This window comes from Methylobacterium sp. GC_Met_2 (genome assembly GCF_026540795.1).
Classification (GTDB): Bacteria; Pseudomonadota; Alphaproteobacteria; order Rhizobiales; family Beijerinckiaceae; genus Methylobacterium.
Genome location: NZ_JALNUM010000011.1, coordinates 1 through 57,671, shown reverse-complemented (window position 1 = coordinate 57,671; position 57,671 = coordinate 1). Strand labels below are relative to the sequence as shown.

Sequence of the window (57,671 nt, the reverse complement as noted above, 5' to 3'; positions counted from 1 at the left end):
CTGGACGAAGATCAAGGGGCGGCCGTTCTACGTGCGGCAGATGAAGAACATGAAGGGCGAGATCCCGGTCGCCCGCATGACGGGCCGGTCGCTCCAGTACTTCTCGCACGCCTTCGGCGCCCTGCTCGCCAAGGCCCACGCGCGGACCGGGGATGCGGCGGCGATCGCGGGCTATTGCGGTCATGACGGCCGCGCCGACCTGCGGGAGGCCCTGGCCGATTGGGCGATGGCCTACGGCGACCGGAACGAGGCGGACTATCAGGCGTTCCGGACGGCCATCGCGGCGGGCAGGCTCCGAGCGGCCGACGATCCACACCTATGATTCGGTGGGCGCATCGACGAGCCGATCACCCGGACAACGTCGTTATCCCGGATCCGTCGGCCTGATCCGATCCCAGCCCACCGTGCTGATGCTCGGTGGGATCGGCTTCGTAGAGCGTCTTCAGGAGTGCCGAGAGGTCGGAGAAGGATAGGCCGGCCTTCTGCACCACGCGGTCGGCCTGCCCGGCCAGCTGGCGGAAGTCGTCCGCCGTGACGTCTTTGGCCGTCAGAACCACCACGGGGATGTCGTACCACTCCGGGCGGGTGCGCAGCAGGCGCAAGAAGCCGAAGCCGTCGAGTTCCGGCATCATCAGGTCGAGCAGGATCAGCCGCGGCCGGTGCTCGCCGACCGCCGTCAAGCCAGTTCGGCCGTCCGCCGCCGTGACCACCTGCCAGCCCTCCCGGGACAGCTGGGATGCCATCAACGCGCGTAGGTCGGCGTCGTCGTCCACGATCAGCACCGGCCCGTCGTGGGGCTTCGGCCGGAATCGCTCCATTGCTTCCTTCAATTGTACCCAGTCGACCGGCTTCTGCAGGTAGTCGGTCGCCCCGAGCGAGAACGCGAGGTTCTGCTCGTTAAGCACCGTGACCATGATCACCGGCAGATCACCCAGCTCCGGGTCGGCGCGCAGCGCGCGCAGCACCGCCCATCCGTCCATGCGCGGCATGGTCACGTCGAGCAGGATCGCCCGTGGGCGTCGGGCATGGGCCTGCTCCAGCCCCGCCGTCCCATCGGCTGCCGTCGCGACGTGGAAGCCCTCCTTGGTCAGGAAGCGCGCGAGCAGGTCACGGGTCGCCTGGTCGTCATCGATGACCAGAACCTCGCTGCCTTGCACGGCTTGATCATCGGATCGCGGCACGCCGGACGATGACCCGGGCGGTGCGTGTATCTCCTCGCCTCCGGCCGCGCTGGCTAAAACGGTCAGGGTGAAGGTCGTACCCTGGCCCTCACGGCTCACGACCGCGATGTCACCGCCGAGCATATGCGCAAACGCACGGGTAATTGCCAATCCCAGCCCCGTGCCGCCGAAGCGCCGCGTCGTCGAGGCGTCGGCCTGACTGAAGCGCTGGAACAGTCGCGCGACCTGCTCCTCACTCATGCCGATGCCGGTATCGGAAACGGCAAAAACCAGTCGGTCGCCCTCGGCATCCGTCTGCCGGCGTGCCGACAGGGTGATGCGCCCGCCTTCCGTGAACTTGGCCGCGTTGCTCAGCAGGTTGATCAGGCACTGGCGCAGCTTGGTCGCGTCGGTGTAGGCGCCGCCGAGCCCGTCCGCGAGATCGAGAACGAGGGCGTTGCCCTTCTTCTCGACCAGCGCCTCGACGGTGGCGGCGACATCGCGCACGGTCGCGGCGACGTCGAGGTTCTCGGGGTACACCTCCATGCGCTCGGCCTCGATCTTCGAGAGGTCGAGGACATCGTTGATCAGTCCGAGCAGGTGGCGCGCGTTCGCCTCGATCTTCTTCATGTCCGGAAGCAGGTCCGCCTGGCCGGCGTCCTCCATCTCCTCCTGCAGCATCTCCGAGTAGCCGATCACCGCCGAGAGCGGCGTGCGCAACTCATGGCTCATGTTGGCCAGGAACTCGGATTTGGCACGGTTGGCCTCCTCGGCGGCCTCCTTCGCCGCCGCGAGCACGTGCTCGGAACGCTTGCGTGCGTCGATGTCGGAGACGACGACGACACCGCCGACGAGCTTGCCATCCGGATCACGCATCGGCGCGCCCGCGAAGCCGATCCAGGCGTGCGAGCCGTCGCCGCGCTGATAGTCGACCTCCAGCTCCGCCTGAGGCTCGCCCTCGCGTACCACCTGGATCAGTGGCCACTCTCTCGGCTCGACCGGCCGACCATCCTCGTGGAAGCCGACCCAACGGGCTGGTCCCTCGCCGGGTTGCGCGGGCAGTACCCCGTGCCCGAGGATCGCCTCGGCCCGGGCGTTGTGGCCGGTGATCCGGCCGGATGGCGCCTCGGCGATGAGCACTCCTACCGGCAACGTATCGAGCACGGTCCGCAGCAGCGCCTCGCCCGCGCGTACCTGCGCCTCGGACAGCGCCGCCGTGGTCACATCGGAGACCACGACTCCAACGCCGATCGCCGCCGGCCCCTCTTCTTGCTGCAGCGGATAGAAGCTCATGCGGAAATGGCGCGCCCCGCCCGGCGCGCTCTCGCTCGGAACGCTGATGGGCACATCGGCGCTGACCAAGCCATGATCGCGTGCCGCTTCCAATAGAGGTGTGAGCTGATCTTCCAGCTTAGGGAGAAGCGTCCAGATCGGCGCGCCGAGATCCGCCCCGAAGCCGCGCTCGCTCATCGTCGCCAACGCGCGGTTCATGTGACGGATCTTCAGATCACCGTCGAGGAAGCCCAGCCCGACCGGGGCATTAGCTAGCACGCCCTCGAACAGCCCACTGCTGCGCTGGCTCTCGCGGCGGCGGACGAGGGCGAGGCGCGCCAACAGCGTCACGGCGAGGCTGGCACAGAGGAGACTGAACGCGGTCAGGATGGCGTAGCGCAGCCTGTCGTAGCGTTCGCTCTCAGCCAGCGCTTCGCCGGCGCGCTGCTCTGCAGCCGCGGTCGCGACGCGGATCGCGTCCATCAAGCGCTTGCCCTCGCCCGTCTCGACCAGGGCCGCAGCGGCGTGGAAGCCTTGATCGCGACGGACAGTCACGACGCGGTCGGAGAACACCCTCTCGCCGTCGATCAGCGTGCGCACGGGGGCGAGCGCGGCGACGGCAGGATCGAGGGCCGTGCGGTCAAAAGCATCGAGGTGGGCGGCTTCATCCCCGATGCGGTTGAGTGCGTCGGCGTACGGTTCGAGGTACTCGGGCTTGCCGGTCAAGGCGTAGCCGCGCATGCCGGTCTCCAGATCCTTCATGGTCGAGAGCAGGCGATCACTGCGGCTGATCAACGCGCGCTGGCGCGATTGCTCCCGACGCGCGGCTTCGCCAGCGACGAAGTTCCAACCGGCTAGGGTGACGGCTAACCCGAGCAGTGCATAGGCCAGGGGCGAGCTCGGCAGGCCGGCGAGGGGGCGCGAGCCGCGCCAACCGGGGCGTCGTATGAGCGAGGCCGTATCGGGCATATGAGCTACCTATGCCCCTTTTCATTCGGGCATTCGACACTCGTAGCCGTCGAACCCCATGGAACGCGAGTCTGAGTTCCATAGGGTACCCCTATGCGAACGGTCGAGCATACCAAGCAGCGTCCGCTTACGGGATGTCGTGACAGCCCGCTGAGTGACCGGGATGGGCGCAAAGCCGAGCGACCGGTTTTGCGCCTATCGGCGATCCGGCATGGTGAAGTCTGGCCGAAAGCGGACCAGCGGCTTTCGGCCACAAAGGTTGAGAAGCCGCCGCTCGGTTGCAGAGTTAGGCCGACACGATGCGCGATGCGTGTTGCGTTTGACCGACCGCAGGTGCCTGCCCGCCACTCTGGTCGTGGAGATCCGTTCCGGCCGTCTCCGGCATGAGCAGCGCCGCGCAGAAGGCGACCCCGTAGGCGCAGAGGGCGCAGGCGCCCATCGCCGTCCCCAGCGGCCAGCTCGCGGACAGGAGGCCCACCGTGGCGGGCACGACCGAACCGAAGCCGCGCCCGCCCCCGAGGCAGAAGCCCTGGCCGCTCGCCCGGATCGACGTGGGGAACAATTCCGCGAAGGTCGGCAGCATGCCCGAGGCCAGGGCCCCCTGGAACGCGCCCAGGAAGAAGCTCAAAACGATGGTCGTGGTGAGGCCGATCGGCGCGAGCAGTAGGATCGCGACGTTGCTGGATTGCAGCACAAGGAAGGTCATGAAGGCCGGGCGGCGGCCGATCCGGTCCGACAGCCAGCCGTAGAGGAGCGGGCCGACCAGGGAGCCGAGGATGTTCATCGCGAGATAGCCGGTGCTCGACTTGATCGAGAGGCCGAGCGCCGTGCGCAGGTAGGTCGGCAGCCACGTGATCATCACGTAGGCGCCGCCGAAGATGCCGGTCGACATGATCGCGGCGGCAGCCGTGCGGCGCAGGTGCCGGCCCGTAAAGATCGTCCAGAACGGCGGCGGCACGACACCAGCGCGCTGAGCCGCCCGCGCCTCGGCGTAGATTCCGGATTCCGGGACGAGTCGGCGGATGAAGAAGACGAGGCCTGCCGGGATGATGCCGATGGCGAAGAAGACGCGCCAGCCCGTCTCCTCGGAGAACAGGGATGCGATGACCGGCAGGAGGCTGACCGAGATCGCGTAGCCGACCGCGTAGCTGCTCTGGACGGAGGCCGCGACCCGCCCTCGCAGGGCCGGACGGATCACCTCGCTGATCAGGACCCCGCCGACCGCGGCCTCGCCGCCGTAGCCGAGTCCCTGGAGGAAGCGGACGAGGGCGAGGGACCAGAAGTCGCTCATGAACGCCGCCAGGCAGGTGAAACCCGCGACCATCAGGATGGTGACCTGCAGGATCCTGACCCGGCCGATCCGGTCGGCCAGGATGCCGGCGGCCCAGCCGCCGACCGCAGCCCCGGCGAGGGAGGCCGTGGCGAGGTATCCGGCCTCGGCCTGCGTCAGGCCGAGCGTCGCGATCAGCGCCGGGATGACGAGGGCGTAGATCGTGGTGTCCATGGCGTCGAGCCCGAACCCCGCGAAGCAGGCCCAGTAGGTTCGGCGCTCGGTCCGATCGAGCGTGTGGTACCAGCCGAGCTTCATCATGTTGCGTCTCCTCCGGCCATGCGGGATCGCGCGCCGGTCGCCCGCAGGCCGGGCGGGCTGCACAATGCAGCCGGCGCCGTCTCTTCGCGGACGGTCGGCCGGCCTCTGTCCGGGCGTTCGTCAGTCCTGCGGATCGTCGTGGTATTCGAGGCCGGCGGCCGCCAGCGCCGGGCGCATCCCGTAGATGTCGAGACCGAGTTCTCCGGCGGCGAGCCGGGCGCGCTTGGTGACTTCGTTCGCGGCCCGCGCGTCCGCCTTCGCGGCGACGGCTTCGGCCTCGGCGTGCGGTACGACCACGACACCGTCATCGTCCGCCACGATCGCGTCGCCCGGCCGGACCAGGGCGCCGGCGCAGACCACGGGCACGTTGACGCTGCCCAGCGTCGCCTTGACCGTGCCCTTGGCCGAGATCGCCCGCGACCAGACCGGGAAGCCCATCTCCTTGAGTGCGCGCACGTCGCGGCAGCCCGCGTCGATCACCAGGCCGACGGCGCCGCGCGCCTTCAGCGATGTGGCAAGCAGGTCGCCGAACATGCCGTCGGTGTTGTCGGTCGTGCAGGCCACCACCAGGACGTCGCCGGGGCGGCACTGCTCGATGGCCACGTGCAGCATCCAGTTGTCGCCGGGCTGCGCCAGCACGGTCACGGCGCTGCCGGCGATGGCGGTGCCCTCCCAGATCGGGCGCATGTAGGTCTTCAGGAGGCCGGTGCGCCCCTGCGCCTCGTGGACCGTGGAGACGCCGTGCCCGGCGAGCGTCGCGGCGACGGCCGGCGCGACGCGGGGGATGTTGCGGACGACGACGTTGCTCATGCCAATTCCTCGAGCGTCATCGGGAAGAGGCGCTGATAGGCCTCCCCGTAGGTCATCGCCGTTCCGGAGTTGCGGCCGCCCTGGACGCCGCGGTTGAGCGCGACGCGCGTATAGTATTCCCAGAGGTGCTTCTGCGCGGCGAGCACTTGGAACGCGCGGAACTTGGTCTCCCACACGGCATCGATGTTTAGGATGACCTGGGGCTTGAAATTGCACTGCTCCGGCTGGTGCGGCTCGAACAGGAACACGGGCGGCGCGGCGTAGCTGCGGTCCGGGTCCGGCTTGTGCCCGGCCGCCTGGGCGATCACCCGGGCCTCCTGCGCCACATGGGCGGCGACCGGATGGTCGAAATTGTAGGGATCTTCGAGAGCGTGGGTCAGCACGAAGGCCGGACGCTCCTCGCGATAGACGTCGACGAGCCGGTCGAGGACGGCTTCGCCGACCCGCAGGGGATAGTCGCCGACGTCGAGGAACTCGATTTCGGCGCCGAGAATGCCGGCCGCCTCCTCGGCCTCGGCGCGGCGCTGCGCCTTGACGTCCTCGATGCGCACGCCGGCCTTCTTCCAGGCCCACTGGCTCTCGCCGCGCTCGCCGAACGACAGGCAGACGATCTTCATCCGGTAGCCCTTGGCCGCGTGCAGGGCGATGGCGCCGCCGGCGCGCCAGACGAAATCGCCCGGATGGGCTGTCACGACGAGGCCCGATCGGGTTGCAGCCGCCATGTCTCATCTCTCCCGGAGCGTGCGTCGCTTCTCGCGCACTATCGTGCATGCAGAGCTATCGCCGTCAGTCCGAGCAAACAAATGAATAGATTGAGGCTATTGATGCGGGTTATCGAATAATGCTCGCTGGCTCGGCGCACATCGGCACGATGCCACCGGACCGGGTCGTGCCGGGAGGCAGCGCGGTCAGAGCGCGTTGAAGTACGCCTGGATAATCCGCGCCAAGCTCTCCGCCACCGGCGACAGGGTGTGATTGCGGCGCGTCACGATGCCGATCGTCCGCGCGATGCTCGGGGCCCGGAGCGGCACGGCGACGATCTTTCCCTCATCGGCGGCCTGAAAGGCGAGGCGCGGCACGACGGTCACGCCCAGGCCCCCGCGCACCATGCCGATGGCGGTGGCGACGCGGTGCACCTCGTAGGCCCAGGTCACGTCGGCGTAGCGTCCCCCCAGCCCCGCCGCGATGAGCAGGTTGTTGCCGGTCTGCTCCCCGATCTTGATCAGGATCTCGCGGTCCAGCTCGGACCACGTCACCACCTTCGCGCCGGCGAGCGCGTGATCGGCCCGGCACACCACCACGAAGGCTTCCTGGTGGATGGGCGTGATGTCGAGGTCGTAGTGCTGGGCCGACATGATGGTGATGCCGAACTCAGCCTCGCCTGCCCGCACCCGCTCGATGATCGCGGTGGCCGATTGATCAAGGACGCGGACCAGCACGCCCGGGTGGGCGGCGCTGAACCCCCGCAGGATGACGGGGAGATGGTGGCCGGCGATCGTCGGCAGGCAGCCGAACCGGACGACGTCCTGGCTCTCGCGGCCCTGCCGCCGCAGCGTCCCGAAGATCTGGGAGAGCTCGTCGACGATGCGCTGCGCGCTCGGCAGAAGCTCGACACCGGCGGCCGTTAGCGTGACCTGCCGCGTCGTCCGCGCGACCAGCCTGACGCCGAGCTCGTCCTCCAGCTTCTTCAGGCGGTGGCTCAGGGCCGCCTGCGAGAGGCTGAGGCTGGCCGCGGCCCGGTTGAAGCTTCCCCAGTTGGCAATGCTGAGGAAGGCTTGAAGGCCCAGAAAGTCGATCCGCTCCATCACCCCTCGCAGCCCCGCGCCCCTCGCGCCGCGACATGCGATCGCTTCGCCGGAGCCGGGGCGGAATTGCGCGCAGCGCGTAGCGTGTCCAGGGCGGCGGTCGCGGCGCCCGATCAGCTCAGGCGCAGCAGGCCGGCGACGTCGCGCATGGTCCCCACCGACTCGAGGGCGAGGACGGTGTCGATCAGCCGGGACGTCTTGTCCGCCCCGAGGACCGGCGCCATCAGATCGCGGCACTTGCTTACCACCTCCGCGCGCGGCATCGGGTTGTCGGCCGTGCCGCGGACCGCCAGCACCGTGTCGGACAGGACCGTCCCGTCGTTCAGCGCGATCTCCACGATGGCGGCGCGTGCCGGCTCGAGGCGCTCCAGCTCGTCGCTCGGGATCAGCCGGACCTTGGCGCGCATCCGCAGCACCGTCGGATCGGCCATGCGGTCCTTGTCATGCGCCGCCTGGAACGAGGCCGTCCCGTCGAGCAGCATGATCGCCACCATGTGCTGGAGGCAGATGTCGGGCATGTCGCGGTTGTCGACGACCCGAGCCTCGGTGTGGGCGACGCGGACGGTGACCGACTGGATCGTCCCGGGATCGACGGAGCGGCGCTGGAGGATGTTGCTCAGGGCATCCAGCGGCGCCTGGATCGGGGAGCCCACCGTCCATTTCTTGATGTTGGTGCGGGAGATCTCGTAGCGCGCGCCCAGCTCGGCCGTCAGCGCATCCAGGCGGGCATCGGGCGCGTAGGCCAGGAAGTAATTGTCGGCGCCCGAGAAGATGTCGTCGATGCCGGTGCATCCCGCCTTTACCATCAGCGCCGCGGTGAGGCCGCTGCGCGCGGGCATCCCGGCGAACACGAAGGACTTTTCGATGTGCTGCGTGTCGCGGGTCCAGGCGCCGATCCCGGAGGATTGCTGAGCCGCATAGTCGAGGACCCAGCGCATCTGCTGCGCGTCGAGCCCGGCGGTGCAGGCGGCCGCCGCCGCGGCCCCGAAGGCCCCCGCGATGGCGTGGGTGCTCTTGTGGCTGGTGTTGCGGAACGGGATCGCGTCGAAGCTGAGGGTGACCCGCGGGCCGACATCGTAGCCGAGCGTCACGGCGCGCAGGAAGCGCGTGCCGTCGATCCCGAATTTCTCCGCGGCGGCGAGCGCCGCCGGCACGATCGGCGCGCCCGGATGCGACTGCGAGAACTCGTTCGAATCGTCGGTCTCGTCCGAATGCGCCAGCATGCCGTTGACCAGCGCCGCCACGAGCGGGTCGGCCGTGTCTCTGGAAGCGACGAGCGTCGCGTTGCCGGAGCCGCCGTAGGAGGCCGCGAAGCTGTAGGCGGCCTTGGCCGGCAGCAGGCCGGAGCCCGACACCATGGCGGCGAAGGTGTCGAGGATGTGGTGCTTGGCCGCCTCGACGACCGCGTCCGGAAGCGGCCGGTCCGCGGCCTCGGCCATGTAGGCGCTGAGCTTCGCCATGACGGGGCTGATGGTGCCTGTCGCCGCCAGGGCGCGCAGCGGCGTGGTCCCCAGGACGGCGCCAGCACCGGCGCCGCGCAGCAGGGCGCGGCGGCTCGCGCGCATCGGATTGCCTCTCGGTGACATCTTTGCTCCGGACGGTTCGTGGTGCGCGCGGTTCAGGCGCGCTCGGGGATCGGCGAGAGGACGGGCTCGCCCGCGAAGAAGGCGGTGAGATTGGCCACGACCTGACCGATCGTCGCCTCCAGGGTCTCCGGCGAGCGCCCGGCGATGTGGGGCGACAGCACCACGTTCGGCAGCGCGCACAGGGAAGCCGGCACCGCAGGCTCGCCCTCGATCACGTCGAGCGCCGCCCCGGCGAGGCGGCCCGCCTCCAGGGCCTCGATCAGGGCCTCGGTGTCCACGACCGAGCCGCGCCCGACATTGATGAGGAAGCCGCCAGGGCCGAGGGCGTCGAGGGCCGCGCGGCCGACGCAGTGACGGGTCGCAGCGCCGCCCGGCAGTGCCACGAAAAGCACGTCCGCCCAGGCGCAGAGATCGCCGAGGCTCGGGGCGTAGTCCCACGGCACGTCCGGGACCGGCCGGCGGTTGTGGTAGCGCACCGCCATGTCGAAGCCGGCGCAGCGCCGGGCGATGCGGCTGCCGATCCCGCCGAGCCCCAGGATGCCGGCGCGCCTGCCCTGCGCCCCCGGCCGGGCGGTCCCGCCCTCCCGCCCGCGGCCCGCCCGGGCGGCGGCGTCGAAGCGCGGGATGTCGCGCAGCACCGCCAGGAACAGGGCGAGGGCGTGATCGGCCACGCAGCCCGCGTTGATGCCCGTGCCGTGCGTGATGACGATCCCGCGTGCCTGGGCCGCCGGCAGGTCGACGCCCTCATGGCCGACGCCCTGTGCGCAGATGATCCCGAGATTGGGCAGAACCGCGATCAGGGCGGCCGGGATCGGCGTCGTGCCGTTCGTCACGATGGCCCGGATGCGGTCGCCCGCCCGCGCGGCGAGGTCGGTGCGGGCCTCGGGCGTGACGGCCTGGTGCACGGTGAAGCGAGCCTTCAACCGGTCGAGGGCGAAGGGCGCGAGGTCGATCGCCAGGAGCACGTCCGGCTTCAGCCCGCCCGCTTCGCCGGGCTTCGACGACCGATCGCTCATGCGCGCTCCCTCCTCCGACATTCAGGTCCGCGGCCCGGCCGGAACGGGGTACAGGCGATCGGACCCGAGCTCGGACAGGGCGTTCACGCCGAGCAGGCCCATGTTGCGCACGATCTCATCCTTCAGGATCGCGATCGCGCGCTCGACCTCGGACTGGCCGCCGATTGCGGCGGCGTAGAGGAACGGCCGTCCGACGAACACGAAGGCGGCGCCCAGCGCCAGCGCCTTCAGCATGTCCGTGCCGCGGCGGAAGCCGCTGTCGATCATCACCGGGATCGTCCCGCCAAGCGCCGCGACGACCGCCGGCAGTGTGCGAAAGGGCGAGACCGTGGCGTCGAGCTGCCGGCCGCCGTGGTTCGACAGGATCACCCCGTCGGCGCCTAGATCCCGGGCCGCGACGGCGTCGGCCGCCGCCATGATTCCCTTGATCACCAGCCGGCCGCGCCAGCGCGCCCGCACCAGCCGCAGGTGGTCCCAGCACAGGTGGTCGCGGTTGCCGAAATCCCGCAGCACCGAGGCGGACAGGATCGGCGCCCCCCGCACCGCGTAGGAATTCTCGAAATGCGGCATGCCGTGGCGCGCCAGCGTGCGCAGGAACGTGCCCGCGGTCCAGCGCGGGCATGCGAGCCCGTCGAGGGCAAGGCGCAGGCTCGGCCGGAGCGGCGTCGAGAAGCCGGTGCGGGTGATGTTCTCGCGGTTGCCGGAGACAACGGTGTCGACGGTCACGACCAGCGTGCCGAAGCCCGCTTCCGCCACCCGGTCGACCAGGGCGGCGATCCGATCGGGCTCTGCGGGCAAGTAAGCCTGGAACCACGCGTCCGGGTTGTGCGGGATCACGTCCTCCATGCGGATGAGGGACGAGCCGCTCATGATCATCGGCACCCGCGCCGCCCGCGCGGCCGCCGCCAGCACGATGTCCCCGCGATAGGCGGCAAGCGCGCTCAGGCCCATCGGGGCGATGCCGAACGGCGCGGCATAATCCCGGCCGAGCACCGTCGCGGCGGATGTGCGCGCACCGACCCCGACCAAAACCCGCGGCACGAACCCGACCTCGCGCAGCGCCCGCCGGTTGTCGTCGCGCGCCGCATTGGTTTCCGCGGCGCCCGCGATGTAGCCAAATACGGGCCGCGGCAGGTGCCGCCGCGCTGCCGCCTCGTAATCCGCCAGGGCCAGCGCAACGGGCCTGCCGCGCCGGCGCGCCGTCCTAGCGGTCTCGGTCGCCGCCGTGCCGGGGCTCACTTCCGTGCGGCCGGGCAGTTTCTGGGCGCCTGACGCCATCGATCGTCCGTTCGGTGCTGGGCCGGGTGTCGCGATGCCCGCAAGGCGGCGGAACCCTAGCCGCGTGTTTCACAAGTGTGTAAGATCGGCTGCCGGCTGTCCATAGGTCAGTTCTTTCGAGACAGCCGCGTTGTGCGCAATGGGTGACTGAGCGCGACGAAGTCTGTCAGCGCACAAGAGTGGGGTGAAACCGCGTTGTGGTGACGGACGACGTGCCGGGATAACGCCGATGTTGCCTCAGAAAATTTATATCCGTGCATTGTGGCCGCATCGGCAGCAGGCCATCAAGGGTGCCAGAATCAAGCCGGAGGACGCCCATGAGCCGCGACTGCCTCGCCCCGCAGGCGCCAGCGCCGCCGGGCTTTGCGCTGCCGGAAGGTGCCTGCGACAGCCACACCCACGTGTTCGGGCCCTACGCGCGCTACCCCCTGGCGGAGGATCGCAGCTACACGCCGCCGGAGAACGACGGCGCGGCCCTCCTGAGCCAGCTCGACGCCATGGGCCTCGCCCGGTGCGTGATCGTCACCGCCAGCGCCTACGGGGCCGACAACCGCGCCATGCTGGATGCGCTCGCGCAGGCCCCCGACCGCCTGCGCGGCGTCGCGGTCCTGTCCGACGGCGTCAGCGAGGCCGAACTCGACGCCCTGACGGCAGCCGGCGTGCGCGGCGTGCGCGTCAACCTGTTCCGGCGGGACGGCCGTCAGGTCTACCGCAACGGCATGGGGCTGGAGGCTTTGAGGGCGCTTTCGCCGCGGCTGCGGGCGCGGGGCTGGCACCTCCAGGCGTGGCTGCACGCGCCGGACCTGCTCGAGCTCTGGCCGGCCCTCGCCGCCAGCGGCATGCCGGTGGTGATCGACCATATGGGCCGCATGAGCACGGCGCGTGGCGTCGACGATCCGGGCTTCACGCAGCTGTCCCGCCTCGTGGCGGACGGGGCTGCCTGGACGAAGATCTCGGGGGCGGACCGCCTCACCGCGGCGGGTTCCCCCTTCGACGACGTCGATCCCTTCGCCGCGGCGCTGATCGCGGCCAATCCGGAGCGCCTCGTCTGGGGCAGTGACTGGCCGCACATCAACTATTTCGGCGGCGCGACCGACCTGGGCGTCCCGTCGGATGCGGATCTGCTGCGGGCGCTGCGGCGCTGGACGGATGACCGGAGCCTGCGCCGCATCCTGGTGGACAACCCGGCCACGCTCTACGGCTTCCCGTGAGCGCCGCCGCTACCGGGATTCCGCGCCTTCCGGTATCACCAACCGGTCGTCGGAGGAGCGGGTCGGCCGGACTGGGGCATGTGTTTCATATATGTGAATAAAATGCTCGTGGTGCGGGCCTCGTGACCCTACGTGCGGACATCCCGCCCGAGGCACAGGGCGCGGCCGTCAAGTCGGCCCGCCGCGTGGTCGAGGTGCTGGAGCATTTTGACCGCGTCCAGTGCCCGCAATCGCTCACCGAGATCGCGCTGGCGCTGGGCTATCCGGCCTCCAGCACCCTGGCCCTGCTTAAGAGCCTGCTGGCCCTCGATTATCTGTCTTACGACTTCGAGCGTCGCACCTACAGTCCGACCATGCGGGTGGCGATGCTCGGCGCCTGGGTGCAGGCCTGCGTGTTCCGCGACGGGGTGCTGATCCGCCTGATGGAGGCACTGCAGGAGGCGACCGGCGAGACTGTCGTTCTCGGCATGCAGAACGATCTTCACGTGCAGTACATCCATGTCGTCCAGGCGCGCCATCTCCTGCGCTATCACCTGCACCCCGGTACGTTCCGGCCGATCCACTCCACGGCCGCTGGCCGCATGCTGCTGGCCCACCAGTCGCGGGACGCGATCGCCCGCTTGGTCCGGCAACTCGACCGGCGTGCCGGAGTGACCCTCGATCTCGACGCCTTCTGGGACGGCCTCCAAGAGTTTCGCGCCGCGGGTTTCGCGTGGTCGGCCAATCAGGTCACCGAGGGCGCCGGGACCATGGCGGTGCTCGCGCCCAAGATGGCCGATGGCCGTGCCACCGTCCTCGGGGTCGCCGGCCCCCTGTCGCGGCTCGAACCGAACCGGGAGCGGATCCTCGCGAGCCTGCGCAGCATCGTCGGGCCACCGCGTGTCGATCCCTAGAATTCACGGTTGTAAATTTTGCGGAAGTGAGCGACCCTCCGGTCAACACACGCCGATGCGCCGGGTCCCGCGGGACCTGCGTCGGACAGACGGGAGGAGCGGATGACGAGCGGCATCGCCGAGCTTCGGGGGAAGCGCTACGACCTCGACCTCCCCTCGCTGCGCGACCAGGTCTCGCCCGCGGAGTGGGAGGCGCGGGTCAACCTCGCGGCCTGCTACCGGCTGGTCGCCCTCTGGGATATGACCGACATGATCGCGAACCACATCTCGGTTCGCGTCCCCGGCGAGCCGGAGCACTTCCTGATCAATGCCTACGGTCTGCTCTACGAGGAGATCTCCGCCTCGAACCTCGTGAAGATCGATTTCGACGGCAACATCGTCGACAAGCCCGCCTTCGATTACGGCGTGAACCGCGCCGGCTTCGTGATCCACAGCGCGGTCCACCGGGCACGGCACGAGGTCGATTGCGTAATCCACACGCACACGCCGGCCGGCATGGCGATCTCCGCCATGAAGTGCGGCCTGCTGCCGATGACCCAGACGGCGATGCGCTTCTCGACGGTCGCCTACCACGATTACGAGGGCGTGGCGGTCGATCTCGAAGAACAGAAGCGCATCGTGGACGATCTCGGCGACGCCGACCTGATGATCCTGCGCAACCACGGCCTCCTGGTCGTCGGGCCGACCGTGCCGCAGGCCTTCAGCAACATCTACCGCGCGGAACTCGCCTGCAAGGCGCAACTCATGGCGATGGCGGCGAGCACCGACCTCGTCCTGCCCTCGGATGAGGTGATCGCCAAGACCAACCACCTCTACCGGCCGGAAGTGCGCCGCCCGTTCGGCGTGCTCGAATGGCCGGCCCTCCTGCGCAAGCTCGACCGGATCGATCCGACCTACCGGGACTGACCGCCGTGGCCATGGCGCATCCCGGCACGGTGATCGAGACGCTGGCGGACTACGCGGCTTCCGAAGGCGAGCGATCGCTGCCGGCGGATGTGTTGCATCACGCCAAGCGCGCCCTGATCGACTGGTTCGCCGCGCTCCTGCCGGGCGCGCAACTCCCGCCCGCGACCCTGCTCGCCGCGGCGCTCGCGGATGAGTTCGGGACGGCCGGCGGCGCCGTGGTGTACGGCACCGGGCGTCGGGCCCCCTTGCGCACGGCGGCGCTGATCAACGCCACCGCCTCGCATAGCGTCGAATTCGACGACATCTTTCGCGATGCGATCTATCATCCGGGCTGCCCGGTGATCGGCGCGGCGCTCGCCGCCGCGCAAACGGTCGGCGCCGACGGCGCGGCTCTGCTGCGCGCCATCGTCATCGGCTACGAGGTCTCGACACGCATCGGCGTGGCGGTCCAGCCCTCACACTATCACTACTGGCACACGACCGGCACGATCGGGACCTTCGGGGCCGCCGCCGCGACCGCGTCCCTGCTCGGCCTCGATGCTGGGCGCTTCGCCCACGCGCTGGCCACCGCCGCCACGATGGCGGCCGGGCTCCAGCAAGCCTTCCGCTCGGACGCCATGTCGAAGCCGCTCCATGCCGGGCACGCCGCGGAAGCCGGTGCCCTCGCGGCGCTCGCGGCCAGCCGCGGGGTCACCGGCGCCCTCGACGTGCTGGAGGGCGAGGCCGGGTTCGGGGCCGCGATGAGCCGGGGCGCCGAGTGGGCGCACGCTGTCGATGAACTCGGGCGCCGCTACAACATCTGCGCCATGACGTTCAAGAACCACGGCTGCTGCGGCCACGCCTTCGCGGCGATCGACGCCGCCCTGGCGCTGCGGCCGGATCTCGACCTCGACGCCATTGCGGCGATCACCATCGGCACCTACCGGACGGCCCTCGACGTCACCGACCGGCGCACGGTCGCGACGCCCTTCGAGGGGCGGTTCTCGACGCCCTTCACGGTGGCGAGCGCCCTGGTCCATGGCAGCGTGCGCCTCGACGCGGTCTCGCCGGAGCGCCTCTCCGATCCGCGGGTCCAGGCGCTGATGCGCCGGGTCACGATGGTGGTCGACCCGGAAAGCGAGGCCGCGTTCCCGGCCCGGCGCTCGGCCGTGGTGACCATCACCCTGACGGACGGGCGCCGCCTCATGCAGCGGCAGCCGACCCGCAAGGGCGATCCGGACACGCCGCTCACCGACGACGAGCTGGCCGACAAGTTCCGCGAACTCGCCGTCCCCGCTGTGGGGGACGCAGCGGCGGCCGACCTGCTGGCGGCTCTGCGCACGCTGGACACGGCCCCGGCCAAGGCGGTGGCGCGGCTCGGGCTCGGACCGCCGATGCCGGACTAGGCGGGCGCGCCGCAAGACCATACCCGCCAGAGCCGCCAGATCGGCCGGCGGCCTCCAGGGAGGAGAGCGCATGGACACGCGGGCAATCCCCGCCGGCCTCGCCGTACAGGACGGCACGCGGTCGGACGGGGTGACGGACCTGGAGCGTGACACGATCCGCCGGATCAACCGGCGGTTCATGCCGATCCTCGTCATCGCCTACATGGTCTCGTTCATCGACCGGGTGAATGTCGGCTTCGCGGCGCTGACCGCCAACAAGGAACTCGGCCTCTCGGCCACCGCCTACGGCTGGGGCGCCGGGATCTTCTTCCTCGGCTACTTTCTGTTCGAGTATCCCAGCAACGTGATGATGGGCCGGGTCGGCGCCCGCTTCTGGCTGTCCCGCATCATGATCACCTGGGGCTTCATCTCGGCCGGGATGGCGCTGGTGACCGGGCCGGTCTCGTTCTGTATCGCCCGGTTCCTGCTAGGGGTCGCGGAGGCCGGGTTCTTCCCCGGCCTGCTGCTGTTCGCCTCCCTCTGGTACCCGAAGGCCTACCGCGCCCGCTGCATCGGCATCATGCTGGTCGGTATGGCGATGTCGAGCCTCGTGGGCGCGCCGATCTCCGGGCTGCTGCTCGGGCTCGACGGGTGGCTCGGCCTGTCCGGCTGGCAGTGGATGTACATCCTCGAAGGGCTGCCGGCCGTCGTCCTCGGCGTGCTGCTGCTGTTCGTCCTGACCGACACGCCCGACAAGGCCGAATGGCTCAGCCGCGAGCAGCGGGACTGGCTGCGCCGGACGCTCGCCGCCGAGCCGGTCCGGGCGCACGCCGCGCCGAACGTCTGGGCGACGATCCGCGACCCGCGGGTGCTGTTCTACGCGCTGCTGTTCTTCAACGTCACCGCGGCGAGCTACGGCTTGAGCCTGTGGCTTCCGCAGATCATCAAGGCCGCCGGCCTGACCAACGCCCAGACGGGCTTCGTCACCGCGATACCCTACGCGTTCGGCACGCTGGCGATGGTGCTGGGCGGCTGGTGGTCGGATCGGCACGCGGACCGGATCGTGCCGACCGCCGCCATGACGTTCCTGGTGGCCGCCGGCCTCACGGCCTCGGTCTGGCTCGCCCAGCCGCTCGCGCAGTTCGCCGCGATCTGCGTGGTGATGATCGGGATCTACGGACTCAAGGGTCCGTCGCTGGCGCTCTACACCGAGAGCTTCCCGGGGCCGGCGGCAGCCGGCTCGATCGCCATGGTGACGGCGCTCGGCAACCTGTCCGGCTTCCTGCCCCCCTACCTCGTCGGCTGGATCAAAGAATCGACGGGGCACTTCGCCTACGGCCTCCTGTTCCCGGCCGTGGTCGCGTTCCTGGGGGGCGTGCAGGCCCTGCTCGCCCCCGCCTTCGAGCGGCGCGTCGCCGCCTCCGCGGCACGATGACGGAGGGACGCGCGATGCTCGCCACGGACACCGCCCTCGGGGCCGCGCGCCCTGCCCTTCACACCCGCGTCGCCTCGATCCTCGGCGGATCGGTGGGCAACCTGATCGAGTGGTTCGATCTGCACATCTACACGGCGTTCTCGCTCTACTTCGCGCCGCAATTCTTCCCCGGCGACTCGCCGAACGTGCAGCTCCTCAACGCCGCCGGGATCTTCGCCCTGGGCTTCCTGCTGCGGCCCCTCGGGAGCTGGATCTTCGGCATCTACGCCGACCGGCACGGGCGGCGCACCGCGCTGAGCCTGTGCGTGACCCTGATGTGCGCGGGCTCGCTGATGATCGCGATCTGCCCGACCTACACCCAGGCCGGGATTCTGGCGCCGGCTTTGCTGCTCCTCGCGCGCATGCTTCAGGGCCTGTCGCTCGGCGGCGAGTACGGAGCGAGTTCCGTCTACCTGACGGAGATCGCGGATCCGCGGCGCCGCGGCTTCTTCAGCAGCTTCAACTACGTGACGCTGATCTCCGGCCAGCTGCTGGCGACAGCCTTGCTGGTTTTGATGCGGATCCTGCTCAGCACCGACCAGATCGCCGCCTGGGGCTGGCGCATCCCCTTCGCCATCGGGGCGGCCTGCGCGGTGATCGGCTACGCCCTGCGCCGGAACATCGCCGAGACGGACCAGTTCAAGGCGCTCCAGCGCCGGGGCCCGCCGGAGCGGCCAACCCTGCGCCTCCTGGCCCACCCGCGCGCGCTGGTCTTGGTCGCCGGCATGACCGTCGGCGGCACGGTCGCGTTCTTCACCTACACCGTCTACATGCACCGTTTCCTGTCGAATTCGGCGGGGCTGACGCGGGACCAGACGACGCTGGTCTCCTGCGCCACGCTGTTCGTGTTCGCCCTGCTGCAGCCCTTGCTCGGCGCGCTGTCGGACCGGATCGGGCGCAAGCCCCTGCTGCTCGCCTTCGGCGTATTCGGGACGCTCGGCACCGTGCCGCTGATGACCGCGATGACCCGGGTCCACGATGCGTGGTCGGCACTCATCCTCCTCATGATCGCGCTCGTCATCGTGTCCGGCTACACGTCGGTGAACTCGGTGGTGAAGGCGGAGCTGTTCCCGACCAGCGTGCGCGTCCTCGGCGTGGGCCTTCCTTATACTTTGGCGACGTCCCTGTTCGGCGGCAGCGCCGAGTATGTCGGCCTGTGGTTCAAGCATCTCGGCCACGAGAGCCTGTTCTTCTACTACGTCAGCGCCTGCATCGCCTGCACCTTCGTCACGACGCTGTTCCTCAAGGAGGGCGGCACGGCGAGCCTCGATCCGGAGCGGGTCGCGGGAAGCCTTGCGGGCGGGGACGACGCGCGCGACCGGTTCCCGATCCGTGACGATCACAGCCAGACCGACCAAGGATTGACCCCATGGCAGACCCCCAACTCATCGTGCAGCGGGATGGGCCGATCGGCTGGCTGATCTTCAGCAACGTCGCCAAGCACAACGCCATGACGTTCGAGATGTGGGGCGGCGTGCCCGAGGCGATCGCCGGCCTCGCGGAGGATCCGGAGATCCGCATCCTCGCGCTGAAGGGCGCGGGCGAGAAGGCGTTCGTGTCCGGCGCCGACATCTCCGAGTTCGAGACGAAGCGCGGCTCCAGCGAGGCCCAGATGGCCTATAACGCCGCCGCGGATGCGGCGACGGCCATCATCCAGACCTGCCCCAAGCCGACGCTCGCCATGGTGCGCGGCTACTGCATCGGCGGCGGCCTCGCCCTGGCGCTGGCCTGTGACCTGCGCTTCGCCGCCGAGGGTACGCGGTTCGCGATCCCGGCGGCCAAGCTCGGCCTGGGCTACCGCTACGCCGGCATGCGCCGCCTCGTCGACGTGGTCGGCCCCTCGCGGGCCAAGGACATCTTCTATTCGGCGCGCCAGTTCGACACCGCCGAGGCGCTCGGCATGGGGCTGATCAACCGGGTCGTCCCCAAAGAGGCACTGGAGGAGGAGGTCCGCGGCTACGGAGCCCGCGTCGCCGCCAACGCGCCGCTGACGATCGCGGCCGCCAAGCTCGCCATCGACGCGGCCACCACCGAGCCCGGCCCGGATGCGCTGGCCGCCATCGACCGGGCGATCAAGGCCTGCTTCGCCAGCGAGGATTACCGGGAGGGTCCGATCGCCTTCCGCGAGAAGCGGCCGCCGAACTTCAAGGGCCGCTGAGCGGCCCCCGACCCGCCACACCGCGCGAAACCTTGCCACGCAGAACCCTGCGACGCGAAACCGGGAGACGCCCATGCCCTCCGCCCATGCGCTGAGCCGCTTCACGGTGCTGGATCTCACCCGCGTGCGCTCGGGGCCCACGGCGGTGCGCCAACTCGCCGATTGGGGCGCGGACGTCATCAAGATCGAGCCCCCCGGGGGCGACCGGATCGGCGGCAACCGCGACGGCTCGGATTTCCAGAACCTGCACCGCAACAAGCGCAGCCTCACCCTCGACCTGAAGCAGCCCGAGGGCGTCGCCGTGCTGAAGCGGCTCGCGCACTCGGCCGACGTGCTCGTCGAGAATTTCCGGCCGGACGTGAAGGACCGTCTCGGCATCGGCTACGCGGCGCTGGCGGCCGAGAACCCCCGGCTCGTCTACGCCAGCATCTCCGGCTACGGGCAGGACGGCCCCTACCGCATGCGCCCCGGGCTCGATCAGATCGCGCAGGGGATGGGCGGGCTGATGTCGATCACCGGCGAGGCCGGCGGGGGGCCGGTGCGGGCCGGCATCGCGGTCGCCGATTCGAGCGCCGGCCTGTACTGCGCCCTCGGCATCCTGACGGCGCTCCTGGAGCGGGAGCAGTCGGGCCAGGGGCAGTGGGTCCAGACCTCGCTCCTGCAGGCGCAGATCGCGCTGCTCGACTTCCAGGCGGCGCGCTGGACCATGGACCACGAGGTCCCGCCGCAGATCGGCAACCACCACCCGACCGCCAGCCCCATGGGCGCGTTCCCGGCGGCCGACGGGCACGTGAACATCGCGCCGATCGGCGAGGCCATGTGGCGGCGCCTGTGCGCCGTGCTGGGCCATCCCGAATGGGCCGAGGATCCGCGCTTCGCCGACCAGCGGGCGCGCGGCCGCAACCGCCACGACCTCGCCGAGGCGATCACCGCGGTGACGCGGACCCGGACAGCCGCCCATTGGGTCGAGGCCCTGAACGCGGCCGAGATCGCCTGCGGCCCGGTCTACACGATGGATCAGGTCTTCTCCGACCCGCAGGTGCAGCATCTCGGCATGGCCGAGACGGTGGAGCATCGACGCCTCGGGCCCATCGGTCTCATCGCCCAGCCGATCCGGATGTCCCGCTCGGAAGGGCATGTACGAACGGCGGCGCCCGATCTCGGCGCGCAGAGCGACACGATCCTGCACGCCTTCGGCTTCGACGCGCAGGCGGTGGCGGACCTGCGGGAGAAGCGCGTGATCTGAAGACCGGCCAGCCCGGCCCCGAGACCGGGCGGCCATCAGGGAGGACACCATGTCGGACCGGAGACGCCCATGGACCGCTTGAGCCTCGCCGCGGTCCCGGACCGCGCACCCACGGCCGCACGGGTGACGTCGAGCACCCGGGTCTTCTGGATCACCTGGGCGGGCTGGATGCTCGATGGCTTCGACTCGGCCATCTACATCTTCGTGCTGGTCCCGGCGGTGTCGGACCTCCTCGCGGCCGGGGGCATCGAGCCCGCCCGCGGTACGATCGCGCTCTACGGCGGCTACTTCTTCTCGATCTTCATGCTGGGCTGGGCCTGCTCGATGTTCTGGGGCTGGCTCGCCGACCGGATCGGGCGCGTGAAGGTGATGTGCCTGACGATCCTCGTCTACTCGGTGTTCACCGGGCTTTGCGGCCTCGCGGGCGGGCTCGCCTCGTTCGCCGTGTTCCGGTTCTGCGCAGGATTCGGCGTCGGCGGCGAGTGGGCGGCGGGAACGCCGCTGCTTCACGAGTCGGTGGACGAGCATCAGCGCGTGCGGCTCGCGGGCTGGCTCCACACCGCGACGCCGACCGGCCTGCTGCTGGGCGCGGCCGCCTCGTTTCTCGCCCCTGTGATCGGCTGGCGGGGCATGTTCTTCCTGGGCGTGCTGCCCGCCCTCCTAGTCGTGGCGATCCGCGCCACCGTGCAGGAACCGCCGCGGGCACAGCAGGCGCGGACCGAGCCCGGCGCCGATCAGCCGAGCCTCGCCGCCATGTTCACGGGGCCGCAGGGCCGCACCACCTGGGCGGCCGGGCTGATGATGTCGTGCATCATCCTGGGCCTGTGGTCCTCGACCTATTGGGCGCCGACCCTGGTGATCAGCAAGCTCGTCGCGACGGGGTCGACGCCGGCCGCCGCCCAGAAGGTGGCGGCGATCAGCGGGATCATCACCAACATCGGCACGCTGATCGGCTGCCTCGCGATGCCGTTCATCGCGACGTGGTTCGGCAGCCGCCGCCGGACGGCCACGGCCTTCTTCCTCGGCGCCTTCACCATCAACCTGGTGGCCTATCTCGGCGCAGCCGTCTGGCTCGACAGCGTCACGCTGTTCATCGCGCTGTTGCCGCTCGTCGGCTTCTTCACCAACGCGGTGTTCGCGCTCTACACGATCTGGCTGCCCGAGCTGTTCCCGACGCGCCGCCGGGCCTTCGGGTCCGGCTTCGCCTTCAGCTTCGGGCGCATCCTCGGCGCGCTTGGGCCGACGATCGTCGGCAGCCTCGTGGTCGTGACAGGATCGTATCCGGAAGCCCTGGCGATCATCTCGCTGATCTATCTCATCGGCTTGCCGACAATCTGGCTGGCTCCTGAGACCGCGAACAAGGCGCTTCCTGTCTGAGAGCGGAATGGTCTCCTGGATCCGACGATCTGGCAGGTCCAGATGTTTCGTCCGAACACTGCGGGGAAATTCTACGCTATCGTACAAGATGCAAACATCTGGTGTTGAGGATTAATTATCTTCGTCAGTCTACTCGGTTTGGTCTAACATGGTTGTGGGGCGCGCAAGCCAGTAATCGGCAAAGCAAACGATGCGCCGCCGGATCAGCGGCTGAAATTCAAGAGCCAACTGTCACCCGATGTACATGGCTGCCTGTAGAGCATGATTGACGGGCACCCCGGTCGGGGACATCCTCGCAATCAATCCGCGGCCCAGAAAAACGGGCCGAAGAACAAGTGGTAGGCCAGCCAATAGGCCTGCCCGGGGAACGAGGGAACGCCTTTGATCAGTCGCCGCACGTTCGCCGGTGCCGTCCTCGGCGCGCCGGTAGCCCTGCCGTTCCTGGCGCGATCGGGCTTCGCCGCAACACCGACCCACACACTGAAGCTCACCTTCGCCGACACGCAGGCGCATCCGCTCTACGCTGTGCTGAAGCGCTTTGCCGAGGACGTAAACAAGCGGACGGACGGCGCTGTCGAAATCCAGGTGTTCAGCATCGGCCAGCTCGGCAGCGGCACCAACATCATCACCGGCATGCAGACCGGCATCATCGATCTGTGCGCACACACCTCCGGCTTCATCGGCCCGCTCTTCCCGCGATTTCAAGTGGTGGATCTGCCCTTCCTCTTCCCCGAGGCCAAGACCGCCGAACGGGTTTTGGACGGGCCGATCGGCGGTCAACTCCTCGACCTCATGCCCGCCAAGGGCATCTACGGACTATCCTACGGTCACTGGGGTTGGCGCGTCGTATCGAGCGTCGAGCGGAAGGTGCCGGAGCCGACTGACATCAAGGGACTCAAGATCCGCGTCCAGCCCGGCGCGATCTTCGCGGCGATGTTCCGAACACTCAGCGCGAACCCGATCGCGATCGACCTGACCGAAGTCTACCTCGCGCTGTCCCAGCACACGATCGAAGCCATCGAGACGCCGATGATCTCGGTCGCGGCCGGCAAGCACGATGAGGTCGTGCGAACGATCAACACGACCAATCACGTCTACAACGTCGGCGTCCTCATGGCGAGCAAGGCCAAGTTCGACGCCCTGCCCGAGCAGGCGCGGAGCGCGATCAGGGCGGCGGCGCACGATATAACGGGCGACTGGCGCACCACGATCGCAGCGGCGACCGACGAGACCGCCGCGCGCTTCAAGGCGAAGGGCTTGGCGATCCTGCCGGTGGACCAGGACGCGTACCGCAAGCAGGTCGAGCCGGTGTACAAGCAGTTCCGCGACATCATCGGGCCGGATCTGGTCGATACCGTGATGAAGGAGGTCGGGAAGGGTTAGCCTCCCGTGTCCGCCGGAGAGCCCACGCTGGCCCACGGTACGATCGAGCGGACATCGACCACGCTCGCCCTGTCGCCATACGCCGCGCTCCGCCTGTACGGCCGCGGGCTCGACCTCGTCGAGTGGCTCTGCCGCGCCCTCCTCGTCGTGGCGCTCGTCGGCGAACTCGGGATCATCCTCTGGGACATCACTGCCCGCTCGACGATCGATCTGTCGCTGTTGTGGGCGGACGAGGCCGCCAAGCTCTGCCTCACGACGCTCGCCTTCATCGGGGGCGCCTTGGCCTACCGCGCCAAGCATCACACCACCGTCGAGTTCGTGCGCCAACTGCTGCCGGCCGGTTGGCGCGAGCCCGTCGCGATCGCGATCGACGGTCTCGTCCTCGTGACCGCGGCCACGGTCGGCTACGTCTCCCTCGACCTTCTATCGATCACTGCGCTGTCCACGACGCCGATCCTGCAGATCAGCGCCGCTTGGTTCGTCGTCCCGCTCAGTGTCGGTATGGCGCTCGTCGTGCTGTTTGCGATCGAGCGGTTCGCGACGGATTACCGCCCTGCCCTCGCCTGGCGCACGCTGGCTGGCGTCGCCGTCACTGTTTCGATCGTGCTCGCCGTCACCGCGCTGCCAGCCGTCTCGCGCCCCGGTCCACAGGCGGCGCTCGGCCTGATGCTGGTCCTGTTCTTCGCCGCCGTCCTCCTCGGCCTGCCGGTCAGCTTCGCGATGCTGCTCGGCTCGCTGTTCTTCCTCCAGGTGACCGGCACGGCGCCGCTGATCGCGGCAGCGCAGAACACCGTCGACGGGACGGGCAACTTCATCCTGCTGACCCTGCCGTTCTTCATCTGGACGGGCCTCATCATGGAACGCGGCGGGATCAGCCTCCGGCTGGTTCGCTTCGCGATGGCGCTCGTCGGCCATCTGCGCGGCGGCCTGCTCCAGGTCGTCGTCCTGACGATCTACCTCGTGTCCGGCATCTCCGGATCGAAGGTCGCCGACGTCGTCGCGGTCGGCTCTGTGTTGCGGGGCGAGCTGAAGAAACAGGGCTACGGGCCCGAGCGGAGCGCGGCGGTCCTCGCAGCCTCGGCTGCGATGTCGGAGACGATCCCGCCGAGCCTGGCGATGCTGGTCCTCGGCTCCGTCGCGCCGATCTCCATCGGGACACTGTTCATCGCCGGCCTCCTGCCCGCGGCCGTGATCGCCGTTCTGTTGATGATCCTGAACTGGGGCCTGGCCGTGCGTGAAGGGGCACCACGCATGCCGCGCGCGACCGGACCCGAACTCGCCCTGGCGGCCGGGGCGGCCGCGTTGCCGCTCGTCATGCCGGTCCTGATGGTCGTCGGCATCCGCTTCGGTTTCGCCACCCCGACTGAGATTTCAGCTGTCGCCGTGCTCTACGGCCTCGTCCTGGCCTGCGGCGTGTACCGCGCCTTCGGGCTGCGCGATCTCGTGCGGATCGTCGTGGAATGCGGGGTGCTGTCCGGGATGGTGCTGTTCATCATCGCCGCGGCCGGCTCGTTCGCCTGGACGCTCACCGCGGCGAACCTTCCGGTCGCCCTGATCTCGCTCCTGCACGCGCTCGGCGACAGCCGGGCGGCGTTCCTGATCGGCTCGCTCGCGCTGCTCGTCGTGGTCGGCTCGCTGCTCGAAGGGCTGCCGGCGCTGATCATCCTCGGGCCGCTGCTGATCCCCATCGCGGGCCAGTACGGGATCGACAGCATCCACTACGCGATGGTCATCATCCTCGCGATGGGGATCGGCATCTTCATTCCACCGATCGGCATCGGCTTCTACATCGCGTGCGCCGTCGCCGAGAGCCGCATCGAGGCGGCCAGCCGGGCGATGATCCCCTACCTCATCGTGCTCGTCCTCGGCGTGCTCGCCGTGGCGTTCATACCCTGGTTCACCCACGCCCTGCCCAACCTCGTCGGATCGCGCTGAGCCCCATGACGGACGATATCTGCCTCGCCCCCGATCCGGACGTGCGTCCCCCGACCTTCCGGATGCCGCCCGGTGCGACCGACACGCATTTCCACGTCTTCGGTCCGAACCGCCTCGCGCGGCTCGTGCCCCAGCGCGACTACACGCCGCCGGAAGCCGCGGCTGCGAGCGCGCGCCGGCTGTTCGACGCGCTCGGCATCGAGCGGATCGTCGTCATCCAGGCGAGCATCTTCGGCTTCGACAACCGTGACCAGCTCGAGGAAGGCGCTCAGATCGGGCTACCGATGCGCGCGGTCGTGGTGGTCGGTCCGGACGCCTCCGAGGCGGAGATGCGTGCCTTGCACGAGCGAGGTGCGCGCGGCATTCGCTTCATCATGGCCCATCCGGGCGGCCTCGAACCGTCCGGGATCGAGCGGGCCGCGGCCCGGGCCTGCGAGATGGGCTGGCACCTCCAGTTCCTCCTGAAGCCCGCACACCTCATGGAGCTGGAGCCGCGCCTGCGGCGGCTTCCCTGTCCGGTGGTGATCGACCACATGGGGTTTCTGGCGCCCGAGCAGGGGCTCGAGCAGCCGGGGTTTCAGGCCCTGCGTCGCCTCATCGAAGCCGGCACGGGGTGGGTCAAGCTTTCGGGCGCCTATCGCCTGTCTCAGGGGGGCCCGCATTATCCGGAGCTTCGCCCCTATGTGGAGGCCCTCCTCGCGCTCAGACCCGATCGTCTCCTGTGGGGGAGTGACTGGCCGCATGTCGGGTTGAGAAGCGGGATGCCCAACACCAGCGACCTCCTAGAACTGTTTGGTTCCTGGGTTTCCGACGAGGCTGACCGTCGGCGCATTCTCGTCGACAACCCGGATGCGCTCTTCGAATTTTGAGCGCGTTGACAGGGCGGCATCGTCGGTCGCGATGGACTGGTCCGCCGCACCATCGGCTTCCGGGGCGAGGAACGGTCTTCCCTCCCCGTCCCCCGGGACGGACAAGCGGGATTGGGGTCGACCCACGCCCTACGGAGCTTCAGGCCCGCGGATCGGGCAGGGACGCGAACGCCATCCTCTCCGGGGAACGCCTCGAACTCAGGCGCCGACCCAATGGGTCAGCACGTTTCGCTGCGCGGCCTGGATGTGCTGACGGGCGCTGGCCTCCGCGCGTTGACTGTCGCCATCCGCGATGGCCGCCACCAGCGCGGTGTGCTCCTGTTCGGCTTCGACCACGCGGTTCGCATTGCGCCGCCGCGTGTTGCCGACGAGGGCCAGCAGCGCCGCCATGGAGCTGAGATGCTCGGCGAGGTACCGGTTCCGGGCACAGGTGTGGATCGTCAGATGAAGGTCGCGGTTGTGCCGTGCGCCGGCCACGGGATCGTCCGCTGAGGCGCGCTCCTGTTCGAGGATGTGCCGCATCCGTGCGATGTCGACCGGCGTCGCGTATCGCGCGGCCAATGACGCTGCGGCGCCCTCGGCCCATTCGCGCGCCGTGTACAGCTCCGAGACCTGCTGCTGATCCAGGGCCGCGATCCGGATGCCGCGATGCGACTGCATGCTCAGCAGTCCCTCCGCCTCCAGGCGCTGCAGGGCATCCCGGAGCGGCGTGCGGCTCATCTCGAGCCACGTGGTCAGATCTGCCTCGCGCACGAGCGATCCCGGCGCCAGCTGACCGTCCTGAATCGCCGTGAAGATCGCGTCGTAGGCGCGGCGGCTCAGCGGCCGGTCACCCCCTGGACTTCCGGGCAGCCAGGATTTCTCAGCCTCCGACCGCAGTTGCCCCTCCATCACGCTCCCGCGTCCCGCCTCGAACCCTACCGTCGCGTCACGCTGGACTCAACCGTATACAATTGTATATGGATTGACGGGCAGGGGTCGGATCCGCGTGCAACGGCCCGCGAAGCCTTCCGAGTGTGGTCCTGCCATTTCGGGATTAGCGGGCCTCCGTTCGTGGCCGTTCGACCCGGCGCGCCAAACGAGAGCGACACACAGAAGGTCGCCGCCCTGCACGATCCGGCCCGTAACGCGCGGGCCTGGAGTCAGTGAAACATCGCCCGGGAGTAGACATGCCGTTCAGGCAAGGTTGGATCGCGCTGCTCCTGTTCGCGCTCGCGATGATCAATTATATCGATCGCGTAACGTTATCTTTTGCCGCAGGGCCGATCGCGAAGGAATACGGGCTGGATCCGGTTTCCTTGGGGTATCTCTTCTCGTCGTTCCTGTGGACATACGCGCTGTTTCTGATCCCGATGGGCCTGCTGGTCGACCGGTTCGGTGCCAAGCGCGTCGCGGGTTTCGGGCTCACGCTCTGGTCGCTGGCGACGGCGGCGACCGGCCTGTCGACCGGCTTCGCCTCGCTTCTCGCGACACGTCTCGCGATGGGGGCGGGTGAGGCGACGAGCAATCCCGCGGGCGCTCGCGTCATTCGCGAATGGATGCCGGCCGGCGAGCGTGGGGCCATGAACGCGGCCTTCAACAGCGGGTCCTACGCGGGGCCTGCCCTGTGCGCCCTCGTGGCCGGTCCCATCATCGAGCATTTCGGCTGGCGCGCGCTCTTCTTCGCCGCCGGGGCGATCGGGCTGCTCTGGCTGATCTGCTGGCTCAGCCTCTTCTCCCGCCCGGAGGACGCGCGCTGGCTGAGCGAGCCTGAGCGGGCCAAGATCCTGGCCGAGCGGACCGGCAACACGGCGGCCGCGGGCGACCGCACGGGCCTGGTCGGTATGCTGTCGTCCGGGCCGACGCTGTGGGGGCTGGCCCTGACGATGGGCTGCAACGTCTACTCGCAGTACCTCTTCCTGACATGGCTGCCGAGCTATCTGCAGACCACCAAGGGGCTCACGATCGCCAAGACCGGTCTCTACGCCGCGATCCCGTACACGGTGGCCGTGGTACTCTGCATCGTGATCGGGTTTCTCAGCGATCGTATGATGCGGGGTGAGGTCGGCGGCGGTCGGCGCCGGTACGTCATCGCGTCCACGATGATGCTCGCGGCCACCGTCCTGTTCGCGCCCTTCGTCGACGCCGTGTGGCTGATCCTGGCGCTGATCGCGGTATCCCTGACCGGCATCGCCTCGACGACGTCGCTGACGTTCTCCCTGGTCAACGACCTGCTGCCGAACCCGCGCGATATCGGTGTCGCCATGGCCTTCGTCGTGGTCGGCGGCAACGTCTTCGGGCTGATGGCGCCGATCGTGACCGGGTACGTCATCCGGGCGACGGGCAGCTACGACGGCGCCTTCTACGTCGCCGGTGCCCTCCTCATCTGCGGCGCGGCCTCGGTCCTGACGCTCACCCGCACGCCGATCGGCGCGCGGCGATCCGAAGTCGAGGCAGAGGTCGCTCCCCTGTCGCAGCGGATCTGAGGCCGTCATGTTCGCTTTCGTCGGATCACGCACGACGGTCGAGCGCAACGCGCGGGGCGAGGGTCTGTCGGTCTACGCGGTCCTGCCCGGCGGCACCTGGGAGCTGCGCCATGTGCTGCGTGGCCTGACCAACCCGTCCTATCTCGCCCTGAGCCGGGCGGCGGATCGGCTCTACGCCGTGCACGGCGACGGAGAGAGCGTCAGCGCCTTCGCGGTCGCGCGGGACGGTGCCGTCTCGCTCCTCGGCACACGAGCGACCGAGGGGCGAAACCCCGTCCACCTCCTGATCCACGAACGCGCGCGCGCGCTCCTCGTCGCGAATTACGCCACCGGGAGCCTCGCGCGCCTGCCGATCCACGCGGACGGCACGCTCGGCTGCGTGGTCCAGCGTCTCGAACTGCCGGGTCAGACGGGCCCGCATCGAACCCAGCAGACGGGGTCTCATCCCCATCAGGTCGTGCTGGACCCGACCGGCGACCGGGTCATCGTGCCGGACAAGGGCTTGGACCGGGTGTTCGTCGTCGCCGTCGGACGCGATGACGGCCGCCTCGCACTCAGTCCGGACGGACCGCCACCCGGCCGCGAGGGCGCCGGGCCGCGCCATGCCGTCTTCGATCGTTCCGGCACCATCCTCTTCGTGGCGAACGAGCTCGACTCGACGGTCACCCGCTTCGCCTATGAGGCGGGCAGCGGCCGCCTCTCGCCGCGCGAGATCGTCTCCACGCTGCCGGCCAGCTGCCTCAAGACCAGCCACGCCGCCGGCATCGCGCTGACCCCGTGCGGGCGCTGGCTCTACGTGTCGAACCGTGGCGACGACAGCATCGCAGTCATCGCGGTGGAGGCCGCGGGCCTGAGGCCGAAGGCCTGGATCCCGACCGGGGGCGCGAAGCCGCGTTTCATCACGCTGGACCCCACCGGACAGACGCTGCTGGTCGCGAACGAGGACAGCGATACGATCGTATCCTTCGCCGTGGATCAGGTCACCGGCGCTCTCGCCCGGACCGGGCAGGCGGTCGAGACCGGATCGCCCGTCTGCGTCGTGTTCGGCAGCCCGGCGGCATGATGGATCAGCGCTCCGCGCCAGAGCCGTTCGCTGCATGGCGGAGGGCCGCGCGCCGCCACGGCCTGCCGGACCCGGCGGTGGATGGCGGCCTTTCTCCTCACAGATCGAATCCCCGTCCGACCCCGGATCCGCGCCCATGACCGACGAGCGAATTTCCCCAGACCGGCTGCGCGCCTTCGCGACGGCCGCCTACGCGACCACCGGCATGCCGGAGGATCGGGCGGCGCTGTGCGCCGACACGCTCGTGCAGGCCGATCTCTGGGGGCACCAGTCGCACGGCGTCATGCGCTTGCCCTGGTACATGGCCCGGTTGCGGGCCGGCGTCTGCGACTCGCTCGCCGAACCCGAACTCGTGGTCGACGGCGGTGCGATCGCGGTCCTCGACGGCCGCGAGGCCATGGGACAGATCTCGGCTGCCCGCGCGGCGCAGGAAGCGGTCGATCGAGCAAAGCGGCACGGTATCGGCGCCGTGGCGGTCCGCAACTCGAACCACTTCGGAACCGCGATGTACTTCACGCTGATGGCGGCGCGCGCGGACTGCGTCGGTTTTCTCTCGACGAACGCCAGCCCCGCCATGGCGCCCTGGGGCGGGCGGCGGAAGGTCGTCGGCAACAATCCGTGGTCCTGGGCCGCACCCGCCGGCACCCACGCGCCTCTGGTGCTCGACATCGCCAACACGGGCGTGGCCCGCGGCAAGATCTACCTCGCGCGTCAGAGGGGGCAAACGATCCCGGAAGGCTGGGCGATCAACGCTGAGGGCGCGCCGACCATCGATCCGCAGGAGGCGATCGACGGCATCATCCTGCCCATGGCGCAGCACAAGGGCTATGCCATCTCGGTCGCGATGGACATGCTCTCGGGGGTTCTCAGCGGCAGCGCCTTCGGACCCGGGGTGCATGGGCCGTATCAGGCCCGGGAACGCAGCGGCGCCGGTCACCTGATGATCGCCCTCGATATCGCGGCATTCCAGCCGATCGAGAACTTCGGCACACGCATGGACGAGATGATCGCGGGCCTGAAGGCCGTCCCGCTGGCACAGGGATACGACGAGGTCTTCTATCCCGGCGAGATCGAGGCTCGGAACGACGCCGATCATCGGCGCGCCGGGTTGCAGCTGCCCGACGACACGCTGGACGACTTGCGAACACTCGCGGGCGAGATCGGGCTCGCGGACCGGCTTCCGTTCTCCTGAGCGGCGCGGCGTCCGGGGCCTGGCAAAGTCTGCTGACGCGACGACACGGCCGCGGATCCTGCCCGGTCACTCCGCGAAGCGGCGCGGGGAGCCTCCTGCGCCGCTCGTCACCCGCGCGCCCGACAACGCGCGCTGCGCACTCTGCCGAACGCTCAGCGCCGAGCGGCCTGAATCACCGGGGCGACAAGTCGATGGGTGATGGACCCGAATTTGCAGCGATATTTGAGCGAAGAGACGAAACAATTAAGACAGTCGAGTTGCTGAATACGATGCCACAGATAAACTCGGGTCAGCTGCTCGAAAGCCTCGATCGATCAGCGCTCACGCCCAAACACTGGCGCATGTACGTGACGGCCGCGCTCGGCCATCTGTTCGACGGCTTCGACATCAACATGATGGGCTTCGCGCTGCCCGGCATCGTCGCCGCCTTCGCGCTCAGCCCGGCTCAGGCCGGCATCCTCGCCTCGAGCGTCTTCATCGGCATGCTGATCGGCTCGACCTGTGTCGGCTTCCTCGCCGACCGGTTCGGACGCAAGTGGACGATGGTCGGCGCGATCACCGCCTATTGCGCCCTCAGCTGCGCCGTCGCGTTCGCCTGGAACCACGACTCACTCCTGGTACTGCGGATCCTCCAGGGGATCGGTTTGGGGGCGGAGGTGCCGCTCGTCTTCACGTACCTCTCCGAGTTCATCCCGACGCGCCGGCGGGGCCTCATGCTCGCCTCGACCGTGGCGTTCTGGCAAGGCTCGAGCTTCCTCGCGGCGATGGTCGCCCTCTTCATCATCCCGGCGTTCACGTGGCGGGGGATGTTCATCGCGGGAGCCGTTCCAGGCCTCGTTCTGATCGTGCTCTGGGTGATGCTACCCGAGTCGGTCCGCTTCCTCATCGCCCGCGGACGTCTCGAACAGGCCGGCCGCATCGTCGATGGTCTCAGCACCATCGACCCACGGACGCTTCCGCCGCCCCGACATCGACCGCCGGCTGAGCCGGCGCACTTGAGTGCAATTCTGCGCGGCGGCTATCTGCGGCCGACCGCGAGCATCTGGCTGATGCAGCTCACCGGCGGGGCGGTGTTCTTCGCCGTGGCGATCTGGCTGCCGTCGATCTTCGCGCGGATGGGCTTTCCGGTGGTCAAAAGCTTCGCGTTCACCGGACTGATCGCCGGGACGGGCGCGCTGGGCAACATCGCGGGCGGCCTGCTGCTGGATCGCTGGGGGCGGCGCACGACCGTCCCGGTGTTCCTCTGCGTCGGGGGTCTCCTCATGTTCGCGTGGGGGCAGGCCACCGAATCCTGGTCCATCCTCGGGCTCGGCGCGCTGACGGCGTTCTTCGCTTCGGGCGGTGCGGGCGGTCCACTCTTCGCCTACACGAGCGAGGTCTACCCGACGCGGTACCGCGCGGTCGGGACGGGCTGGGCCGCGGCCTGGCAGAGGATCGGCGGGATCGTCGCGGCGCCGATGCTCGGATGGATGCTGGGCAGCGGCGCCCCCAACTACGCCTTCTTCACCGCCTTGGGCGTCCTGCTGCTGATCGGGGGTGTCGGGGGCTACCTCCTCGGCTACGAGACGCGCGGCAAATCACTGGAAGCGGTCGCGGCGGAACTCGCCGGGACGACGGGTCAGGTGTGAGACGATGCCGCATTTCGAACGCGACGGACGCCGGCTGCACTACGAGGTGCTCGGCCGGGGCGATCCCGTAATGCTGATTCACGGTTTCACGAACGCCGGGTGGTCCTGGATGAACCAGGTCGCCGCCCTGGTGTTCGCCGGCTACAGTGTGATCCTGCCCGATCTGTGCGGGCACGGCCTGTCGGATCCCGCCGCCGACGTCACCACCGTGGACGATCTGACCCGGGATGTGATCGGGTTGCTCGACCATCTCGCGATCGCGCGCGCCTCGGTCTGCGGCTTGTCGCTCGGCGGCATGATCGCGCTGACGCTCGCGCTCGAGCAGCCGCAGCGGGTCGACCGGCTGGTCGTGGCCAACTCGCGGGCCGCGTTCAACGACCCGGCGACGGCGGGTCTCGTCGCCGGCTGGGTCGAGATGTTTCATCAGCCGGGCGGGCCACTCCGACGCTTCCAAGCGACGTGGCCCGTGATGCTCAACGCGCAGTACCGGGAAAGCTCGGCCGGACGCGCGACTTACGCAACCTGGTGCCGCTTGGCCGAGCGACACAGCGGGTCCTCGCTCGCGAACGTCGCCCTCGGCATGCTCGCGTTCGACGTCGCGGGCCGCCTCCAGGGTATCGGGCATCCCACCCTGGTGATCGCCGGCGAAGAGGACAGGCTGTTCCCGCCCGCCGTTGCGCGCGAGGTCAGCGACGGCATGGCCGATGCGCAATTCACGATCATCCCTGGGGCCGCGCACATCTCGTCTCTGGATAGCGCGGAGGCGTTCAACGCGCGCCTGCTCGCCTTCCTCGCCGGTTGATCGAGAACGCTGAACCCCTCGGATGTCCCGCTGATACGGGTCCTTCCCTCAGCGTGGCGGGACGTCCCAACCCGCCTGCTTCAGCCGGGCGCTCCCGTTCGGTCCGGTCACGAAGGCGATGAAGGCGCGTGCCGCGCTCGGGTCCTGCGTCTTTGTCGTGACGGCGGCGGCGTAGGGCGTCCACGTGTTGACGGCCTCGGGCAGGAACCCCGCGAACGCCACACCTGGTGCGTCGATGAGCTCGCTGGCCTGTGTCAGCCCGATCGCTGCCCGGCCCGAGGCGACGGCAGATGCCACCTCGGCGCCGGTGGCGCAGAGCACCGCTCTGGCCTGCACGGCCTCAGCGAGGCCGAGCCGGGTCAGCATCCCGTCGAAGAAGGCGCCCGCCGAGCCGCCGCCCTTGGGATCGATGTAGGCCACGGCGGGCGCCGCCAGGAGCGCGGTGCGGAAACCTGCCGCGCCCGTCAGGTCGGGGAGCGCGGCCCCGGATTTGACGGCGGCGCCGAGCCGCATACGTGCGACATCGACCTTGGTCTCCGGCCGGACATCGCCCCGCGCGACCAGCGCGTCGATGCCGGCCGAGGCGGTCATGACCACGTCGGCGTCTTCGTGCGCGGCAAGCTTGGCGAGGACGCCGCCCGCATTGGTGATCGTCAGGACGAGGTGATCGCCGGTCATTGTCTCGAACGGCCCGGCGAGGTCGCGCAGGCTGGACGCGTAGACGCCCGTTGCGAGCACACGGATGTCGGCCGCCGCCGCGGGCGGGCTTAGCGCTGCCATGCAGCAGGCGATCGACAGCAGCTGAGCTCGGCACATGGAATTTCTCCTCGGGCGCGACGCCCGCGATCGCGCGAACCGACGGGATGCGTCGGATTGCGGAGCGCGGAGCGCCGCACTCTACACACGATGGGCCGCGTCCGGCCGCTGTCCGCCTCCCCGCCTGTCGCGCCCTCCCCCGTCCGGGCGCGGCCCCGGAGACGCCCGATACGGCGGCCCCGGGACGCCTCTCCTCGTGGCATCGCCGCTCGGGCGCCTGGGGAAGTGAGCCCGGACAGCGAGGGCGGGCTGTCGGCCACGGAGCGCGGAGCGGGCGGTGCTCGAAGCCGGGACTTGCCCCTCATCTTGCCTCGGGTGTTTTCGCCCGCCGGGCGAGCGTTGCAGCCTACGCCCGCTCGCCCGGTAGGACGGGGATCAGCGGGGGGCGCGTGCGGCCCAATCCCAACGCGAGCGCGGCGCCCGTGGCCGTGACCAGGGCGAGCGGCAGCAGGCCCAGCGCGTAGCTGCCGCTCGCATCCTTGATCACGCCCATCAGGAACGTCCCGACGCAGGCACCGAGATTGCCGATGGCGTTGATCTGCGCGATCCCGGCCGCGGACGCGCCCGGCGGCAGCCATTCCGTGACCATGGCCCAGAATGGGCCCTTGACGGCGTAGGTCCCCAGGATCGCGAGGAACAGGATCGCGACCGTCGATCCGAACCCCTGCGCGGCCAGCGCCGCCGCGAGGCAGAGCGCGGTGAGCGCCTGCGGCCCGGCCACGTGCCAGGCCCGCTCCCCCGTGCGGTCCGAGCGTCGGGCCCAGAGCACCATCAGCCCGGCCGCGACCCCGAACGGCACCGAGTTGAGCAGGCCGATCTCCATGGTTGAGAGGCCATAGGAATTGAAGATCTGCGGCTGCCAGATCGACAGGCACGCGCTCGCCCCGACACTGCCGGCGAAGATCAGGCCGGCTGCCAGCACGCGTCGATCGAGGATCACCCGCCAGACGGACGGCCGGACCAGCGGCTGCTCCGCGCGCTCGGCGTCCAAACGTCCGGTGAGCCAGCCGCGCTGCGCCGCGTCGAGCCAGGGCGCCCGGTCCGGGCCCTCCGGGAGGAACCGAAGGACGAGCAAGCCCAGCACCACGGCCGGCATTGCCTCGACGATCGACATCAGCTGCCAACCGCGCAGACCCAGCCAGCCGTCGAGCCCGAGCAGCGCCGCCGAAAGCGGCGAGCCGACGAAGTTCGACAGGGGCACGGCCACCGCGAAGAGGGCGATGACCCGGGCGCGATAGGCCTTCGGGAACCAGCGCGTCAGGTAGAAGATCACGCCGGGATAAAAGCCGGCTTCAGCCGCGCCGAGCAGGAAGCGGATCGCGCAGAACGAGACCGGTCCGACGACGAGCGCGGTGGCCGCGGAGATCAACCCCCAGGTGATCATGATCCGGGCCAGCCACAGGCGGGCGCCGAACCGCTCGAGCATCAGGTTCGAGGGCACCTCGAACAGGAAGTAGGCGACGAAGAACAGGCCCGCGCCCAGGCCGAAGACCGAGGCCGAGAGGCCGGCATCGGCGTTCATCTGCAGCGCCGCGAAGCCGACATTGACCCGGTCGATGAAGGCGACGAGGAAGCCCAGCATCAAGAGCGGCATGATCCGGAGCGTGACGCGCCGCATCGTCGCCCGCTCGATCTCGGACGGGGTGTCGTCGCTCGTCGATGTCACGGGCCGCTCCGGGTCTGAGGGGGCATCCGCGCGCGGATGCTGGTCCGGGCGCAGGCGACCGGCAGCACGGGCTGTGCCAGCCCGGCTCGTCAGGTGCCGACCCGGAGCGGGGCGGCGAGCTTGCGCAGGTAGGCGATGACCGACAGGGCCGTGATGCGGCCCGTACGGGGGTTCTCGTCGGTCGGCACGTTCTCGATCGTCATGGAGAACCGCGCCGCGTCGGCCTCGACCTCGATGCGGTGGGTGTTGCGGTCGAGGTTCGGGTCCGCCCAGATCTCGAGTTCGGTCCGATCCGGTCCGATGCCGGCGAGCGAGAGCGCGACCGCGACGTTGAGGTTGGCCGGAAACCCCCGCGCCGCCTCGCGCGGGCTGCCCGAGAAGACCCGCATCGGCTCGGTGATGCTGGCGATCGCGATGCCGTTCTCCACGAGGTAGGGCGCGCCGACGAGGCCGCGCACGGGCTTGCGGGTGATCATCCGCACGGTGTGGATCGTTCCCTCCGCGGCGGCCGTCACGGCGTCGAGGCCGAGTAAGGCGCCGGTCGGCACGACGATCTGCCCGCCGTTGGCACGCGCCGCCGCCACGAGGTCCTCGTGGTCGAGGAGCGCCCCGCAGCTCAGCACGACGGCGGTTTTGCCCGCCGTCACGAACGGCCGCACGATCGCGGGGAGGTGCTGGGACGGCGCGCATTCCAGCACGATGTCGGCCCGCGGCTCCAGAGCGTCGAACGCTGTGACGACCTCGGGCGGTTCAGCGAGCGCCGCGAGCTCGGCGCGGGCTTTGCCGGCGTCGCGGACCGCGACGGCGGTCAGGCTTAGTCCGGGGATGGCCCCCCCGTCGAGTGCGCGCGCCACGGCGCGCCCGACAGTGCCGAGGCCGGCGATCTGGCTGCTTCCTGCGTCGGCATGCTGGGGTCCCGTTTTATCGCGGCCGAAACGGCCGGCCACCGCCACCCTTACGCATCGGCCGTGCCGAAAGATGACGCGGATCGGCTCCAACTTGGACCGCCGATCAACCGGCTGCTAGGCCCGAACGCGCCGCCGGCATGCGGCTTGCCATGTGCCCCCGGGGATGTGACCCTGACCGGCGCGCCGGGCGCGTGCATGCTCGACGAGGTGCAGGATGGATCGCCGTCGTTTCCTCCGGCTCGCAGCGGCCCCGGCCCTCACCGCGGGCATCGCACGGCCGGTCCGCGTCGCCGCGCAGGGCACGCGCGTCCTGCGCTACGTGCCCTACACCGACGTCACGGTGCTCGACCCCACCTGGAGCACCGCCTACGTCACCCGCGACCACGCGGCGATGGTCTACGACACGCTGTTCGCCCTCGACGAACGGCTGACGCCCCAGCCCCAGATGCTCGCCGGCCACACGGTCTCGGACGATGGCCTCACCTGGGATCTCACGCTACGGCCGGGACTGAACTTCCACGACGGCTCGGCCGTACTCGCCCGCGATTGCGTCGCGAGCCTCGTGCGCTGGGCGCGCCGTGACGCCTTCGGCGGGGCGCTGATGGCCGTGACCGACGAACTCGCGGCACCCGACGACGGCACCATCCGCTTCCGCCTCAAGCGGCCCTTCCCGCTCTTGCCCTACGCCCTGGCCCGCAACGGCGCCCCCTACCCCGCAATCATGCCCGAGCGGCTGGCACGGACCGACGCCTTCACCCAGCTCACCGAGATCGTCGGGAGCGGCCCGTTCCGCTTCAAGGCGGACGAGCGCGTCGTCGGCGCGCGCGCCGTTTACACCCGGTTCGAGGGCTATCGCCCGCGCGAGACCGGGACGCCGAGCGGCACCGCCGGGCCGAAGATCGTGCATTTCGACCGGGTCGAGTGGCTCGTCCAGCCGGACGCGGCCACCGCCGTCAACGCCCTCGTCGCGGGCGAAGTCGACATGTTCTACAATCCGCCCACCGACCTGTTGCCGATCCTGCGCCGCAGTCGCGACCTCCAGGTCTTCCAGGGCGATCCCCTCGGCAACGTCGCCCTGATGCGGGTGAATCACCTGCACCCGCCCTTCGACAATCCGGGCGTGCGCCGCGCCGTCCTCTCGGCCGTGCGCCAGGAGGACTTCATGCTGGCGATGATGGGCGAGGACCGCGCCCTGTGGCGCGACGGGGTCGGCGTCTTCCCGCCCGGCACGCCGATGGCGAGCGAGGCCGGCCTCGACGTCCTGACGAGCCCGCGGCCGGTGGAGGAGGCCAAGCGCGCGCTGGAGACGGCGGGCTATCGGGGCGAGCGCGCGGTGGTGCTGATCTCGACCGACAGCCCCAAGCTCCAGGCGCTCGGCGAGGTGGCGGCCGACCTGATGCGTCGCATCGGCATGACCGTCGACCCGCAGGTCACCGACTGGGGCACCGTGGTGCAGCGCCGCGCTAAGAAGGAGCCGGTCGCGCAGGGTGGCTGGAGCGCGTTCTTCACGACCTTCTCCGGCCAGGACCTGCTCGACCCCGCGGGCTACCTGGCATTGCGCGGCACCGGCGAGCGCGCATGGTTCGGCTGGCCGACCGACGCACGGGTGGAGGATCTGCGCGCCCAGTGGCTGGCGAGCGGCGACCCCGCGCAGCAGCGGGCGATCTGCAGGGACATCCAGGCACGGGCGATGGCCGAGGTGCCCTTCATGCCGCTGGGGCAAGCCTTCTACGCCACGGCGGCCAAGCGCGACCTCACAGGCATTCTGAAGGGCTTCAGCACCTTCTGGAATGTGCGGCGGGCTTGAGGAGATCGGGATCATGGCGGATGACCTCGCCTACATGCCCGCGGCGGAACTCGCGACCCTGATTCGAACGCGGCGGCTGTCACCGGTGGAGCTCATGACGGCGACGCTCGCGCGTATCGCCAGGGCCCAACCGGTGCTGAACGCCTTCATCACCGTCGCGGAGGAGCAGGCGCTCGCCGGCGCCCGGGCAGCGGAGGCCGCGGTGATGCGCGGAGAGCCGCTGGCGCCGCTGCACGGTCTGCCGGTCTCGATCAAGGATCTCGTTCCGACCGCCGGGATCCGCACCACCTGGGGCTCGCGCGTCTTCGCCGAGAACGTGCCGGAGGCCGACGCGGAGGTCGTGACCCGCCTGAAGGCTTCCGGCGCAATCGTCGTGGGCAAAACCACTACACCGGAATTCGGGCAGCAATGCCTGACCCAGGCGCCCCTGTTCGGGCGCACGCGCAACGCCTGGGACGCGGGCCGCACATCGGGTGGCTCCAGCGGCGGGGCGGCGGTCGCCGCGGCGGCGGGACTGACCGCGCTCGGCGTCGCCACGGACGGCGGCGGCTCGACCCGGATCCCCGCCGCCTGCAACGGCGTCGTCGGATTCAAGCAGGGGCTCGGCGTCGTGCCGCAGGAGTACGCCCAGGACGGGTTCGGCAACATCTCCTACGTGACGCCGATGACCCGCACCGTCCGCGACACGGCGCTGATGCTCGACGCGATGGCCGGACCCGATCCCCGGGATCCGCTCAGCGCGGGTCGGCTCCAACCGGGCTTCGTCGCGACGCTGGACGCCGTTTCGCCCGGAACGAAGTCCCTCGCCGGGCTGCGCGTCGGCTGGCGACCACTCCTCGGCAACGCGCACGTGGCGGCCGACGTGCTGGCCGCCTGCGAGCGGGCGGTCGCCGCCCTGGCGGATCTCGGTGCCGAGACGCGCGGGCACGCGGCGCCGTTCGAGAACCCGGAGACCCTCTGGTTCGTCAGCAACGGCGCCTACCGCATGGCGCAGTTCGGCCACCACCTCGCGCGGCACCGGGAGATCCTGTGCCCGACCTTCGTGCGCCAGATGGACCGGGTGCGCGACGTCTCGGCCGCCGAGCTCTACGCGGCGATCTTCGCCCGCACCGCCCTCTACCGTCAGGTGCAAGCGTGGTTTGACGACATCGATGTCCTGGCGATGCCGACCCTGTCGCGCACGGCCCTGCCGATCGACCAGGACTTCTTCGGGCCGATCACGATCGACGGGACACCCGTGCCGAACCTGCGCGCGGCCTGGTACCCCTACACGATGCCGTTCAACCTCACCGGCAACCCGGCCGTGAGCCTGCCCTGCGGGCTCGACGAAGCGGGCGTACCGGTCGCGATCCAGCTCGTCGGACGCGTCGGCGAGGACGCGCGCCTGCTGCGCGTGGCGGCCGCCTTCGAGCGGGCGATGCCCTGGGCGGACCGGCGGCCGCCGCTGCCGGAACTCGACTGACCCGAGGAGCAGAGATGGGCACCTACGATCCGCACCGCCGGACCCCGAGCTTTGAGGCCGCCGCGGAGACGTTCCTCGCAGGCGCCGACTCGCCCCGTGCCTACCTGGAACGCTGCCTCGCGACAATCGCCGAGCGCGAGCCTGCGGTGCGAGCCTTCGTGGTCGTGAACGAGGCCGGCGCGCGGGAGGCCGCGGATGCGAGCGGCGCGCGCTGGCGGGCGGGGCGGCCGCTCTCGCCGATCGACGGCATGCCGGTGGGGATCAAGGACCTCCTCGAGACGCGCGACATGCCGACCGAGATGGGCTGCGTGGCCTACGCGGGCAATTTTCCCCGACGCGACAACGCCGCGGTCTGGGCGCTGCGCGAAGCCGGGGCGGTGGTGCTCGGCAAGACCACGACAGCCGAGCTCGGCGGCACGCATCCGCCGGCGACGACGAACCCGTTCGATCCGGCGCGCACGCCGGGCGGGTCGTCCTCTGGCTCGGCCGCCGCGGTCGCGGCCGGGATGGTGCCGGCCGCGATCGGCAGCCAGGTCGGCGGCTCGATCATCCGGCCGGCGAGCTACTGCGGCAACTGGGCCCTGAAGCCATCCCAGGGCGCGATCAACCGCGGCGAGCGACAGGCGACCAGCATGAGCACGCATGGCGTGCACGCGACCTGCGCGGAGGACATGTGGCGCGTGTCGATCGAGATCGCGCGCCGGGCCGGCGGCGATCCGGGCCGCGCACCGCTCGCCGGTCCCGCGGATCCGCCCTCCCCGCACCGCCCGTTCACCGTGGCGGTGATGGAGACGGAGGGGTGGGAGGCGCTCGACGACGCGTCGCGGGCAGCCTTCGAGGCTGTGGTGGCGCAGATCGCCGACGCCGGCGTCACGGTGCTGCGCCGCCGGGACGTCCCGGCGATCGAACGCCTCGAGCGCGCCCTCGTCGGCGTGCGCGAGATGGCCAACACGATCACGGCCTGGGAGAACCACTGGGCGATCCGCAACCTCGTGGCGCAGCACCCCGACGGCGTCAGCGCGCGGGCCAAGGCCACGGTCGCGACCGCGGAACGCCTAGGGGCCGAGGGCTACCAGGATCTGCTGCGGCGGCGGGAGGCGGTGCGCACCGTGTACGCGGCGCTGGCGCCCACGCTCGACGCGCTGATCGCGCCGGCCTCGCCCGGACCGGCGCCGCCCTGGTCGGGCGATCGTCCCGGCGAGCCGCTCGCGCCGCGCCCGACGGGGGATTCCGTGTTCAACACGCCGAGCTCGCTCCTCGGCGCGCCCGTTGTGACGGTCCCCCTCGCGGCCGTGGGCGGCCTGCCAATGGGCATTCAGGTCGTGGGGCAGCCCGGGACAGACGCGCGGATGACGGCGATCGCGCGCTGGATGGATGCGGCGGTGCGGCGGGTGGTCCTCTGACCGAGCGGCGGTGATCCCGTTGCCGTCCGGGATTTACGGCCCAGCTGTGTAGGCAAGGCGAGGGCAGGAGAGATCTATGGACATCGATCGACGCCTCCTCCTGGCCGGCGCGGCCGCACAACTCCTGGCGTCCCGCGCTGCCACAGCCGAGGATCGCCCCATCGCGCCGGCCGAGACCCGGATGAAGGCCATCGTGGTCGGACCGGAGGGGCCGAGCCTCGTCGAGATCGACATGCCGAGGCCGAAACCCGCGGAGGTCCTCGTCCGGGTTCGGGCCGCCGCCCTCAACCGCGCCGATCTCGCCGTCGCCTCGGGGCAGCCGCACGGCCCGACCGGAGGGTCCGACGCGATCCCGGGGCTGGAGTGGGCCGGGGAGGTCGTGGCGGTCGGCGCGGCCGTGAACGACTTCCATCCGGGTGACCGCGTCATGTGTTCCGGCGCCGGCGGCTACGCCGAGTATGCCGTGGCGGATCACGGGCGGACCCTTCCGCTTCCCGCGGACCTGTCGTTCGAGGTTGCCGCGACCCTGCCGGTCGCCCTGCAGACGATGCACGATGCGCTCATCACGCAGGCGCACCTGCAACCGGGCGAGACCGTGCTGATCCAGGGGGCGAGTTCCGGCGTCGGGCTGATGGGGCTTCAGATCGCCCGGTGGCGGAGGGCCTCATTGGTGATCGGCACGTCGCGAAGCCCCGAGCACCGCGCGCGGCTGGCCGAGTTCGGCGCAACCGTGGCGATCGACACCAAGGATCCGACTTGGCCCGAACAGGTCCGAGCGGCGACCGGCGGCCGGGGCGTCGACGTGATCATCGATCAGGTCTCAGCGCCGGTCGCAAACGGCAATCTGCAGGCCGCGGCGGTCCTGGGCCGCATCGTCAACGTCGGCCGCCTCGGCGGGAGCCGGGGCGAGTTCGATTTCGATCTGCACGCCACGAAGCGCATCAGCTACATCGGCGTGACCAACCGGACTCGGTCGATCGAGGAGCAGCGCGCGATCACCGCGCGCGTCCGGGCCGACCTGTGGCCGGCGATCGCGGCCGGGGGCTTCCATCTGCCGATCGACGGCCGCTATGCCTTGGCCGAGGCGCCGGCCGCGCTCACCCGCATGAGGAAGAACGAGCATTTCGGGAAGATCGTCCTGACCGTCTGACGCCTGGTTCTCGGTACGCCGATCGCCGGCGGCTTGGTCGCGTCGAGCTCAGCCTCTCGGCGCCGCAGCCGGAAGTGCGGGCTTCACGTCACCGCCGAACCAGCTGCGGATCGTGCCGAGGATGTCGCTCGGGATTACGACCCAGGATGGTAGGACGCCCGCGACGCTACCGTTCCAGCGCCCCGCCAGCGTCTGCCGCGCCTGGGCGTCCGAGCGGCGGATCTCTAGGTCGAGGATCCGCTCTTGGATCGGCAGCGTGGCGAGCTGCGCTTGGGCCGATTGCGCCCGCTTGTTGGCCATGAACGTGTCGTCGATCGCCGCCTGGATCGCGGAGTTCTCGAAGTTCAACTCGTCGGCGAAACCCAGCGTCGTGACTGTGACGCCCATCGGCGCGAACTGGTCGATCACCGCCTTCTCGACGGCCGCCATGATCTCAGCCTTCTGGTGGATCGCGTCATCGGTCGAGCGGCGGCCGAACTCGCGCGCGAGCGCCGCCTGAACCGTGCGGTGGACGTTGCCGTCGACCACCTCGGCGAGCGAGCGGCCGTACAGCACCGAGGCGAAGTGCGCCTCGTCGGTATCCTGGGCGGCCGACTTCGTGCCGAACCAATACAGGAACTTGGCCGCGTCCTCCTCCTTGACGAAGGCCGAGATGACGACCGAGGTCGACAGACCGATCGACTCAGCGGTCTCGAAGCGGAAGCCCTGATCCAAGCTCGACGTGCCGCGGTTGGCCGAGGTCGTCCACTCGCGCGACACCGGCGTGCGGTCGACGATGATCAGGCGCGCGGCCGGCACGTAGTAGTCCGACAGCGTGCCGGTGTTCGGCAGCTTCGTGTGCGGGATCTGCACGCGCTTGGCCGCGACCTTGCTCTCGGCGAGGAACCTCTCCGAGCCGAACTGCGCCTGCGTGGTCTTCGTGTCCCCGCTCTCCGGGATCACGAAGGCCGACTGGTTCGGCAGGATCTCGATGTATTCGCCGTAGTCGTACTTGCTGAAGTAGGCGCACGCGGGCTCGGGCTCCGCGAATGCGCCAAGTCCGAGGACGACGACAGCCAGGCGCGCGCGTCGGGCGGGCACGAGCCAGATCATCGCGAGGACGGCGAGCAGTGCCGGGAACGCCAGGGGCGAGCCGCCAGCGAGGTCGGACGCGATCTGTGTCTTGAAGGGGGCGGCATCGCTGTCGGAGAGTTGTGCGACGGCCATGCGGCCTGCGGCCAATCCGGCCTCGGTCGAGGCGAGCCGTGGCAGGCCGGCGAAAACCGTTATGGCGCCGAGCGACAGGCCAGCGCGGATGAGCGTAGACATGGAAAGTCTCAAGGATCGAATGCCCAAGACGAGCGTCGGCGATATCAGTACTCGCGCCGAAGCGTGTCAGGGTCTTCTTCGCGAAGCTCGGCCTTGAGCCGAGCAGCCGCGGTATGGAACAACCCCTACACTCCTTCGTTTGGGGGGCCGCCCTCAGGGGCAGGCCGCGCACCGGCCGGCGTGAGATGCTCCGTCGAAGCGCATGATCAGGCGTGCCGACTACCCCATGCTGGACCAGCCGCGGCGGTCCTGGCACCGGTCGTGAATTCCGCGGCGCGCAGCGTGGCCACAAAGCCTTCCGGCGCGGCCGTGCCCAAACACGTCGCGGCGTCAGGCTGGCGCCGAGACTATCGCGTCACGCGGGGCGCGGACGGCGTTCACGGCTCCGCCGCCACGGGCGTCGTCGGGGTCACGTGCGGCTCGGGTCGGTCCGAAGACGCTGCGGCCGAGGGCCTCGGGCGTCCGAGCAGGACAACGGCCACCGTGGCGACCGCGGTCACGCCGGCGAGCGGCAGGAGCGCCAACGGCCAGCTTCCGGTCGCATCCTTGATCGCCCCGGTCGCCCAGCTCGTGAAGAAGCTCGCACCGGTGCCCACCGCGTTGATCTGTGCGATCCCCGCGACTGCCGCGCGCGAGGACAACCACTCGGTCGTCAGCGCCCAGAAGGGGCCGCGCGACGCCGATACGCCGAACAAGGCGAGGCACAATAGGCATACGGTCGGGATCAAGCCGTGCAGGACGAGGCACAGGCAGAGGCCCAGCGTCGTCAGTGCGGTGGGGACGGCCGTGTGCCAGACGCGCTCGTCGCGCCTATCGGAACTCCGGCCGCCCGCGTACATCGCCAAGGCGGCGACGGCGAACGGGATAGCGTTCACGAGGCCGACCTCCGCCGTCGAGAGGCCGAACGACTTCAGGAATTGCGGCTGCCACAGCGACAAGCCTGCGTTGGCGGTGGCTTGCCCCGCGTAGATCAGCGACAGCACCAGCACGGTGCGATCACCCATCACCGCCCAGACGGAGGTCTTCTCGACGCTGATCCGTGCGGTAGCGTCGGCGGCGAGCCGGTCGGCGAGCCAATCCTTGTGCTCCGGGTCGAGCCAACGCGCCTGCGCCGGCGAGTCGGTCAGCCAGAACAGGCCGACGAGGCCGATCAAGACGGCCGGCATCGCCTCGATGATGAACAGCCACTGCCAGCCCGAGAGGCCGAGCCAGCCGTCGAGCCCGAGCAGCGCCGCCGAGATCGGCGAGCCGACGATGCCGGCCACGGGACTCGCGACCATGAACAGGCCGATGACGCGGGCCCGCTCCCGGGCCGGGAACCACTGCATCAGGTACAGGATCACGCCGGGCACGAAGCCGGCTTCCGCCGCACCCAGCAGAAACCGCAGCACGCAGAAAGAGACCGGACCGGAGGTCAGCGCCATCGCTCCGGAGACGAGCCCCCACGTGATCATGATCCGCGTGAGCCATAGGCGCGCTCCGACCCGGACCATCGCGAGATTGCTCGGCACCTCAAACAGCAGGTAGGCGATGAAGAACATCCCGCCGCCGAGACCGAACGCGCTCGCCGTCAGCCCGACTTCCCGGTTCATCTGCAGGGCGGCGAAGCCCGCGTTGACCCGGTCGATGTAGTTCGCGAGGTAACTCAGCACCAGAAATGGCAGCAAACGCAGGCTAATCCTGCGCAGAGCTTCTCGGCCGACCGCGTCAGCCGGCATCGACGGGATACTCACGGTGTTCCTCCCAGTATTTGGCCGGCCCACGTCTCGACGCGCGGGTCACGGTGGCTCTAGATGGTGGGCGGCCCGAACGCGCCGAAGAGCGAAGGCCGCATCCGCGGTGGCCCCGGGCCGGAGGCGACGTCATGCGCATACGAGATGTCACTGTGACCCTGTTCGGCTGGGACGATATCCCGCCGACGCGCTACTCCGGACGCACGGCGCGCGCGGTGGGCAGCAGCCAACTCGGCCTCGTCACGATCCACACCGACGAGGGCATCGAGGGGCACGCCTTCCTCGGATCGGCCTACGGACCGGCCGATCTCGACGCGCCGCTTCTCGTGCGGGTGCTCAAGCCGGTGCTCATCGGGCGAGATCCCCTCGACCGCGAGCGCCTGAACCAAGAGCTGTGGGCCCGCGTGCGCGCGGCCTCCGTCCGAACGATCGGCGCGCTCGACGTCGCCCTTTGGGATCTCGCCGGCAAGGCCGCGGGACTGCCGATCCATCGGCTCATCGGCACCTATCGCGACCGCGTGCCCGCCTACGCCAGCTCGCAGATCCTCGAGGGGGCCACGGCCTACGTGGAGCAGGCGTGTGCGTATCGCGACGCCGGCTGGAGCGCCTACAAGATCCACCCGCCTCAAGTCTGGCGCGAGGACATCGCGATCTGCGAGGCGGTGCGTGCCGGGATGGGTGACGGGTTCACGCTGATGCTCGACGCCTGCTGGGGGTATTCCTACGAGCAGGCGCTGCGGGTGGGCCGCGCGATCGAGGCGGCGGGCTACTACTGGTACGAGGATCCGCTCGCGGATTCCGACCTCTACGGCTACGTCAAGCTCAAGGCCAAGCTCGACGTGCCGATCATGGCGACCGAGTATCCGCAGGCCGGCTTCGAGTCCTACGCGCCCTGGATCCTGCAGCGCGCCACCGATTTTCTGCGCGGCGACGTGGCGGTGAAGGGCGGCATCACCACGCTCGTCAAGGCGGCCCATCTCGCGGAGGCCTTCGGGATGAACTTCGAGGTTCACCACGGCGGCAACTCGCTCAACAACGTCGCCAACCTCCACGTCGTCATGGCGATCCGCAACACCGAGTTCTTCGAGGTGCTGCTGCCGGATGCGGCGCAGAAGTACGGCCTCGCCGCGGACATCGCGGTCGATGCCGCCGGCATGGTGCACGCGCCCACGGGGATCGGGCTCGGCGCGGAGATCGACCACGAACTCATCCGCGCGAAGACAAAGGCGGTCCTGACTTAGGGGCGCGCCCATACAAGTCATGACGCCGCGTGCGCCCGCGGCCGGCGGCTCGCCGCCGGGTCTTCGATGAGCCCGGCGGCGTCAGCGAGACCGGCGATGTACTGGCCCGCCTCGCGGATATCCTGCCGGATCGCGGCGGCTGCCGCCTCCGCGTCGCCCGTGCGCAGGGCCGAGAGTGCCGCGGTGTGCAGGTCGCTCCCTTTCTCAAGCAGCACGTAGTCCGGGATGACGTAGGTCAGGACCGGGCCGCACCTGAGCCAGATGTTCTCGATCAACCCCTCCAGGATGGGCATACGCGCGAGGGCGTAGAGCTCGAAATGGAAGCGCCGGTGCAGATCGAGATACGCGTCGAGGCTCTGCTGCCGGATCAGGGCCTTCATCTCGGCGAGCAGCGCGTCGAGGACACTCAGGTCGTCCGGTACTGCGCGCTCGGCGGCGCGGGCCGCGGCCCGACCTTCGAGGTCGCAGCGGATCGTCAGCAACTCGTCGAAACGCTCCACGTTCATGCGCGGGACCACGGCGCCACCCCCCTGCCCCGAGCTGCCACGCTCCAGCACGTGCTCGGCGATCAGCCGGTTGACCGCGTCGCGGACCGGCGTGAGGCTGATGCCGAGTTCGGCCGCCACCTCGCGCAGGAGGATCCGCTCACCCGGCCCGAACCGTCCGCCGAGCATGGCGGTCCGCAGCTCGGCATAGGCCTGATCCCAGAGCGGCAGCCGCTCGACGTGCCTCATGATGTTGGCCCCCCAGCCCCTCGGCAGCCCACGCGGCGCAGATCGAACCGGACCGACGCCGCGGGATTCGCCCCCGCTTGACAACGTACCCGCATTCCATCGTTATAACAAACAACGAAGACGTGAGGAACGCCATGATCACCCGCCGCAGCCTCGTCGGAAGCTTCGCCCTGGGTGCCCTCGGGGCACGGACCGCCATGGCGCAGTCGACCTTCCCGGCGCGCGAGGTCACCTTCATCGTGCCCTGGAACGCGGGGGGCTCGAACGACATCCTGGCGCGCGGACTTCAGCCGCTCCTCAAGGAGCGCGGCATCACGATGATCGTCGAGAACCAGCCCGGCGCCACCGGCACGATCGGGATGCGGCGCGTCGCGACGGCCAACCCGGATGGCTACACGCTCGGCATGGGGACGAGCTCGACGCTGGCCTACATGGCCGAGGGCAAGACGCCCCTGAAGAGCAATCAGTTCACCCACATCGCCCGCGTGTCGATCGATCCCCTGATGCTGCTCGTCCCCGGATCGAGCCCGCACCAGACGCTGGACGACTTCCTCGCCCACATGAAGAAGAACCCGGGCAGCGTGTCGATCGGCACGCCGGGCAACTACAACCTCAATCACATCTTCGCCTCGATGACCGCCCGGGCGGCCGGCGTCGCCTACATCAACGCGCCCTACACGGGCGGCGCCAAGGTCATCACCGACCTTGCCGGCGGGCAGATCCAGGCCGCGGTGCTCAAGCCCGCCGAGTCGCTCGGCCAGTTGCAGCAGGGCCTCGTGCGCGCGCTCGGCGTGTTCGCCGACGAGCGCCTCCGGCAGTTTCCCGACGTGCCGACCTTCAAGGAGCGCGGCTACGACGTGTTCCCGTTCGGCCCGGTGGTGCAGATGGCCTACGTGGTCGCCCCGGCCAAGCTCCCGCCGGAGGTGCGCACCAAGCTGATCGACGGCTTCAGCGCCGCGATCGGGGACCAGCGTTTCAAGGACTTTGCCGAGCGCAACGCCTTTCTGACCGCGCCGCTGACCGGGGACGCGCTGGCCGCCGAGGTCGATCGGGTCGAGCAGTCGATCAAGGTCGTGGCCGAGAAAGTCTTCAAATCCTGAGCCGACCTGCCTCTCCGAGCGCTCGAACGATCTGAATAACGACTGGGACGGATAGCGTGACCAAGATCAAGACCATCACCTGCCATGTGGTGACCACGCCGATCAAACGGCCGTTCACCTCCTCGCGCGGCTGGCTGTACAAGACCCGTGGCACCTGCCTCGTCGAGATCGAGACGGCGGACGGCATCGTCGGATGGGGCGAGTGCTACGGGCCGTCCGCGGTGGCCAAGGCGTTCATCGACACGCAGCTCGCGCCCCGGGTGATCGGTCAGGACCCGTTCGACGTCGAGGTCGTCTGGGAGGACCTCTACAACCGGATCAAGGATTACGGGCCGAAGGGCATGTCGATCGCCGCGATCAGCGGCATCGACATCGCGCTGTGGGACATCATCGGCAAGAGTGTGGGCAAGCCGGTGCACAAGCTCATCGGCGGCGCCTTCCGCACCAGCGTCGACGCCTACGCGACCGGCCTGTACTTCACCGACATGGACCGCCTCGTCGAGGAGGCGGTCGAGGAGGCGCGCGGTTACGTCGAGGCCGGGTTCAAGGCCGTGAAGATGAAGATCGGCCTCGGTTCGATCGAGCGCGACATCGCCCGCGTGGCGGCGGTGCGCGAGGCGGTCGGGCCGGACATCCGGCTCATGGTCGACGCCAACCACTCGCTCACGGTGCCGACCGCCATCCGCATGGGACGGCGGCTGGAGGAACTCGGCATCGAATGGTTCGAGGAGCCGATCTCGCCGGAGGATCTCGACGGCTACGTCGAGGTCACCCGCGCCCTCGACATGGCGGTGGCCGGCGGCGAGAACGAGTTCACCCGCTGGGGCTTCCGCGACGCCATCGCGCGCAAGGCGATGGACATCGTCCAGCCGGACGTGTGCGCGGCCGGCGGCATCACCGAGTGCAAGAAGATCGCCGCGATGGCGACGGCGCACGGCGTCGAGTGCGTGCCCCACGCCTGGGGCTCGGTGGTCGGCCTGGCCGCGACCATCCACTTCCTCGCCTCGATCCCCGATCAGCCCCCCTGCCTGTTCCCGGTCGCGCCGATGCTCGAGTTCGAACAGGAGGAGAACCCCTTCCGGGATCACCTGGCCCTCGAGCCGATCCGGCAGGTCGGCGGCAAAGTGGCGGTCCCCACCGCGCCGGGGCTCGGGGTCGAGATCGACCGCGCCGTGATCGACCGCTACCGCGCCGCCTGAGGCACACCGCGATGCGCTTTGTCACCTTCACGAGCGACGGCGCGGAGCGGGCGGGTATCCTGCTGGGCGACGCCAGCGGGCCGGACGACAGGGTCGTCGACCTCGCCCATCCTGCGCTGCAGTCGGCGCTCGCCGGCTCTCCGCCGCAGGTCCTCGACCTGATCCGCTCAGGATTGGCCGCCGCCGCAGCCCGCCTGCGCGATCACGCCATCCCGGAGGCGGCACAGCTACCTCTGCGATCGGTGCGCCTGCGCGCCCCGTTGCCCAAGCCCGGCCGGATCTTCGGGATCGCGCACAACTACGTGGACGCGCTGGCCGAGCGCGGCGCGCCCCATCCGGCCGAGCCGTTCCTGTTCATGAAGGAGCCGTGGACGGTGATCGGTCCCGGCGAGCCCGTGGTGCTGCCGCCGGGCATCGGCGGCTGCACCTACGAGGCCGAGATCGCCGCGGTGATCGGCAGCCGCGCCGAGCATGTCGCGGCGCAAGACGCTCTGGCCCATGTCTGCGCCTACGGCGTGTTCAACGACGTCAGCGCCAGCGAGCTGATCCGCCGCGACGGCTTCGGCCCGGGCAAGAACATCGCGACCTTCGGCCCGTTCGGCCCCTATCTCGCGACCAGCGACGAGGTCCCCGACCCGCAGGCGCTGCGGATTGGCCTGTCGATCGACGGGGTGAGCCTACAGGACTCCACCACGGCCCGAATGCTGTTCTCGGTGGCCGACCTCGTCGCCCACCTGTCGCAGCAGACGGTGCTGGAACCGGGCGACGTGATCGCCACCGGCACGCCGGCGGGGATCGCGGCCCTGCGCCAACCGCCGGCCTGGATCCGGCCCGGCACGACGATGACCGCCTGGGTCGAGGGTTTGGGCAGCCTGATCAGCCCCATCGTCGAGGAAGGTCCATGACCGAGCGCCCCGTGGTCCTGTTGACCAACCCGATCCATCCGGAGGCGGAGGCGATGCTGGCCGTCCATGCCCGCCCCGTCACCGCCCCCGGGCCGAGCCCCGAGACCCTGCGGGCGCTCATCGCCGAGGCGGAGGGGCTCGTGGTGCGCGTCAAGCTGCCCGACGATATCCTGGACGGCGCGACGCGGCTGCGCGGCATCGTCCGCCACGGCGTCGGCCTCGACATGATCCCCGTCGCGGCGGCGACCGCGCGGGGCATTCCGGTCGCCAACCTACCCGGCAGCAACACGCAGGCCGTGGCCGAGTACGTGTTCGCCGCGCTGTTTCACCTGCGCCGCCAAGTCTGGCGTCTCGACGGCGGCCTGCGCGCTCAGGGATGGGGCGCCGTGCGACCGATCGCCGACGGCCTCGCCGAGCTCGGCGGCAGCACCCTCGGGATACTGGGCTTGGGCGAGATCGGCGGCCGCGTCGCGCGGATCGCCCATCACGGCTTCGGCCTGCGCGTGCTCGGCGCCTCCCGCAGCGGCGCGACGCTCGGCGGTCTCGTCCAGGCGGTCGACCTGGAGACCCTGTTCGCGCAGAGCGACGCGGTGGTGATCGCCTGCCCGCTCACCGAGGCGACCCGCGGCCTCGTCGACGCCGCGCTGATCGGCCGGATGCGCTCGCACGCCATCCTCATCAACGTCGCCCGTGGGCCCGTGATTGACGCGACCGCGCTCGCCGCCGCCCTGCATTCCGGCGCGCTCGCCGGGGCGGCGCTCGACGTGTTCGACGCGCAGCCGTTGGCCTCCGACCACCCGCTGTTGGCCTGCCCGAACCTGCTGCTGACCCCGCACGTGGCCGGCATCACGCAGACCAGTTCACGCGCGATGAGCGTCGGCGCCGTCGAGGAGATGCTGCGCATCCTGCGCGGCGAGCGACCGCGCAACCTCGTGAACCCCGAGATCCTGTCCGCCTGAGAGAACCCATGCGCATCACCCGCATCCAGTCCGTCCCGATCTCGTTTCGGGTCCCCGAAGGTCAGAACGTCCGCCTCGGCATCGGCCGCGCGGTCAAGCGCGACGCCGTGCTCGTGAAGGTCGAGACCGACGAAGGCCTCGTCGGCTGGGGCGAGGCCCATCACGGGCGCTGCCCGGGCGCCATCGCCAAGCTCATCGACACGACGCTGTCCGAGCTCGTCCTCGGCATGGATCCCCTCGACGTCAACGGCGTCTGGGCCCGGGTCTACCGAATGCAGCTCGCCAGCCACGGCATGGGCGCGGCCGCCGCGATGGCGCTGTCCGGCCTCGACATCGCCCTGTGGGACATCCGCGGCAAGGCGACCGGATGGCCGATCTACCGGCTGCTCGGGGGTGGCCCCCGCGCGGTGCCGGCCTATGCAGGCGGCATCTCGCTCGGTTGGCAGGAGCCGGCCTCGCTCGCCGACGAGGCGCGCGCCCACGTCTCCGCCGGCTACCGGGCGGTGAAGCTGCGCGTCGGCGACAGCCCCCGGCGCGACATCGCCCGGGTCGAGGCGGTGCGCGAGGCTTTGGGCGCCGACGTCGAGATCCTGGTCGATGCCAACACCGGCTACACGGTCGACGACGTTCGCCGGGTGATGCCGGCGTTCGAAGCGGCCGGGGTCGCGTGGCTGGAGGAGCCGTTCCCACCCCACGACGCCTACAGCTACGGCGAGGCCGCGCGGCTCGGCACCGTGCCGCTCGCCGCCGGCGAGAATCACTTCACCCGCTACGAGTTCGTGCAGGCGCTGCAGGCCGGCTATCTCGGCTTCGTCCAGCCCGACCTGTCGAAGACCGGCGGCATCACCGAGACGATGCGGATCGCCGCCCTCGCCTCCGCGTGGAAGATCTCGGTCAACCCGCACACCTCGGCCACCGGCATCAACATGGTGGCGACGCTCCACCTGCTCGCGGCCGTCGACAACCCCGGCTACTTCGAGGGGGACGTGGCTCGGCACAACCCCTTCCGCGACGACGTGGTCGGTCTGCCCTACCGGCTCGACGCCGAGGGCAAGGTGTGCCCGCCGGACGGTCCGGGCCTCGGCGTCGAGGTCGACGAGCGCTTCCTCGCCGCCAATCCGCTGATCGACGGTCCCTGCTACGTCTGATCTTCTTTGACGGATCGCGCGGCCCCGCGACGCCCGGGGGCTTCGCACGAGCAAGAATAAAAAAAGCCAGGTCGACCGGAGGGACGCGTGCTTCACTCGATCCAACAGCACAGGGAGCGCTACGCCGGCGCCCTGACCGCGCTGATCGGCCTGGGGGCCGTCGCGGAATCGGCCAGCTACGGCCTCGGCACGATGGCGGCGATCGGGCCGGGGGCCTTCCCGCTGGCCATGGGCGTGATCCTCGTGGCCTGCGGCCTCGGCATCGGGCTGTCGGAGGCTCCGGCCGCCGACGCGCACGACCACGACCGCGTCGACCTCAGCCGACCCGAATGGCGCGGCTGGGCCTGCATCATCGGCGGGATGCTCGCCTTCCTGCTGCTCGCCCGGACCGCCGGCCTGTTCCCGGCAACGTTCGCCTGCGTGTTCCTGTCGGCGATGGGCGACCGCACCTCGACGGTGCGCGGTGCCTCCCTCCTCGCGACCCTGATCGCGGCGTTCGGCTGCGCCCTGTTCTACTACGGCCTGCACATCCAGCTGCCGCCGTTTGCCTGGGGGCAGTCATGATCGGCACGGCGCTCACCGACCTCGCCCACGGCTTCGAGGTCGCCCTCCAGCCGGCCAATTTCTTGGCCTGCTTCGCCGGGGTCCTGCTCGGCAACATCGTCGGCGTGCTGCCCGGGATGGGCGTGATGGCGGCGATCTCGATCCTGCTGCCGCTCACCTTCGCCATGCCGCCGGTGGCCGCGATCCTGATGCTGTCGGGCATCTTCTACGGGGCGCAGTACGGGGGCGCGATCTGCTCGATCCTGCTCAACCTGCCCTGCCATCCGCCGCACGCGGTGACCTGCCTCGACGGCTATCCCCTGACCAAGCAGGGCAAGGGCGGCACGGCACTGGGCATCACCATGTTGGGCGGCTTCTTCGGCGCCTCGTTCGGCATCGTGATGATGATCTTCTTCGCCCCCCTCCTCGTGCGGGCGGCGCTGAAGTTCGGGCCCGCCGACGTGTGCTCGCTGATGCTGCTCGGGCTGCTCGCCGGCTCGACGCTGGCCCGCGGCTCGGCGCTGAAGGGCATCGCCATGACGACGCTCGGCCTCCTGCTCGGCATCTTCGGCACCGACGTCACGTCGGGCTACGAGCGCTTCACCTTCGGCCTGCCCGAGCTCGCCGACGGGGTCGAGATCGTCGCCCTCGCGCTCGGCCTGTTCGGGATCGCGGAGTTCCTCAAGAGCGTGAACAAGGTCGAGCCGTTGCGCGGCGGCGCGAGCGTGCGCCTGCGCGACATGCGCCCGAGCGGGGCGGACCTGAAGCGCTCCGCCCTGCCGATCCTGCGCGGCACGCTGATCGGCAGCCTGTGCTCGCTCATCCCGGGCACCGGCCCGACCATCGCCTCGTTCGTCGCCTACGCGGCCGAGAAGAAGATCTCGCGCACCCCCGAGCGCTTCGGGCGGGGCGCGATCGAGGGCGTGGCGGCGCCCGAGACCGCGACGCACTCCTCGGTCCAGGGCGACTTCATCCCGACCATGAGCCTCGGCATCCCGGGGGACGCGGTGATGGCGTTGCTGCTCGCCGCCCTGACCATCCAGGGCATCACGCCGGGCCCGCTTCTGATCTCGCAGCACCCAGACATCTTCTGGGGCCTGATCGCGAGCTTCTGGGTCGGAAACATTCTCCTGATGGGGCTCAACGTCCCCCTGATCGGCATCTGGGTGAAGCTGCTGACGATCCCCTACCGCTACCTCTATCCCAGCGCGCTGTTCTTCGTGTGCATCGGCGTCTACTCGACCAGCAGCAGCCTGTTCCACGTCGGCGAGACGCTGGTGATCGGGATCTTCGGGTACCTGCTGCTGATCCTCGGCTTCCACCCGGCCCCGATCCTGCTCGGCTTCGTGCTCGGGCCGCGCTTCGAGGAGAACTTCCGGCGCGCCATGCTGCTGTCGCAGGGCGACCTGACGGTGTTCGTCGAGCGCCCGATCAGCGCCGCCTTCCTCACCGTTTGCGCCATCCTGATCCTCGGACAGCTCTACCTGCGCTGGCGACGCCGGGGGGTGTTGGTGCCGGACGGCCCGGTCGTGATGGAAGGATAGGCGGGGCCGAGCACGATCCTTTCCGCGGAGACCAAGTTGCCGAACTTCGGCGAGCGGTCGAACCGGGTAGGCATGCTTCTTGGAACGCGCCGCGGGATTCAGGGTGCGCGCGGGGAGCGCCGTTCGCCACAGCGCGGCGAACCTTTGCGATAGGCTCGAATCGTCCGAGGACGCGGAAGCGGGGCTTTCGCATCCCCTCACACCCACGCGCGAGGAGCTCCGTGGCTGCATCTGACCGTCATCCCGACCTGCTCGTCTTCGACGGCCTCGTCCTCACCTCCGGCGGTCGCCGGGAACTCGAGCTCATGCGGGCCGGTGGGCTGACGGGGGCCAACTTCACCTGCTCGGTGTGGGAGGGGTTCCGCCCGACCATGGAGCGCATCGCGCGCTGGAAGATGTCGCTCGCTGCGAACGCCGACCTCGCGCGCCCGGTGCTCACCGCAGCCGATCTACGCGCCGCCAAGCGGGAGGGCCGGATCGGCGTGGTCCTGGGCTGGCAGAACGCGTCGGCGATCGAGGACCAGATCCCGTTCATCCAGCTCTTCCACGACGTCGGCGTGCGCGTCGTGCAGCTGACCTACAACACGCAGAACCTCATCGGCTGCGGCTGCTACGAGGCGCGCGACTCCGGCCTCACAGGCTTCGGCCACGAGGTCGTGGCGGAGTTGAACCGCGTGCGCATGCTGATCGACCTGTCGCATGTCGGGCCCAAGACCTCCGAGGAGGCCATCGCCGCCTCACGCCTGCCGGTCTGCTACTCCCACGTGGCCGCGCGGGCCTTGAAGGATCATCCGCGCAACAAGTCGGACGACCAGCTCCGCGCCATCGCCGAGAAGGGCGGGTTCGTCGGCGTGACCTTCTTCACCACGTTTCTGGCGCGCGGCATGGACGCGACGCTCGACGACTTCCTCGACGTCGTCGAGCACATCATCGGCGTCGTGGGCGAGGAGGGCGTCGGCTTCGGCACCGACGCCCGGCAGCGCTACGAGGCGTGGTCGATCTACTGGGAGGACTACACCGAGGCCGACCCGCCCTACTGGACGCATGACAAGGGCTACGCCCGCCAGCTCACGACCTTCGCGCCGCAGCGCCGGCCCGCGGCCTTTGTCGATTACGCGAGCTACGGCGCGCTGACCGTTGCCATGGAGGCGCGCGGCTGGCCGGAGTCTCGCATCCGGCGCGTCATGGGCGAGAACTGGGTTCGCTTCCTCGGCGATGTCTGGGGGGCGTAGCCTCGCGGAGCGATCGGAGGGTTCGAGGATGATGGCGTTCGCTGAGTCCTATTTCACGTCAACGCATCGCTGGCCCTGGCGGCGGGTGGTCGCCGCGGCGCTGATCGCGCTGCTCGCCGGCCTGCCCGGTGCGGCGCAGGCTGAGAAGACCGAGATCGCCATCGCCAAGCAGTTCTCGATCGCGTTCCTGCCGCTCATCGTCATGGAGCGCGACCGCTTGATCGAGAAGCACGCCCGCGAGGCGGGCCTGCCGGAGGTCAAGGTCAACTGGCTCACCTTCAGCGGGCCGGACACGATGATCTCTTCGCTCTTGTCCGGAAGCGCGGACGTGGCGGCGGCCGGCATCCCGGGGGCGCTCATCGTCTGGGCGCGCACGCGCGGCTCGCGCCAGGCGGTGAAGGGCATCGCGGCGATCGGCGCGGTGCCGCTCTATCTCGTGACCCGCGACCCGGCGATCGCCTCCATCCGGGACTTCAAGGACACCGATCGGATCGCCACCCCGGGCGGCAAGGGCACGATCAACGCCGTCCTGCTGCAGATGGCGGTCGCGCAGACCCTGGGCGAGGCGAGCGTCTCCCGGTTCGATCCCCTACTGTTCTCGATGGGCCAGCCGGACGCCACCACGGGCATGCTGGCGGGCGTCGATACCGTGAAGAGCGTCGTCAGCACGCCGCCCTTCCAAGACCAGCTGCTCGCCGCGCCCGGGATGCGCCGACTGTTCAGCTCGTTCGCCGTGATGGGCGGGCCGCACAGCTACGCCAACGTCCTGGCGACGACCCGATTCCATGACGAGAACCCGAAGCTGTTCGGCGCGATCGTGGCGGCCCTGAAGGAGGCGGAGGCGGCGATCGCGGCGGACCCGCGCGGTGCGATCGCGGGCTGGATCGCCGCCACCGGATCCAAGCTGCCGCTCGCGGTCGCCGCGCGCGTCCTGGACGAGCCCGGGACCAACTGGAGCCTCACCCCGCAGAACGTGATGACGTTCGCCCACTTCATGGCGCGCACCGGCATGATCGCGAGTGCGCCCGCGTCGTGGCGCGACCTCTACTTCCCGGAAGCCGTGTCCGATCGGCCCGGCGGCTGAGGGTTCGATACCCGCCGCAAACGAGGCGAGAACGCGCTCGGCCTCCTGAGGCGGCCTCACCCTCCGCTTGAGGTCTCGCCGCGTCATCGCCGCTAGATCCGTCTCAGGGCGAGCGGCCGCACTTGCGCTCAGGACGCGAAGCGGCCGACGGCGTAAGGGGCCGGATCGATCGGGGCCGCGCGCCGTGCCAGAAGCGCGGCGACCAGGCGCCCGCTCGGCGGGCCGGCGGTCATGCCGTAGTGGCCATGGCCGAACGCCAGGTGCAGGCCCGGCTGC

Annotated in this window: 47 protein-coding genes (1 of these 47 running past the window's edge); 32 read left to right on the top strand and 15 right to left on the bottom strand. The window is 69.9% G+C overall.

Translation table 11 applies throughout. The features are described from left to right. Positions 1-322, top strand: partial view of a DUF2252 domain-containing protein gene (locus tag OXS49_RS06565; RefSeq protein WP_267422891.1) — the 3' end only. Its footprint begins 1,178 nt before the window's first position; the window shows 322 of its 1,500 coding nt (coding positions 1,179-1,500); its start codon lies off the left edge, out of view; the stop codon is at positions 320-322. Between the two features lie 25 nt (positions 323-347). Here the strand turns inward: OXS49_RS06565 and OXS49_RS06560 are convergent, their stop codons facing one another. The 8 genes from OXS49_RS06560 to OXS49_RS06525 all read right to left on the bottom strand — a co-directional run bounded on the left by OXS49_RS06560 (position 348) and on the right by OXS49_RS06525 (position 11,487). Beyond that, positions 348-3,401: a response regulator gene (locus OXS49_RS06560; protein WP_267422889.1), complete on the bottom strand. Its 3,054-nt coding sequence runs from the start codon at positions 3,399-3,401 to the stop codon at positions 348-350. A 286-nt stretch (positions 3,402-3,687) separates the two neighbouring features. Continuing rightward, positions 3,688-4,992: an MFS transporter gene (locus tag OXS49_RS06555; protein ID WP_267422888.1), complete on the bottom strand. Its 1,305-nt coding sequence runs from the start codon at positions 4,990-4,992 to the stop codon at positions 3,688-3,690. Between the two features lie 120 nt (positions 4,993-5,112). After that, complete coding sequence (locus OXS49_RS06550) at positions 5,113-5,802, bottom strand: 4-carboxy-4-hydroxy-2-oxoadipate aldolase/oxaloacetate decarboxylase (protein ID WP_267422886.1); 690 nt, start codon at positions 5,800-5,802, stop codon at positions 5,113-5,115. Next, positions 5,799-6,524: a PIG-L deacetylase family protein gene (locus tag OXS49_RS06545; protein WP_267422885.1), complete on the bottom strand. Its 726-nt coding sequence runs from the start codon at positions 6,522-6,524 to the stop codon at positions 5,799-5,801. Before OXS49_RS06545 ends, OXS49_RS06550 begins: the two co-directional genes overlap by 4 nt. A 186-nt stretch (positions 6,525-6,710) precedes the next feature. After that, positions 6,711-7,607 (bottom strand): LysR family transcriptional regulator, encoded by an 897-nt coding sequence (locus tag OXS49_RS06540; protein WP_267422884.1) that lies wholly within the window; start codon positions 7,605-7,607, stop codon positions 6,711-6,713. Between the two features lie 113 nt (positions 7,608-7,720). Beyond that, positions 7,721-9,172, bottom strand: a complete 1,452-nt coding sequence (locus OXS49_RS06535) for an MmgE/PrpD family protein (protein WP_267422883.1) — start codon at positions 9,170-9,172, stop codon at positions 7,721-7,723. A 53-nt stretch (positions 9,173-9,225) separates the two neighbouring features. After that, entirely contained in the window at positions 9,226-10,209 is a 984-nt protein-coding gene (locus OXS49_RS06530; protein ID WP_267422882.1) for a 2-hydroxyacid dehydrogenase, read from the bottom strand. Between the two features lie 21 nt (positions 10,210-10,230). Then, a complete protein-coding gene (locus OXS49_RS06525; protein ID WP_267422880.1) occupies positions 10,231-11,487 on the bottom strand; it encodes an alpha-hydroxy acid oxidase in 1,257 nt (418 codons plus the stop codon). A gap of 317 nt (positions 11,488-11,804) precedes the next feature. Here OXS49_RS06525 and OXS49_RS06520 point away from each other — a divergent pair, with 317 nt between their 5' ends. The 12 genes from OXS49_RS06520 (at position 11,805) to OXS49_RS06465 (ending at position 26,303) form a co-directional block, all read left to right on the top strand. Continuing rightward, positions 11,805-12,698 carry an amidohydrolase family protein gene (locus OXS49_RS06520; RefSeq protein WP_267422878.1) on the top strand — a complete coding sequence of 298 codons (894 nt, stop codon included), beginning with the start codon at positions 11,805-11,807 and terminating at the stop codon, positions 12,696-12,698. 122 nt (positions 12,699-12,820) lie between these two features. After that, entirely contained in the window at positions 12,821-13,591 is a 771-nt protein-coding gene (locus OXS49_RS33590) for an IclR family transcriptional regulator C-terminal domain-containing protein (protein ID WP_267422877.1), read from the top strand. 102 nt (positions 13,592-13,693) lie between these two features. Beyond that, entirely contained in the window at positions 13,694-14,497 is an 804-nt protein-coding gene (locus tag OXS49_RS06510) for a class II aldolase/adducin family protein (RefSeq protein WP_244006336.1), read from the top strand. Positions 14,498-14,508: 11 nt separating this feature from the next. Continuing rightward, the gene (locus OXS49_RS06505) at positions 14,509-15,882 is read left to right on the top strand and encodes an MmgE/PrpD family protein (protein WP_267422935.1); all 1,374 of its coding nucleotides are present in this window, start codon (positions 14,509-14,511) and stop codon (positions 15,880-15,882) included. A 70-nt stretch (positions 15,883-15,952) separates the two neighbouring features. Continuing rightward, on the top strand, positions 15,953-17,296 hold the full coding sequence (locus OXS49_RS06500; RefSeq protein WP_267422876.1) for an MFS transporter: 1,344 nt from the start codon (positions 15,953-15,955) through the stop codon (positions 17,294-17,296). 14 nt (positions 17,297-17,310) lie between these two features. Then, positions 17,311-18,756 (top strand): MFS transporter, encoded by a 1,446-nt coding sequence (locus OXS49_RS06495; protein WP_267422875.1) that lies wholly within the window; start codon positions 17,311-17,313, stop codon positions 18,754-18,756. After that, a complete protein-coding gene (locus OXS49_RS06490; protein ID WP_267422874.1) occupies positions 18,705-19,493 on the top strand; it encodes an enoyl-CoA hydratase in 789 nt (262 codons plus the stop codon). Before OXS49_RS06495 ends, OXS49_RS06490 begins: the two co-directional genes overlap by 52 nt. Positions 19,494-19,566: 73 nt before the next feature. Then, positions 19,567-20,739: a CoA transferase gene (locus tag OXS49_RS06485; protein ID WP_267422873.1), complete on the top strand. Its 1,173-nt coding sequence runs from the start codon at positions 19,567-19,569 to the stop codon at positions 20,737-20,739. Between the two features lie 69 nt (positions 20,740-20,808). Beyond that, positions 20,809-22,116, top strand: coding sequence for an MFS transporter (locus tag OXS49_RS06480; RefSeq protein WP_244006343.1), 1,308 nt, complete (start codon positions 20,809-20,811; stop codon positions 22,114-22,116). 381 nt (positions 22,117-22,497) lie between these two features. Beyond that, positions 22,498-23,499, top strand: a complete 1,002-nt coding sequence (locus OXS49_RS06475; protein WP_267422872.1) for a TRAP transporter substrate-binding protein — start codon at positions 22,498-22,500, stop codon at positions 23,497-23,499. A gap of 6 nt (positions 23,500-23,505) precedes the next feature. Then, complete coding sequence (locus OXS49_RS06470) at positions 23,506-25,434, top strand: TRAP transporter large permease subunit (protein ID WP_267422871.1); 1,929 nt, start codon at positions 23,506-23,508, stop codon at positions 25,432-25,434. Positions 25,435-25,439: 5 nt separating this feature from the next. Next, entirely contained in the window at positions 25,440-26,303 is an 864-nt protein-coding gene (locus OXS49_RS06465; RefSeq protein ID WP_267422870.1) for an amidohydrolase family protein, read from the top strand. A gap of 198 nt (positions 26,304-26,501) precedes the next feature. On the opposite strand, the gene OXS49_RS06460 is transcribed toward OXS49_RS06465, so the two are convergent. Further along, the gene (locus OXS49_RS06460) at positions 26,502-27,194 is read right to left on the bottom strand and encodes a GntR family transcriptional regulator (protein WP_267422933.1); all 693 of its coding nucleotides are present in this window, start codon (positions 27,192-27,194) and stop codon (positions 26,502-26,504) included. Positions 27,195-27,472: 278 nt separating this feature from the next. On the opposite strand from OXS49_RS06460, the gene OXS49_RS06455 reads away from it, so the two are divergent. The 5 genes from OXS49_RS06455 (at position 27,473) to OXS49_RS06435 (ending at position 33,453) form a co-directional block, all read left to right on the top strand. Continuing rightward, entirely contained in the window at positions 27,473-28,768 is a 1,296-nt protein-coding gene (locus OXS49_RS06455) for an MFS transporter (RefSeq protein WP_267422869.1), read from the top strand. A gap of 7 nt (positions 28,769-28,775) precedes the next feature. After that, entirely contained in the window at positions 28,776-29,831 is a 1,056-nt protein-coding gene (locus OXS49_RS06450; RefSeq protein WP_267422868.1) for a lactonase family protein, read from the top strand. 136 nt (positions 29,832-29,967) lie between these two features. Next, positions 29,968-31,023: an Ldh family oxidoreductase gene (locus OXS49_RS06445; protein WP_243999659.1), complete on the top strand. Its 1,056-nt coding sequence runs from the start codon at positions 29,968-29,970 to the stop codon at positions 31,021-31,023. 269 nt (positions 31,024-31,292) lie between these two features. Continuing rightward, entirely contained in the window at positions 31,293-32,651 is a 1,359-nt protein-coding gene (locus tag OXS49_RS06440; protein WP_267359139.1) for an MFS transporter, read from the top strand. Between the two features lie 4 nt (positions 32,652-32,655). Beyond that, positions 32,656-33,453, top strand: a complete 798-nt coding sequence (locus tag OXS49_RS06435; protein ID WP_267422867.1) for an alpha/beta fold hydrolase — start codon at positions 32,656-32,658, stop codon at positions 33,451-33,453. A 48-nt stretch (positions 33,454-33,501) separates the two neighbouring features. On the opposite strand, the gene OXS49_RS06430 is transcribed toward OXS49_RS06435, so the two are convergent. The 3 genes from OXS49_RS06430 to OXS49_RS06420 form a co-directional block, all read right to left on the bottom strand. Continuing rightward, a complete protein-coding gene (locus OXS49_RS06430) occupies positions 33,502-34,269 on the bottom strand; it encodes a substrate-binding domain-containing protein (protein ID WP_267422866.1) in 768 nt (255 codons plus the stop codon). Between the two features lie 346 nt (positions 34,270-34,615). Then, the gene (locus tag OXS49_RS06425; RefSeq protein WP_267422865.1) at positions 34,616-35,935 is read right to left on the bottom strand and encodes an MFS transporter; all 1,320 of its coding nucleotides are present in this window, start codon (positions 35,933-35,935) and stop codon (positions 34,616-34,618) included. An 89-nt stretch (positions 35,936-36,024) separates the two neighbouring features. Next, a complete protein-coding gene (locus OXS49_RS06420) occupies positions 36,025-36,819 on the bottom strand; it encodes an aspartate dehydrogenase (protein ID WP_267422931.1) in 795 nt (264 codons plus the stop codon). Positions 36,820-37,057: 238 nt separating this feature from the next. On the opposite strand from OXS49_RS06420, the gene OXS49_RS06415 reads away from it, so the two are divergent. The 4 genes from OXS49_RS06415 to OXS49_RS06400 all read left to right on the top strand — a co-directional run bounded on the left by OXS49_RS06415 (position 37,058) and on the right by OXS49_RS06400 (position 42,665). Next, entirely contained in the window at positions 37,058-38,650 is a 1,593-nt protein-coding gene (locus tag OXS49_RS06415) for an ABC transporter substrate-binding protein (RefSeq protein ID WP_267422864.1), read from the top strand. A 13-nt stretch (positions 38,651-38,663) separates the two neighbouring features. Next, positions 38,664-40,112: an amidase family protein gene (locus OXS49_RS06410; RefSeq protein WP_267422863.1), complete on the top strand. Its 1,449-nt coding sequence runs from the start codon at positions 38,664-38,666 to the stop codon at positions 40,110-40,112. A gap of 14 nt (positions 40,113-40,126) precedes the next feature. Then, complete coding sequence (locus OXS49_RS06405; protein WP_267422862.1) at positions 40,127-41,515, top strand: amidase; 1,389 nt, start codon at positions 40,127-40,129, stop codon at positions 41,513-41,515. Positions 41,516-41,696: 181 nt separating this feature from the next. Beyond that, positions 41,697-42,665: a zinc-binding dehydrogenase gene (locus OXS49_RS06400; protein ID WP_267422929.1), complete on the top strand. Its 969-nt coding sequence runs from the start codon at positions 41,697-41,699 to the stop codon at positions 42,663-42,665. A 48-nt stretch (positions 42,666-42,713) separates the two neighbouring features. On the opposite strand, the gene OXS49_RS06395 is transcribed toward OXS49_RS06400, so the two are convergent. Beyond that, the gene (locus tag OXS49_RS06395; RefSeq protein ID WP_267422861.1) at positions 42,714-43,973 is read right to left on the bottom strand and encodes an SPFH domain-containing protein; all 1,260 of its coding nucleotides are present in this window, start codon (positions 43,971-43,973) and stop codon (positions 42,714-42,716) included. Between the two features lie 377 nt (positions 43,974-44,350). After that, entirely contained in the window at positions 44,351-45,706 is a 1,356-nt protein-coding gene (locus OXS49_RS06390; protein WP_346016931.1) for an MFS transporter, read from the bottom strand. 131 nt (positions 45,707-45,837) lie between these two features. Here OXS49_RS06390 and OXS49_RS06385 point away from each other — a divergent pair, with 131 nt between their 5' ends. Continuing rightward, the gene (locus OXS49_RS06385; protein ID WP_267422860.1) at positions 45,838-46,947 is read left to right on the top strand and encodes an enolase C-terminal domain-like protein; all 1,110 of its coding nucleotides are present in this window, start codon (positions 45,838-45,840) and stop codon (positions 46,945-46,947) included. Between the two features lie 17 nt (positions 46,948-46,964). On the opposite strand, the gene OXS49_RS06380 is transcribed toward OXS49_RS06385, so the two are convergent. Beyond that, positions 46,965-47,681, bottom strand: a complete 717-nt coding sequence (locus OXS49_RS06380) for a GntR family transcriptional regulator (protein ID WP_243999637.1) — start codon at positions 47,679-47,681, stop codon at positions 46,965-46,967. A 134-nt stretch (positions 47,682-47,815) separates the two neighbouring features. On the opposite strand from OXS49_RS06380, the gene OXS49_RS06375 reads away from it, so the two are divergent. From OXS49_RS06375 to OXS49_RS06335, 9 genes are all read left to right on the top strand, one after another. Beyond that, positions 47,816-48,781: a tripartite tricarboxylate transporter substrate binding protein gene (locus OXS49_RS06375; RefSeq protein ID WP_267422858.1), complete on the top strand. Its 966-nt coding sequence runs from the start codon at positions 47,816-47,818 to the stop codon at positions 48,779-48,781. 56 nt (positions 48,782-48,837) lie between these two features. Further along, the gene (locus OXS49_RS06370; RefSeq protein WP_267422857.1) at positions 48,838-49,980 is read left to right on the top strand and encodes a mandelate racemase/muconate lactonizing enzyme family protein; all 1,143 of its coding nucleotides are present in this window, start codon (positions 48,838-48,840) and stop codon (positions 49,978-49,980) included. A gap of 11 nt (positions 49,981-49,991) precedes the next feature. Further along, positions 49,992-50,885: a fumarylacetoacetate hydrolase family protein gene (locus OXS49_RS06365; RefSeq protein ID WP_267422856.1), complete on the top strand. Its 894-nt coding sequence runs from the start codon at positions 49,992-49,994 to the stop codon at positions 50,883-50,885. Then, positions 50,882-51,844: an NAD(P)-dependent oxidoreductase gene (locus tag OXS49_RS06360; protein WP_267422855.1), complete on the top strand. Its 963-nt coding sequence runs from the start codon at positions 50,882-50,884 to the stop codon at positions 51,842-51,844. Before OXS49_RS06365 ends, OXS49_RS06360 begins: the two co-directional genes overlap by 4 nt. Positions 51,845-51,852: 8 nt before the next feature. Further along, positions 51,853-52,992, top strand: a complete 1,140-nt coding sequence (locus OXS49_RS06355) for a mandelate racemase/muconate lactonizing enzyme family protein (RefSeq protein WP_267422854.1) — start codon at positions 51,853-51,855, stop codon at positions 52,990-52,992. 87 nt (positions 52,993-53,079) lie between these two features. Beyond that, on the top strand, positions 53,080-53,556 hold the full coding sequence (locus tag OXS49_RS06350; RefSeq protein WP_267422853.1) for a tripartite tricarboxylate transporter TctB family protein: 477 nt from the start codon (positions 53,080-53,082) through the stop codon (positions 53,554-53,556). Further along, positions 53,553-55,079: a tripartite tricarboxylate transporter permease gene (locus OXS49_RS06345; protein ID WP_267422851.1), complete on the top strand. Its 1,527-nt coding sequence runs from the start codon at positions 53,553-53,555 to the stop codon at positions 55,077-55,079. The genes OXS49_RS06350 and OXS49_RS06345 overlap by 4 nt, the downstream gene beginning before the upstream one ends. A 221-nt stretch (positions 55,080-55,300) precedes the next feature. Further along, positions 55,301-56,311 carry a dipeptidase gene (locus tag OXS49_RS06340; RefSeq protein WP_267422850.1) on the top strand — a complete coding sequence of 337 codons (1,011 nt, stop codon included), beginning with the start codon at positions 55,301-55,303 and terminating at the stop codon, positions 56,309-56,311. Between the two features lie 28 nt (positions 56,312-56,339). Beyond that, positions 56,340-57,395 carry an ABC transporter substrate-binding protein gene (locus OXS49_RS06335; RefSeq protein ID WP_267422849.1) on the top strand — a complete coding sequence of 352 codons (1,056 nt, stop codon included), beginning with the start codon at positions 56,340-56,342 and terminating at the stop codon, positions 57,393-57,395. The last annotated feature ends 276 nt before the right edge of the window (positions 57,396-57,671 follow it).

Bases quoted from the DNA above. Each gene is read 5' to 3' on its own strand.
- OXS49_RS06560 (WP_267422889.1), bottom strand. From the start codon at position 3,401: ATGCCCGATACGGCCTCGCTCATACGACGCCCCGGTTGGCGCGGCTCG.
- OXS49_RS06555 (WP_267422888.1), bottom strand. From the start codon at position 4,992: ATGATGAAGCTCGGCTGGTACCACACGCTCGATCGGACCGAGCGCCGA.
- OXS49_RS06550 (WP_267422886.1), bottom strand. From the start codon at position 5,802: ATGAGCAACGTCGTCGTCCGCAACATCCCCCGCGTCGCGCCGGCCGTC.
- OXS49_RS06545 (WP_267422885.1), bottom strand. From the start codon at position 6,524: ATGGCGGCTGCAACCCGATCGGGCCTCGTCGTGACAGCCCATCCGGGC.
- OXS49_RS06540 (WP_267422884.1), bottom strand. From the start codon at position 7,607: ATGGAGCGGATCGACTTTCTGGGCCTTCAAGCCTTCCTCAGCATTGCC.
- OXS49_RS06535 (WP_267422883.1), bottom strand. From the start codon at position 9,172: ATGCGCGCGAGCCGCCGCGCCCTGCTGCGCGGCGCCGGTGCTGGCGCC.
- OXS49_RS06530 (WP_267422882.1), bottom strand. From the start codon at position 10,209: ATGAGCGATCGGTCGTCGAAGCCCGGCGAAGCGGGCGGGCTGAAGCCG.
- OXS49_RS06525 (WP_267422880.1), bottom strand. From the start codon at position 11,487: ATGGCGTCAGGCGCCCAGAAACTGCCCGGCCGCACGGAAGTGAGCCCC.
- OXS49_RS06520 (WP_267422878.1), top strand. From the start codon at position 11,805: ATGAGCCGCGACTGCCTCGCCCCGCAGGCGCCAGCGCCGCCGGGCTTT.
- OXS49_RS06510 (WP_244006336.1), top strand. From the start codon at position 13,694: ATGACGAGCGGCATCGCCGAGCTTCGGGGGAAGCGCTACGACCTCGAC.
- OXS49_RS06505 (WP_267422935.1), top strand. From the start codon at position 14,509: ATGGCGCATCCCGGCACGGTGATCGAGACGCTGGCGGACTACGCGGCT.
- OXS49_RS06500 (WP_267422876.1), top strand. From the start codon at position 15,953: ATGGACACGCGGGCAATCCCCGCCGGCCTCGCCGTACAGGACGGCACG.
- OXS49_RS06495 (WP_267422875.1), top strand. From the start codon at position 17,311: ATGCTCGCCACGGACACCGCCCTCGGGGCCGCGCGCCCTGCCCTTCAC.
- OXS49_RS06490 (WP_267422874.1), top strand. From the start codon at position 18,705: ATGGCAGACCCCCAACTCATCGTGCAGCGGGATGGGCCGATCGGCTGG.
- OXS49_RS06485 (WP_267422873.1), top strand. From the start codon at position 19,567: ATGCCCTCCGCCCATGCGCTGAGCCGCTTCACGGTGCTGGATCTCACC.
- OXS49_RS06480 (WP_244006343.1), top strand. From the start codon at position 20,809: ATGGACCGCTTGAGCCTCGCCGCGGTCCCGGACCGCGCACCCACGGCC.
- OXS49_RS06465 (WP_267422870.1), top strand. From the start codon at position 25,440: ATGACGGACGATATCTGCCTCGCCCCCGATCCGGACGTGCGTCCCCCG.
- OXS49_RS06460 (WP_267422933.1), bottom strand. From the start codon at position 27,194: ATGGAGGGGCAACTGCGGTCGGAGGCTGAGAAATCCTGGCTGCCCGGA.
- OXS49_RS06455 (WP_267422869.1), top strand. From the start codon at position 27,473: ATGCCGTTCAGGCAAGGTTGGATCGCGCTGCTCCTGTTCGCGCTCGCG.
- OXS49_RS06450 (WP_267422868.1), top strand. From the start codon at position 28,776: ATGTTCGCTTTCGTCGGATCACGCACGACGGTCGAGCGCAACGCGCGG.
- OXS49_RS06445 (WP_243999659.1), top strand. From the start codon at position 29,968: ATGACCGACGAGCGAATTTCCCCAGACCGGCTGCGCGCCTTCGCGACG.
- OXS49_RS06440 (WP_267359139.1), top strand. From the start codon at position 31,293: ATGCCACAGATAAACTCGGGTCAGCTGCTCGAAAGCCTCGATCGATCA.
- OXS49_RS06435 (WP_267422867.1), top strand. From the start codon at position 32,656: ATGCCGCATTTCGAACGCGACGGACGCCGGCTGCACTACGAGGTGCTC.
- OXS49_RS06430 (WP_267422866.1), bottom strand. From the start codon at position 34,269: ATGTGCCGAGCTCAGCTGCTGTCGATCGCCTGCTGCATGGCAGCGCTA.
- OXS49_RS06415 (WP_267422864.1), top strand. From the start codon at position 37,058: ATGGATCGCCGTCGTTTCCTCCGGCTCGCAGCGGCCCCGGCCCTCACC.
- OXS49_RS06410 (WP_267422863.1), top strand. From the start codon at position 38,664: ATGGCGGATGACCTCGCCTACATGCCCGCGGCGGAACTCGCGACCCTG.
- OXS49_RS06405 (WP_267422862.1), top strand. From the start codon at position 40,127: ATGGGCACCTACGATCCGCACCGCCGGACCCCGAGCTTTGAGGCCGCC.
- OXS49_RS06400 (WP_267422929.1), top strand. From the start codon at position 41,697: ATGAAGGCCATCGTGGTCGGACCGGAGGGGCCGAGCCTCGTCGAGATC.
- OXS49_RS06395 (WP_267422861.1), bottom strand. From the start codon at position 43,973: ATGTCTACGCTCATCCGCGCTGGCCTGTCGCTCGGCGCCATAACGGTT.
- OXS49_RS06385 (WP_267422860.1), top strand. From the start codon at position 45,838: ATGCGCATACGAGATGTCACTGTGACCCTGTTCGGCTGGGACGATATC.
- OXS49_RS06380 (WP_243999637.1), bottom strand. From the start codon at position 47,681: ATGAGGCACGTCGAGCGGCTGCCGCTCTGGGATCAGGCCTATGCCGAG.
- OXS49_RS06375 (WP_267422858.1), top strand. From the start codon at position 47,816: ATGATCACCCGCCGCAGCCTCGTCGGAAGCTTCGCCCTGGGTGCCCTC.
- OXS49_RS06365 (WP_267422856.1), top strand. From the start codon at position 49,992: ATGCGCTTTGTCACCTTCACGAGCGACGGCGCGGAGCGGGCGGGTATC.
- OXS49_RS06360 (WP_267422855.1), top strand. From the start codon at position 50,882: ATGACCGAGCGCCCCGTGGTCCTGTTGACCAACCCGATCCATCCGGAG.
- OXS49_RS06355 (WP_267422854.1), top strand. From the start codon at position 51,853: ATGCGCATCACCCGCATCCAGTCCGTCCCGATCTCGTTTCGGGTCCCC.
- OXS49_RS06345 (WP_267422851.1), top strand. From the start codon at position 53,553: ATGATCGGCACGGCGCTCACCGACCTCGCCCACGGCTTCGAGGTCGCC.
- OXS49_RS06335 (WP_267422849.1), top strand. From the start codon at position 56,340: ATGATGGCGTTCGCTGAGTCCTATTTCACGTCAACGCATCGCTGGCCC.